Origin of the sequence: Salmonella sp. SJTUF15591 (assembly GCF_043356435.1) — a bacterium.
Taxonomy (GTDB): domain Bacteria; phylum Pseudomonadota; class Gammaproteobacteria; order Enterobacterales; family Enterobacteriaceae; genus Salmonella; species Salmonella enterica.
In genome coordinates this window covers 115,344-173,014 of the sequence record NZ_JBEUJO010000007.1, presented here as the reverse complement: position 1 = coordinate 173,014, position 57,671 = coordinate 115,344, and the positions used below count along the sequence as shown (strand labels likewise).

The window sequence follows — 57,671 nt, the reverse complement described above, 5'->3', positions numbered from 1 at the left end:
AAGGGCTGCTGGAAGAGACGTTACAATTGCTGGAAACCCAGGGATGGCTGGCCGACGACGCGCTAATTTATGTAGAAAGCGAGGTGGAAAACGGTCTGCCGCCCGTTCCGGCGAACTGGGCATTGTATCGAGAAAAGGTGGCCGGACAGGTCGCTTATCGTCTGTATCAGCGCGACGCGCAAGGAGAAAATGATGTTGATTAATCTGGGCCGCTTATTAATGCTCTTCGTGTGGGCATTTTTGATTCTTAATCTGGTGCATCCCTTCCCGCGCCCGCTCAATATCTTCGTCAACGTGGCGTTGGTGTTCATGGCGCTGATGCACGGTATGCAACTGGCGCTGCTGAAATCAACGATACCGAAAGAGGGTCCGCAGATGACGACGGGAGAGAAAATCCGCATTTTCCTGTTCGGCGTGTTTGAGCTGCTGGTCTGGCAGAAGAAGTTTAAGAACAAAAAATAACGTTTGCTGCCGGATGACGGTTTATTCGTTATCCGGGGTACGGCTAACAAACCCGACGAACCGAGTTCCCTTATAGCTCAGCGTACCTTGATCGCCCACCGTCAAAGTGTGGTACTGCTGCGCTTGTAAACGGAACGTTTTTTCGAGACCGCCATTGAGCGGCTTAAAACTTGCCTCATAGCGCATACTGGTTCCCGCCGGGCTCACTTCCTGCTGGCGAGAGCGTCGGTCGTTAACCGGCTTCTCCCGTTTACTGCTGACCACGACCAGCTTTTGCTGTAACGGCGCCGCCTCATTAGCGGCTTTTTCCCGCCGTTGCTGAACGAAGCGGAACGACGCGGCAACTACGATTAATGCGATGATTATAATGAAGAAAAGCGGTGGCTTACTCATACTGTTAACCTGTCAGAAAATGCGGAAATAAGCATACCCTGCCCGTTATAGTGTTGTCATCTGACCGTCACGGCCTCTACACTGAATAATAGAGCCGCAAGCATACCGTTTGCGAAAAAATAACGAATTCAAGGAATTAAGATGCTTTGGTCGTTTATCGCTGTCTGCCTGTCCGCATGGCTGTATGTGGACGCCTCCTATCGCGGGCCAGCCTGGCAACGCTGGGTTTTTAAGCCCGTCACGTTATTACTGTTGCTGTTACTGGCCTGGCAAGCGCCGATGTTTGACGCCATCAGTTATCTTGTGTTGGCCGGACTGTGCGCCTCGCTGGTCGGCGATGCGTTAACGCTCTTGCCGCGTCAACGCCTGCTGTACGCCGTCGGGGCATTTTTCTTATCGCATCTGCTCTACACCATTTACTTTGCCAGCCAAATGACGTTGTCGTTCTTCTGGCCGCTGCCGCTGGCGTTACTGATAGTCGGCGCGTTGCTTATCGCCGTTATCTGGACGCGACTGGAGGAGCTACGCTGGCCGGTATGTACTTTTATCGCCATGACGCTGGTCATGGTCTGGCTGGCGGGCGAACTGTGGTTCTTCCGTCCAACGGCGCCAGCCCTTTCGGCCTTTACCGGCGCGACGCTGCTGTTCATCGGCAATATCGTCTGGCTGGGTAGCCATTACCGCCGCCGTTTCCGGGCGGATAACGCGATTGCCGCCGCCTGCTACTTTGCAGGACACTTCCTGATTGTTCGCTCGCTATACCTGTAAATAATAGCGCTTGACTCTGGAGTCGACTCCAGAGTGTATCCTCCGGTTAATGAGAAAATTATCATCAACCGGAGGACGTTATGTCGACCCCTGATACCGATGGCAAAAAAGTCCCGCCCTTTACCTCCTTCAGATTAGCCCCGGCAATACAGAAGGCCGATAGCTGCTGCTGCGAAGAACATTGCGCGTCCAGCGCGCCTGTTTCTACTGCCGTGGCAGGCACGCGCTATACCTGGAAAATCTCCGGCATGGACTGCGCCGCCTGCGCCCGAAAAGTGGAGAATGCGGTACGCCAAATTCGCGGTGTCAACCAGGCGCAAGTTCTGTTCGCCACCGAAAAGTTAGTGGTCGATGCCGACACCGACCTCCGCGCGCAAATTGAACGCGCCGTACAGAAGGCGGGTTATACCTTGCGTAGTGAAGATTCGCGCGACGCCGCGCCTGAATCTCGTCTTAAAGAGAACCTGCCGCTTATTACGCTGATCATTATGATGGCGATAAGCTGGGGGCTGGAGCAATTTAACCACCCGTTCGGCCAACTGGCCTTTATCGCCACCACCCTGGTCGGTCTGTATCCTATTGCCCGCCAGGCGCTGCGGCTGATGAAAAGCGGCAGTTGGTTCGCTATTGAAACGCTGATGAGCGTCGCCGCCATTGGCGCGCTGTTTATTGGCGCGACGGCGGAGGCAGCAATGGTATTGCTGCTGTTCCTCATCGGCGAGCGCCTGGAAGGATGGGCCGCCAGCCGCGCCCGTAAAGGCGTCAGTGCGTTAATGGCGCTGAAACCGGAAACGGCGACCCGTCTGCGCGACGGCGTGCGGGAAGAGGTCGCTATTAATACCCTGCGACCGGGCGATATTATCGAAGTCGCCGCCGGGGGGCGTTTACCCGCCGACGGTAAACTGGTTTCCGGTTTCGCCAGCTTTGATGAAAGCGCGCTCACCGGCGAGTCTATCCCTGTGGAACGCGCAACGGGCGACAAAGTCCCGGCAGGCGCGACCAGCGTTGACCGTCTCGTCACCCTGGAGGTGCTATCTGAACCTGGCGCCAGCGCGATTGACCGTATCCTGACGCTGATTGAAGAGGCGGAAGAGCGCCGTGCGCCCATTGAGCGGTTTATTGATCGTTTCAGCCGCATCTATACGCCAGTCATTATGGTCATCGCGCTGCTGGTGACGCTTATTCCGCCGCTGATGTTCGATGGCGGCTGGCAGGAGTGGATTTATAAAGGGCTGACGCTGCTATTAATCGGTTGCCCGTGCGCGCTGGTGATCTCCACGCCCGCGGCCATTACCTCCGGGCTGGCGGCGGCGGCACGGCGCGGCGCATTGATTAAAGGCGGCGCAGCGCTGGAGCAACTGGGCCGTATCACGCAGGTCGCCTTTGATAAAACCGGTACGTTGACCATTGGTAAACCACGGGTGACGGCGATTCATCCGGCAAGCGGTATCAGCGAAGCTGAACTGTTGGCGCTGGCGGCAGCCGTAGAACAAGGCGCTACGCACCCGCTGGCGCAGGCTATTGTCCGCGAAGCGCAGACACGCGATCTGGCGATCCCGACGGCGGAATCGCAACGAACGCTGGCCGGCACCGGGATTGAAGCGCAGGTTAACGGCGAACGAATTCTGATTTGCGCGGCGGGAAAACAGCCTGCGGCAGCGTTTGCCGGGCAAATTAGCGAACTGGAAAACGCCGGGCAGACGGTGGTTCTGGTGCTGCGTAACGAGACCGTACTTGGCGTCCTCGCCCTCCAGGATACGTTGCGTGACGATGCGCGCGACGCCATCCGCGATCTGCATCAGTTAGGCGTTAACGGCGTGATTCTGACTGGCGATAACCCACGGGCGGCGGCAGCGATTGCCGGCGAGCTGGATCTGGCGTTTAAAGCCGGGCTACTGCCGGAAGACAAAGTGCGGGCAGTCACCGCCCTTAACCAACAAGCGCCGCTGGCAATGGTGGGCGACGGCATTAATGATGCGCCCGCGATGAAAGCCGCCAGTATCGGAATTGCGATGGGCAGCGGTACTGACGTCGCGCTGGAAACGGCTGACGCCGCCCTTACTCATAACCGTCTGCGCGGGTTAGCGCAGATGATTACGCTGGCGCGCGCTACCCACGCGAATATCCGGCAGAACATCACCATTGCGCTGGGGCTGAAAGCTATTTTCCTGGTGACGACGCTACTGGGTTTTACCGGGCTATGGCTGGCAATCCTGGCGGATACGGGGGCCACGGTATTGGTGACCGCCAACGCGCTACGTTTGCTGCGTAAAAACTAATCTTCTCCCGCCCGGCGGCGTCGTGTCGCCGGGTTATCCCGCGATATTCCTTTCTTTGTACATATTATTCACGCGAAAATCATTTATTTTCTATTACTTATCAAACCATTAATCAGAAATAGCGCGATTTGATGTAAGGTTAATTTTTATCCAACCGATATTGATCATACCGTCTACAAAATAAGGAATGTTAGGCACTATGAAAAATATCAAAGTCATCACCGGCGTTATCGCGACGCTGGGCATATTTAGCGCCTTATTGTTGGTGACAGGAATACTGTTTTATTCCGCCGTCAGCAGCGATCGGCTGAATTTCCAGAATGCGAGCGCACTGAGTTACCAACAACAGGAACTGGGCGGCAGTTTTCAGACATTGATTGAAACCCGCGTCACCATTAACCGCGTGGCGATACGCATGTTAAAAAATCAGCGCGATCCCGCCTCGCTGGACGCCATGAACACGCTGTTAACCAACGCTGGCGCGTCGCTCAACGAAGCGGAAAAGCATTTCAACAACTACGTGAACTCCGAAGCGATCGCAGGCAAAGATCCGGCGTTGGATGCCCAGGCCGAAGCCAGCTTTAAGCAGATGTATGACGTTTTGCAGCAGTCTATCCACTATCTTAAAGCCGATAATTACGCCGCCTATGGCAACCTTGACGCGCAAAAAGCGCAGGATGACATGGAGCAGGTATATGACCAGTGGCTCTCTCAAAATGCGCAATTAATAAAATTAGCCAGCGATCAGAATCAGAGCAGCTTTACCCAGATGCAATGGACGCTGGGGATAATTCTACTTATCGTGCTCATCGTGCTGGCGTTTATCTGGCTGGGGCTGCAACGCGTTCTACTCCGCCCGCTGCAACGGATTATGGCGCACATTCAAACGATCGCCGACGGCGATCTTACCCATGAGATAGAGGCCGAAGGACGCAGTGAAATGGGCCAACTGGCCGCCGGTCTTAAAACGATGCAGCAGTCGTTAATCCGTACCGTCAGCGCGGTGCGCGATAACGCAGACTCTATCTATACTGGCGCAGGCGAAATTTCCGCCGGCAGCAGCGACCTCTCTTCCCGTACCGAACAGCAGGCCTCGGCGCTGGAGGAGACCGCCGCCAGCATGGAACAGTTAACCGCCACGGTACGGCAAAACACCGATAACGCACGACAGGCGACGGGTCTGGCGAAAACCGCATCAGAAACCGCGCGTAAAGGAGGACGCGTGGTGGATAACGTAGTGAGCACCATGAACGATATCGCCGAAAGCTCGGAAAAAATCGTGGACATCACCAGCGTGATTGACGGTATCGCCTTCCAGACTAATATCCTGGCGCTGAACGCCGCGGTAGAAGCCGCCCGCGCCGGCGAACAGGGGCGAGGATTCGCGGTTGTAGCCGGAGAGGTACGCACGTTGGCCAGCCGTAGCGCACAGGCCGCCAAAGAGATCAAAGTGCTGATTGAAAACTCCGTGTCGCGCATTGATACCGGCTCTACGCAGGTACGCGAAGCGGGAGAAACCATGAAAGAGATCGTCAACGCCGTGACCCGCGTAACCGATATTATGGGCGAAATCGCCTCTGCCTCCGATGAGCAAAGCAAAGGCATTGAGCAGGTGGCGCAGGCGGTATCGGAAATGGACAGCGTGACGCAGCAAAACGCCTCGCTGGTAGAAGAATCCGCAGCAGCGGCGGCGGCGCTGGAAGATCAGGCTAACGAGCTTCGTCAGGCGGTCGCCGCGTTCCGCATCCAGAAACAACCTCGTCGGGAGGCGTCGCCGACGCCGTTAAGCAAAGGCTTAACGCCACAGCCCGCCGCAGAACAGGCGAACTGGGAAAGCTTCTAATCAGAATGCTATCTGCCGTGCGGTTAATGCGCTTTACGCAATAAATAGCGGTACGGCAGACCCTCCGTCTCTTGCGCCAGCAAATCGTGTTCCATAAAGGTACAGAACCCCGGAATATCACGCGTCGTCGCCGGATCGTCGGCGATAATCAGCAATGTTTCGCCAGTTTGCATGTTGCGCACCGTTTTGCGCACCATCATTACCGGTTCAGGGCAACGCAGCCCCAGGGCGTCAAGCGTATGGTCAGGGGAGGAAAACAGATCGCTCATCTTCGTCTCAATGGTAGAAAAACGGCGATATTTTACGCCCATCTTCGTCAGTAAGCCAGGCAGGTTAACGATTGCGTGAAAATTAGCCATTGCAATGCTAGCGCAAAACAGTATTATGCGGCGGTTCTTTATTGGGTTCCCTCACCCCATCCAACAAAAAGGTCACAATATGACTCCGTTTACACAATCACAGCGCGTAAAAGCGTTGTTCTGGCTATCGCTATTCCATTTACTGGTGATCATTTCCAGTAACTATCTGGTGCAGCTCCCCATCACTATTTTTGGTTTCCACACGACCTGGGGCGCGTTTAGTTTTCCTTTTATTTTTCTCGCCACCGATCTTACCGTGCGTATTTTTGGCGCACCGCTGGCGCGCCGCATTATCTTCGCCGTCATGATCCCTGCGCTGCTGGTGTCATATGTGGTGTCATCGCTGTTCTATATGGGCGCCTGGCAAGGTTTCGCCGCGTTGGCGAACTTTAATCTGTTCGTCGCCCGTATCGCCGCCGCCAGCTTTATGGCCTACGCGCTGGGACAGATCCTTGATGTCCATGTGTTTAACCGCCTGCGCCAAAATCGTCGCTGGTGGCTGGCGCCGACCGCTTCAACGCTGTTTGGCAATATCAGCGATACCCTTGCCTTTTTCTTCATTGCGTTCTGGCGAAGCCCCGATGCCTTTATGGCCGGGCACTGGATGGAAATTGCGCTAGTGGATTATTGCTTTAAGGTGCTCATCAGCATTATTTTCTTCCTGCCGATGTACGGCGTTCTACTGAATATGTTGCTGAAAAAGCTGGCAGATAAATCTGAAATTTCCCCATTACCGGCAAGTTAAAGGTTCGTTTTCCGAGTTGTGATAAGATGAGCGAATGAGCCGTTATGGCCGTTTATCGAAAGGAAGAAGTCAATGCGCAATTTGGTTAAATATGCCGGTATTGGCCTGCTGGTTATGGGGCTTGCGGCCTGTGATAACAACGATACAAAAGCGTCGGCAGAAAGCGCCGCCGCAGAAAGCCAGGCCTCCGGCCAGCCCATCAGCCTGATGGATGGCAAACTCAGTTTCTCACTGCCGGCGGATATGACCGATCAAAGCGGTAAGCTGGGCACCCAGGCGAATAATATGCACGTTTATTCTGACCCGACGGGCCAGAAAGCGGTGATTGTTATCGTCGGCGATAATACCGATGAAGCGTTGCCGGTGCTGGCGAACCGCCTGCTTGAGCAACAGCGTAGCCGCGACCCGCAGCTTCAGGTGGTCACCAATAAGTCTATTGAGCTCAAAGGCCATACGTTGCAACAGCTGGACAGCATTATCTCCGCGAAAGGCCAGACGGCGTACTCTTCCATCGTGCTGGGCAAAGTGGATAACCAATTGCTGACGATTCAGGTCACGCTGCCTGCGGACAATCAGCAAAAAGCGCAAACCACAGCTGAAAACATCATCAATACGTTGGTTATTAAGTAACCTTCACGACGATGATGCGGCCTCCGGCAGTGCAGACGGAGGCCGTTTTTTTAAGCGCCAGGTCAGTAATAGCGCCATCGCTACCAGCCCGGCCGCCGCCAGATAAATCACCGGCACGCCCGCCCAGGTCATCACCAGCCCCGCCAGCGGCCCGGTAACCCCCAAAGACATATCCATAAAGACGGTATAGGTCGCCAGCGCCGCGCCCTGGTTCTGCGGCGGCACGGCTTTGACGGCCACCACGCCCAGCGCCGGAAAGACCAGCGAAAACCCCATCCCCGTGAGTAAAACGCCGATTTTTGCCATCCACGGCATGGCTGCCGTCCCCACCAGTAACAGACCAATAATCTCCACGCCAAAGCAGATCATGGCGACATTCAACCCGCCTAAACGATTGATGCCGTTAGGGAACAGCAAACGCGTGCCGACAAACGCGACGCTAAATAACGTAAGCGCAAAGGCGGCGCCATCCCAACCTTTAGCATCATAAAATAAGGTAATAAACGTCGCGATGACGCCAAACCCTGCCGAGGCCAGCGCCAACGCCATACCATACAGCCAGACACGCCCCAGCACCGCGCGAAACGGCAGCGGCTTGCCTTTGTTCGCCTTCACCGACGGACGTGGAAGCGCTAACAGTATCGCCAACAGCGCCACGCCCATCACCGTTAGCGCCAGCCCCTGTAACCCGCCCCAGGCATAACACAGCACGCCCAGCGGCGCGCCCATCGCCATTGCGCCGTAGGTGACGATACCGTTCCAGGAGATGACCCGACCAATATGCAACGACCCGACGACGCCGACGCCCCACAGTGTCGAACCGGTGCCGGCAAAACTTTGCCCAATCCCTAAAATCACGCGACCCAGCCCCAGTAGCAACAAACTGATCATCGGCCAGGCGCTGGCGATATCCGCCAGCAGGTAGCCGAGTCCGCTTAAAAAACAGCCGCATAAGCCAAAGACAACGATTTTTTTCGGCCCTAATACATCCGCATACCGCCCGGCATGGGGACGGCTTAACAGAGTGGCGAAGTATTGCAGGCTGATAATAAGTCCCGCCCAGAACGCGCTGAATCCCATCGCATCATGCACATAGCCGGGCAAGACGGCGAGCGGCAGGCCGATGGTCAGGTAGCTGGCAAAGTTAAACATCACAATGGAGACAATACGCAGATTGAGGCGCAATCCGTTTAGCGCCGGTTCAGCGACGGGTTCGGGCATGAGTATCACCGCATTTTTACAACATGTTTTCTTTTCTATCATGGCGCGCGGTGAAAATCAGTAGTGAGATTCAGATTATCGGTATCAGGGCAGCCGCTACACTTAGAAAAAAACACAACAAGGAAAACTTCATGGCAACCGCTCAACCCGACAAAACGGGTATGCATATTCTGCTGAAACTGGCCTCCCTGGTTATTATTCTCGCCGGGATTCATGCCGCGGCGGATATTATTGTACAACTCTTGCTGGCGCTCTTTTTCGCCATTGTTCTTAATCCATTAGTGACCTGGTTTATTCGCCGGGGCGTGAAGCGACCGCTGGCGATTACTATCGTGGTGGTTGTCATGCTGATCGTGCTTACCGCGCTGGTGGGTGTGCTTGCCGCATCGCTTAATGAATTTATCGCTATGCTGCCTAAATACAGCAAGGAACTGACGCGTAAAGTCTTACACCTTCAGGAGTTAATGCCCTTCCTGAATTTACATATGTCGCCGGAACGTATGCTCCGCGGGATGGATTCCGATAAAATCATGCTCTTCACCACAACATTAATGACCGGCGTATCGGGCGCGATGGCAAGCATCGTGCTGCTGGTGATGACCGTGGTTTTTATGCTGTTTGAGGTGCGTCACGTGCCTTATAAATTACGTTTCGCGCTAAACAATCCACAAATCCATATTGCCGGCCTGCACCGCGCCCTGAAAGGCGTCTCGCATTATCTGGCGCTGAAAACGCTGCTCAGTCTATGGACGGGCGCGATTATCTGGCTGGGGCTGGCGTTAATGGATATTCAGTTTGCGCTAATGTGGGGCGTACTGGCCTTTTTGCTCAATTACGTTCCTAATATCGGCTCGGTGATTTCCGCCGCTCCCCCCATGATTCAGGCGCTGTTATTTAACGGTTTTTACGAGTGCGTACTGGTCGGCGCGCTCTTTTTGGTGGTCCATATGGTGATTGGCAACATTATGGAGCCACGCATGATGGGCCATCGTCTGGGAATGTCCACGCTGGTGGTATTTCTTTCGTTATTGGTCTGGGGATGGCTATTAGGCCCGGTCGGGATGCTCTTGTCCGTTCCTTTGACCAGCGTCTGCAAAATCTGGATGGAAACCACTAAAGGCGGCAGCAAACTGGCGATCTTACTGGGGCCAGGCCGACCGAAAAGCCGTTTACCGGGATGAGGTGACAGATGCTACAATCTCCTCTTCTTCATAGGCAACGTTGGTCCTGATATGTACCAGATCGTTCTGGGAAAAGTGTCAACATTAAGCGCAGGTCAATTGCCCGACGCGTTAATCGCTCAGGCGCCGCAGGGCGTTCGCCGGGCAAGCTGGCTGGCCGGGCGCGTGCTGCTTTCCCGTGCGCTCTCGCCGCTACCGGAGATGGTGTATGGCGAACAGGGTAAACCGGCTTTTTCCGCCGGAACGCCGCTGTGGTTTAACCTCAGCCATAGCGGCGACACTATTGCTCTGTTGCTTAGCGACGAAGGTGAAGTCGGCTGCGATATTGAAGTGATCCGCCCGCGCGATAACTGGCGTTCGCTGGCAAATGCGGTATTCAGCCTCGGCGAACATGCTGAAATGGAAGCGGAACGTCCGGAGCGACAACTGGCGGCATTCTGGCGTATCTGGACGCGTAAAGAAGCCATCGTAAAACAACGCGGCGGCAGCGCCTGGCAAATCGTCAGCGTGGACAGCACGTTGCCCTCTGCCTTGTCGGTCAGCCAGTGTCAGCTCGATACGCTCAGTCTGGCAGTCTGTACCCCCACACCGTTTACGCTGACGCCGCAGACGATAACGAAAGCGTTATGACACATTAATTTTTCCCTCTGGCGGCGGACGTGTGTTACAAAATGCGGAGCTTCCCATGCGCCGACGCGCCATACCAAAAGGTTTAAGTCAGATGCAACGTGTCACCATCACCCTCGATGACGATTTACTGGAAACGCTGGACAGCCTGAGCCAGCGACGCGGCTATAACAATCGCTCCGAAGCGATCCGTGATATTCTGCGCGGCGCTCTGGCGCAGGAGGCCACTCAGGAACACGGTACACAGGGTTTCGCGGTACTTTCATATGTTTATGAACATGAGAAACGGGATTTAGCCAGCCGCATCGTCTCCACCCAGCATCATCATCATGATTTATCCGTCGCCACGCTGCACGTCCATATCAACCACGATGACTGTCTGGAGATCGCCGTTCTGAAGGGCGATATGGGCGACGTACAGCATTTTGCCGATGATGTTATCGCCCAGCGCGGCGTGCGCCACGGCCACTTGCAGTGTTTGCCGAAAGAAGACTAACGCCCCAGCGCCTTGCCGGGGGCGCTTCGCTTGCCCGGCCTACGCTCGCACGTCTGTCGTTTGTAGGCCAGATAAGGCGCAGCCGCCATCCGGCAATAATGTTTACGCCATTGTGCCAATCGTTTTTCTGAAGCGTAACAGCGCTATCAGGAAGAACACGCCGCCTATCGCCAGCAGGGTCAGGAACTGCGGCCAGACGATGCTCAAACCTGCGCCGCGATAAAGAATAGCCTGGGCAAGGCTGACAAAATGCGTCGTCGGCATGGTCAGCATAATATCCTGCACCGCCTGCGGCATACTTTCACGCGGCGTGGAACCGCCGGAGAGCATTTGTAGCGGCAACAGCACCAGAATCATTAATAACCCCAGTTGCGGCATCGAACGGGCGATGGTGCCCATAAAAATCCCAATTGAAGTGGTGGCGAACAGGCTCAGCGCTACGCCCAACATAAACAATGGGATCGATCCTTCAATCGGTACGCCAAGTACGCCTTTCACCATCAACATCAAAGACAAACCGGAAACCACCAGCACGACCAGCCCCATCGACCACACTTTCGCCATCATGATCTCAAAGGGCGTGACCGGCATCACCAACAGATGCTCTACCGTGCCGTGTTCTCGCTCGCGGATCAGCGCCGATCCGGTCAGCACTATCGCCAGCATGGTAATGTTGTTGATAATCGCCATCACGCCGCCAAACCACGCCGGGTCCAGATTCGGGTTAAAGCGCATCCGAATCTCCAGCGACACCGGCTGAACGTTATCTCCCCGCGCGCGCGCCACAAAGCTGTTGACCTCGCCGCTAATAATATTCTGGATATAACTGTTGCCGGTAAACGCCTGGCTCATGCGCGTCGCATCGACGTTAACCTGAATATCAGGCTGACGTCCGGCCAGCACATCACGCTGGAAATTCGGCGGAATATTGACCGCAAAGGTATAGCGTCCGGCATCCAGTCCGGCATCCATTTCCGTTGCCGTAATCATCTCCGGCGGCAGAAACCACGGGCGGTAAAAACTATTCACAATACGGTTCGACAACTGTGACTGATCCATATCGGCGATGGCGATAGGGGCAAGATGCAACGAACCGGGCAGGACGGTAGCAGAGGAGTAAACCGAAATCGTAAAGGCGAAGACGATCAGCGCCAGCATCGCTTTGTCGCCCAGCAGACTGCGCAGTTCTTTAACGCCGAGATTATAAATATTACGTAATCCGCGCATTACCCCTCCTGTTTTTTCAGCAGCAGAATGCTCAGACCCATCACCACCGGGACGGCAATCAGTAACGGCATAAATAACGGCCAGAGATCGGACAGATCCAACGCTTTGGAAAACGTCCCGCGCGCGATCGTCAGAAAATGGCTGGTCGGGTAGATCTCGCCGATCCATCTTCCCGGCCCTTCCAGCGAAGCCACCGGATCGATCATGCCGGAAAATTGTGTTGCCGGAATGAGGGTAATAATCGACGTCCCAAAAATAGCGGCGATTTGGCTCTTCATAAACGTGGAGATCAGCAGCCCCAGACCGGTGGCGATGATGACGTAAAGTAGCGCCGCGAGGGTAAGCGTGAGAAAGCTGCCTTTCAGCGGCACGCCGAACACAAAGACCGACAGCGCGCACAGTAGCAAGAAGTTCAGCATACCCAGCGCGATATACGGCAGTTGTTTACCCAGCAAAAATTCGCTGCGCGTCGTCGGCGTTACGTACAGATTAATCATCGACCCCAGCTCTTTCTCCCGCACCACGCTCAGGGCGCTAAGCATTGACGGGATCATCATGAGCAGCAGCGGAATGACCGCCGGAACGATAGCGGGCAGACTTTTCACATCCGGGTTATAACGATAGCGCGTTTCAATGTTGAGCAGCCCGGTCTGTTTAACCGGGTTCGGCTGACGACTTGCCGCCTCCTGCAGCCAGCTTTGGTGCATTGCCTGAACGTACCCCTTCACCGTCTCGGCGCGGCTGGGCATGGCGCCATCCACCCAGACGCCAATCTGCGCTGGCGTACCGCGAGCAATATCGCGGCCAAAATTAGGCGGGATCTCAATGGCAACCGCCAACTCTCCCGAACGCATCCGCCGGTCAAGCTCGTCATAGCTGGCGAGCGGCGGCTGTTCGATAAAATAGCGCGATCCCGCCAGATTGAGCGACCATGCCTGACTGCTAACGGTTTGATCGCGGTCGAGTACGGCAAAACGCAGGTTCTCCACGTCCATACTGATGCCATAGCCCATAATCAGCATCAGAATTACCGTTCCCAGCAGCGCCAGCGTCGAGCGTACCGGATCGCGGCGTAGCTCCAGCGCTTCGCGGCGACTGTAGCTGAACAAACGCCGGAAGCTCAATCCCTGCCGCGACGGTTTACCTGACGCGGCGGGCGTCTGGGATGGCGGTATTGGGGTTTCAGGCGCCGCTCCCGCAGCTTCCTGTAGCCAGGAAATAAACGCCGCTTCCAGATTGGCCGCGCCCCGCTGTTGCACCAATTCCTGCGGCGTACCGCTGGCGAGCACTTTACCGGCGTGCATCAATGACATTCGGTCGCAACGTTCCGCTTCGTTCATAAAATGGGTCGAGATAAAAATCGTCACCTTATCCTGACGCGAAAGATCGACCATAAGCTGCCAGAACATATCCCTGGCGACCGGATCAACGCCGGACGTTGGCTCATCAAGAATCAGCATTTCCGGGCGATGGATCACCGCTACCGCCAGCGATAAACGCTGGCGGATACCGAGCGGCAACGAAGCGGGGAGCGTATCTTCCACCTCCGTTAGCATAAAGCGTTCGATCATCTGCGCGACGCGCGCCGGGATCTCCGCTGGCGGAATATGAAACAGGCGGGCATGAAGTTCCAGATTCTGCCGCACGGTGAGTTCGTTATAGAGCGAAAAAGCCTGCGACATATACCCGACCCGGCGACGGGTATCGATGTCGTTCGGGTCTACCGGCTGGCCAAATAGCCAGGCCTGGCCTTCGCTGGCGGGAAGCAGACCGGTCAGCATTTTCATGGTGGTCGATTTGCCGCAACCGTTTGAACCGAGGAAGCCAAAAATCTCGCCGCGCGGAATGCGGAAATTAACATGGTCAACCGCGACGAACTTACCGAAGCGCATGGTCAGATCTTTCGCCTCAATGGCAATCTCTTCCTGCTCAGCGTGATACGGCGGGATCACCACTGGCTTATGCGCCTGGCGCTGCGCTTCTGGCAACAGGGCGATAAACGCCTGTTCCAGCGTCGCGCTATGGGTTTTTGCCCGCAGTTGCTGCGCGCTGCCGGTTGCCAGTATCTCGCCCGCATTCATCGCCACCAGCCAGTCAAAACGCTCCGCCTCTTCCATATAGGCCGTTGCGACCAACACGCTCATATTGGTCTGCCGTTGGCGGATACTGTCGATTAAGTCCCAGAACTGAGCGCGGGAGAGCGGGTCCACGCCGGTGGTAGGCTCATCAAGAATCAGCAATTCCGGGTCATGAATCAGCGCACAGCACAGCCCCAGCTTTTGTTTCATCCCACCGGACAGCTTCCCGGCAGGACGGTCACGAAACGGCGCCAGGCCGGTGCTGTTCAGCAGCTCGGTAATACGCGCTTCGCGTTCAGCTTTGTCATGACCAAAGAGACGAGCGAAAAAATCGACGTTCTCATAAACCGATAGCGTGTGATAAAGGTTTTTCCCCAACCCCTGCGGCATCCAGGCGATGCGCGGACAGACGTCGCGGCGATGTTTCGCATCGCGCATATCGCCGCCCAGGACGATAACGTTCCCTTGCTCAATCACCCGAGCGCCAGAAATCAGCGACAGCAGGCTCGACTTACCCACCCCGTCCGGACCAATCAGCCCGACCATACTACGGGCGGGAATGTCCAGCGTGATATTGTTCAGCGCGGCTGTTTTTCCGTAATGCTGGCTCACCCCCTCAAGCTGCGCCACGGGAGGAACAGGCACCAGCGTCAGCGACGTCATTGCGACAACCTCACGTTCAGATCGTCAGGCCAGGGCACGCGCTCATCCAGACGAACCCAGGCCATTCCCGGCAAACCGGTTTTGACATATTCCAGATGCTGTCGCAGCAGCTCTGGCGGAATACGCGCTTTGACGCGGAACATCAGCTTCAGCCGTTCATCGTGGGTTTCCACGGTTTTGGGCGTGAACTGCGCCACGCTGGCGACAAAACTGATTGTCGCCGGAATACGCAGATCCGGCGCGGCGTCCAGCACCAGTCGCGCTTCGCCGCCGATCTTCAACAACCCCGCCTGTTCGGTCGGCAGGAAAAATGTCATATAAACGTCGCTGAGATCGACCATGTTCAACACCCGGCCGCCAGCCGATAACACTTCGCCCGGCTCCGCAACGCGGTACTGCACGCGTCCATCGCGCGGCGCTTTTAATTCGCTGTCGTCGATGTCGGCGACAATACGCCGCTCGGTCGCCTGCGCCGCTTCCACGCGTGTTTGCGCCTGGATAATACTGGTACGCGCCGCCTCAATCGCCGCTTTTGCCGCAGATACCTGCGCTTTGGCGGTCTCCAGGGCGGCGCGCGCGCTTTCCGCCGCCGCGCGATCGTCATCTAACTGTTGTACAGATACCGCGCCACGCTGCGACAGCGAACGAGAACGCACGTGACGTTTAGAGACGGAGTCCAGCTCAGCTTCCCGCTGTTTGACGACCGACTGCGCGGCGCGCATTTCACTCTGGCGTTGCTCCAGCAAGGCGCGGGCGGCGGCAACCGCGCTTTCGGCCTCTTTAATCTGCGCAATCGCCTCCAGCCGCTGCTCCTGCAATACGCGGGTATCCATTTTCGCCAGCACCTCGCCCTGACGAACGAACTGCCCTTCCGAAACGAGGATGGTATCAATACGCCCGGCAATCTTAGTGGCAATATCCACTTCGGTGGCTTCAATTCTGCCGTTGCTGGCGGCAAACCCCTCCGGTATTCCCGCAGGGCGCAGCATCCACCAGGCTATCGCGGCCACCGCCACAAGAATCCCCGCTCCCCACCACACCAGATGACGCTTCATTTTGTCCATAATCGACCCGCCGTAATCCCTGTTGTCTAACCATGCGTGTCACAAAGTCCGCCGGGCGTGCGCTCAGCGGGGGTTTCCATTCGGGATAAGAATGAAAAAAGAAAAGGGGCCAGCCGACGAACAGACGCCGATGAAGCGCTCGCCGTCAAAGGGAGTGAATGATGTAGGTACCCGGAAAAGAGGGAGTAATGTTGTCATCATCAGCGTTCCTGGCCGTAAATGAAACACGCATACTCATAACTGCTATAAATCGATACTAACACCTCTGTCCGGGATGTCTATTCGCTTATTGTTTGTAATGGTACTTAGCGTTTTGCCGCCAAATCCTGCGCGCAAGCCCAGGCACTCGACCACGCCCACTGGAAGTTATAGCCGCCCAACCAGCCGGTGACGTCCATCACTTCGCCGATAAAATAGAGACCCGGCACGCGGCGCGCTTCCATAGTCCGCGATGATAGTTCGTTTGTATCCACGCCGCCCAGCGTCACTTCCGCTGTCCGATAGCCTTCGGTGCCGTTAGGCTGCACTTGCCAGGCCGTAAGCGTGTCAACTAACGCCTGCTGGTCACGAACGTTCAACTGCCTGAGCGATACATCCGGGATGTGCCCCAACTGTTGTAAACACTCCACCAACCGTTTCGGCAAATGCATCGCCAGCGTGTTCTTCAGACTCTGGTTCGGGTGCGCGTTACGCTGTTCATTGAGAACGTCTTCCAGCGAGAGGTCCGGCAATAAGTTAATGCTCACTAACTCGCCCGGTTGCCAGTAGCTGGAAATCTGTAAAACAGCGGGGCCGGACAGCCCACGATGGGTAAAAAGTAGGTTTTCCCGAAATACCGTGCCATTGCGGGCGGTAATTACGCAGGGCACAGAGACGCCAGACAGCGTCTGGAGCTGTTCTAACAGCGGCTTATGTAGCGTAAAGGGCACCAGCCCGGCGCGCGTCGGCAACACCTTGAGACCAAACTGTTCGGCGATTTTATAGCCAAACGGCGATGCGCCAAGCCCCGGCATCGACAGGCCGCCGCTGGCAATCACCAGCTTTTGCGTAGTCACCGTCTCGCCGTTCAACGCCAGTACGAAACCCGACTCATCACGCTCGACGCTCAATACCTCGCTACGCAGGCGCATCGTTACGCCACCTTTGTCGCACTCGGCAACCAGCATATCGACAATGCGTTGGGCGGAATCATCGCAAAAAAGCTGTCCCAGCGTTTTCTCATGCCAGGCTATCCCATACCTGCCGACCAGATCGATAAAGTCCCACTGGGTATAGCGGGCTAATGCTGATTTGCAAAAATGGGGGTTCTGGCTCAAATACGCAGCAGGCTCAACATAAAGATTAGTAAAGTTGCAGCGCCCACCGCCGGACATGAGGATTTTACGTCCTGGCTTCTTGCCATTATCGATGAGCAGCACGCGGCTACCCGCCTGTCCTGCCTGCGCGGCGCAAAACATGCCCGCTGCGCCAGCGCCTATAATAACGGCATCAAACCTTTCCACGTCGCCTTCCTCTCTCAAATTCGGGCGGGAATTGTAAAGTTTCCTCAGTGGTCGCACCAGCGCGAAAAGCGCCTGAAAATGGTATTTATCTGAAATATATAAGATAATTCTTTAGTGATATCAAACAAAGCACGAAGTACATCAAAAAAAGTCTATATTTCACTTTGCCCGCGCCGCCAAAGTCACTGATAATGCGCCGCGTTCATGTCCTCAAAATGGCGTAACGTCCTATGCTACATTTGTTTGCTGGCCTGGATTTACATACCGGGCTTTTATTATTGCTTGCTCTGGCTTTTGTGCTGTTCTACGAAGCGATTAACGGCTTCCATGACACAGCCAATGCAGTCGCAACCGTGATTTACACCCGTGCGATGCGTTCGCAGCTGGCGGTTGTCATGGCGGCGGTGTTTAACTTTTTTGGCGTTTTGCTGGGGGGTCTCAGCGTGGCGTATGCCATTGTGCATATGCTACCGACGGATCTCCTGCTCAACATGGGTTCCGCGCACGGCCTCGCTATGGTCTTTTCCATGTTGCTGGCGGCGATTATCTGGAACCTCGGCACCTGGTATTTCGGGTTGCCGGCGTCCAGTTCCCACACGCTGATTGGCGCCATTATCGGCATCGGTTTAACCAATGCGATGATGACCGGCACGTCAGTGGTGGATGCGCTTAACATCCCGAAAGTTATCAATATTTTCGGTTCACTCATTATCTCCCCTATTGTCGGTCTGGTATTCGCCGGCGGTCTGATTTTCTTGCTGCGCCGCTACTGGAGCGGTACTAAGAAACGCGCCCGTATCCACCTGACGCCAGCCGAACGTGAAAAGAAAGACGGCAAGAAAAAGCCGCCGTTCTGGACGCGTATCGCGCTGATCCTCTCAGCTATCGGCGTGGCGTTTTCGCATGGCGCGAACGATGGTCAGAAAGGCATTGGCCTGGTCATGCTGGTGCTGATTGGCGTCGCGCCTGCGGGTTTCGTGGTCAATATGAATGCCTCCAGCTACGAAATCACCCGTACGCGCGATGCTATCAACAATGTCGAAACGTACTTTGAGCAGCGTCCTGACCTGCTGAAAGCCGTCACCGGCGTTGACCAACTGATTCCGTCTCCTGAACCAGGCGCGACTGAACCGACTGAATTCCACTGCCATCCGGCTAACACCATTAACGCGCTTAACCGTGCGAAAGGGATGCTGGCAAACGTGGAAAGCTACGACAAGTTAAGCGTTGAACAGCGTAGTCAGTTGCGTCGCATTATGCTGTGCATTTCCGACACGACCGATAAAGTCGTGAAATTGCCTGGCGTAAGCAGCGATGACCAGCGCCTGCTGAAAAAGCTGAAGACCGATATGTTAAGCACCATTGAGTATGCGCCGGTGTGGATCATTATGGCAGTGGCGTTGGCGCTGGGTATTGGTACGATGATCGGCTGGCGTCGCGTGGCGACCACTATCGGCGAGAAAATTGGTAAAAAAGGCATGACGTATGCGCAGGGAATGTCGGCGCAGATGACGGCGGCAGTCTCTATCGGTCTTGCCAGCTACACCGGTATGCCAGTTTCTACCACTCACGTACTCTCCTCTTCAGTGGCGGGAACCATGGTCGTTGATGGCGGCGGGTTGCAGCGTAAAACCGTGACCAGCATTCTGATGGCCTGGGTATTTACGTTACCGGCGGCGATTATTCTTTCCGGCGTGCTGTACTGGCTTTCCCTGAAGATTATTTAAGCCAAATGGGCCGGATAGCGCTGTCGCTAATCCGGCCTGTCAGAATGAAGCAACACAGGCCTGACAGGCCGCTACAAGCGGCGTCATCCGGGAGGCTTATCTAACACGAGCGGGTCAGGAAACTGGCCCGCTTTTTTCATTCAGTGCCAAATCATGAGCGCAATCAAGCTCACCACCACCAAACCGCATAACGCGCTGGTCAGCAGAAACTGGCGGCGCACGCGTTCACAACGGCGAATAAATTCTTCATCATGATGATCGCGATAGCGCTGAGCGTAGATATACCATACCAGGCGCACCTGTTTGTTGGGCTGACCATGCGTGGTAAAGAAGCCGCCGCCATCGACATATTGATAGAGCAAAGGATCGCAACCACGAAGTACCACTAACAGTGCGCGTAGCGATGAGAAATAGCGCGCCATATTAACAATGCAAACGACACATAAAGCCCAGAATAGTGAGACGGTGCTTATCATATCTCCTCCCCGGCGACCCGCCCACGGAGTTCCTCTCCGGGACTACCGCTCCCCGATACCCTGCCAGACAATCAGTGAAAGAGTACTACGAAAGCCGTCCATATTAGCGCTCCGCATTCGAACGGCTCTTATACACATTGTAGGAGATCAGTTAATTTTTTTACCAGAAGGTTAATCACTATCAATGCAATTCCCTGAAAATTTTGTTTAACTAACTGGCAAGCAAGGCAGATTGACGGATTATCCTGGTCGCTATAATGTAAGGATAGTTATGGTAAACGGCTGAGCTAGCCCCGCGCATAGAGTTCGCAGGACGCGGGTGACGCGGCGGCATAAGAAACGCCAGTAGCTCAATGGTCATCGACAACTTATGGAAGGAGTAACACTATGGCTTATAAACACATTCTTATCGCAGTTGATCTCTCCCCGGAAAGTAAAGTTCTGGTTGAAAAAGCGGTCTCTATGGCGCGCCCCTACAACGCGAAAATCTCCCTCATCCACGTTGATGTAAACTATTCTGACCTGTACACCGGTCTGATTGACGTCAATCTGGGCGATATGCAGAAACGTATCTCCGAAGAAACCCACCACGCGCTGACCGAGCTGTCTACCAACGCTGGCTACCCTATCACTGAAACCCTGAGCGGTAGCGGCGATTTGGGCCAGGTGCTGGTTGACGCCATCAAGAAATACGATATGGATCTGGTCGTTTGCGGTCATCACCAGGACTTCTGGAGCAAACTGATGTCTTCTGCGCGCCAGCTGATCAACACCGTTCACGTTGACATGCTGATTGTGCCGCTGCGCGACGAAGAAGAGTAATACTTGCCGTGCCGGCTGGCGGCTAAGACCGCATCTGGTCTATAGTCAATCAGGTTAGCCTGAACCATCAGGCAAATTCCGGCTATCAACAACAACGCCCGCTTATGTGGGCGTTTTGTTTATCCCCCCTTCTTCGCAGTACTCAGTACATCATTCCAGCACACCAAACATAATTAGTGTGATCCACTAATTAGTTTGCGTATCATTTGTATAATAACCTATTGATCAGGCTAATAACCGCAGTCTATATCAGGGTAAGTCTTTTCGGCGCGTTTTGATATACGCGCTCATACGTTTCGGGATGGCATTAAAAGGCGAAGGAATATGAATACAACTGCACCTACGGGCTTGCTGCAGCAACCTCGTCCATTTTTCATGATCTTTTTTGTAGAATTATGGGAACGATTTGGCTATTACGGCGTCCAGGGCATCCTGGCGGTCTTTTTCGTTAAACAATTGGGGTTTTCTCAGGAACAGGCCTTTATTACTTTTGGCGCTTTTGCGGCGCTGGTTTATGGCCTGATCTCTATCGGCGGCTATGTTGGCGACCATCTGTTAGGGACTAAACGCACCCTGGTCCTGGGCGCGATTGTGCTGGCGATTGGCTATTTTATGACCGGCATGTCGTTATTAAATCCCGATCTGATTTTTATCGCACTGGGTACGATTGCCGTGGGCAACGGGTTATTTAAAGCCAATCCCGCCAGCCTGCTCTCTAAATGCTATCAGCCTAAAGATCCCCGGCTGGATGGCGCTTTCACCCTGTTTTATATGTCGATTAACATCGGTTCTTTGTTATCGCTATCGCTGGCGCCGGTGATTGCCGATAAATTTGGCTATGCGGTGACCTATAATCTGTGCGGCGCTGGTTTAATTGTTGCGCTTCTGGTGTACTTCGCCTGCCGTGGCATGGTGAAAAATATCGGTTCTGAACCGGATCATAAACCGCTACGTTTTCGCAATTTGCTGCTGGTACTACTCGGCACCGTCGTCATGATTTTCCTCTGCGCCTGGCTGATGCACAACGTTAAGATTGCCAATCTGGTGCTCATCGTCCTTTCTATCGTCGTCACTATTTTCTTCTTTCGCGAAGCGTTTCGTCTGGATAAAACCGGCCGCAATAAAATGTTCGTGGCGTTTATTCTGATGATTGAAGCCGTGCTGTTTTACATTCTGTATGCGCAGATGCCTACCTCGCTGAACTTCTTTGCGATTAATAACGTGCATCATGAAATTCTTGGATTCGCCATTAACCCGGTGAGTTTTCAGGCGCTGAACCCATTCTGGGTGGTCGTCGCCAGTCCGGTACTGGCAGCGATTTACACCCGACTGGGTAGCAAAGGCAAAGATCTGACTATGCCGATGAAGTTTACACTCGGTATGTTCCTCTGCGCGCTGGGTTTTCTGACCGCCGCCGCCGCCGGGATGTGGTTTGCCGATGCACAAGGATTGACGTCGCCGTGGTTTATCGTGCTGGTGTATCTGTTCCAGAGTCTGGGCGAGTTGCTGATTAGCGCGCTGGGACTGGCAATGGTCGCCGCTCTGGTGCCGCAGCATCTGATGGGCTTTATTCTGGGAATGTGGTTCCTGACCCAGGCCGCCGCCTTCCTGCTCGGCGGTTATGTGGCGACCTTCACTGCCGTACCGGAAAACATCACCGATCCGTTGCAGACGCTGCCCATTTATACCGGCGTCTTTAGCAAAATTGGTCTGGTAACGCTGGCGATCACCGTGGTGATGGCCATTATGGTGCCGTGGTTAAACCGAATGATTAATACGCCAGGTACCGAACAGTAATACTCAGTGCCGGATGCGGCTTACGCCTTATCCGGCCTACAAATAATTGAGAATCGTAGGCCCGATAAGCGCAACGCCATCGGGCAATCCGTTACTCCGTCAGAGGGGTTCCGGCATAAATATCAAACCGATGCCCTTTGGTGACGATGGCGTTGGGCGTCGCGACATCCGCCAGCGGCGGCGCATAATCGGGACGTTTGACCACCACGCGTTTGGTCGCCAACTGACGCGCCGGTTCCAGCAGTCCGTCGGCGTCGAGATCCGGCCCCACCAACGACTGAAACACCCGCATCTCTTTCTTCACCAGCGCGCTTTTCTGCCGGTGAGGAAACATCGGATCGAGGTAGACCACCTGCGGGCGCGGCGTGATATCGGTCAACGCCGTCAGGCTGGAAGCATGAATCAACTGCAAACGCTCCTGAAGCCAGCCGCCAATGTCCGCATCGGCATAGCCGCGCGTCAGACCGTCGTCGAGCAGCGCGGCAACCACCGGATTACGCTCCAGCATCCGCACGCGGCAGCCGACTGACGCCAGCACAAACGCATCGCGCCCCAGTCCGGCAGTGGCATCAACCACATCCGGCAGGTAATCGCCTTTGATACCGACGGCTTTCGCCACCGCTTCGCCGCGCCCGCCGCCGAACTTGCGCCGGTGCGCCATCGCCCCGCCGACAAAATCGACGAAAATACCGCCGAGCTTCGGTTCGTCGCGCTTGCGCAGCTCCAGATGTTGCGGCGTCATCACCAGCGCCATCGGGTTGTCTTCGTCATGCTCCAGTCCCCAGCGGGCAGCCAGAACAGATAAGGCGCCGTCTGTGGCGCCCGTTTCATCCATTAAGCAGATTTGCACGTAAAATCAGCCTTTAATCCCGTAATGCTCCAGCATCGCGTCCAGTTGTGGTTCACGGCCACGGAAGCGTTTAAAGAGTTCCATCGGCTCTTCAGAACCACCGCGAGTCAGGATGTTATCAAGGAACGACTGACCGGTCTCACGGTTGAAAATGCCTTCCTCCTCAAAGCGGGAATAAGCGTCCGCCGCCAGTACGTCGGCCCACAGATAGCTGTAGTAGCCTGCCGCATAGCCGCCAGCAAAGATATGGCTGAACGCGTGTGGGAAGCGCCCCCATGTCGGTGACGGCACCACGGCGACCTGTTTTTTAATTTCAAAGAGCGTCTCAAGAATTTTCGCTCCTTGCTGCGGGTTAAATTCCGCATGCAGACGGAAATCAAACAGACCGAACTCCAGTTGACGCAGAATAAACAGCGCCGCCTGATAGTTTTTCGCCGCCAGCATTTTATCCAGCAGTTCCTTCGGCAGCGGTTCGCCGGTCTCATAGTGGCCGGAGATAAACGCCAGCGCTTCCGGCTCCCAGCACCAGTTTTCCATAAACTGGCTTGGCAGTTCGACCGCGTCCCACGGCACGCCGCTGATACCGGAGACCCCGGCGGTCTCAATGCGGGTCAGCATATGATGCAAGCCATGACCAAACTCGTGGAACAGGGTGATCACTTCGTCATGGGTAAACAGAGCGGGTTTACCGTTCACCGGACGGTTGAAATTACAGGTCAGATAAGCGACTGGCTTTTGCAATGTGCCGTCCGCCTTACGCATCTGGCCGACACAGTCGTCCATCCACGCCCCGCCGCGTTTGTGTTCGCGCGCGTACAGGTCAAGGTAGAAGCTGCCGCGCAGCTCGTTATTTTCGTCATACAGTTCAAAGAAACGCACTTCCGGGTGCCAGACATCAACGTCAGTACGCTCTTTGGCAGTGATGCCGTAAATACGTTTCACCACTTCAAACAGGCCATTCACGGCTTTGTTTTCCGGGAAGTACGGACGTAGCTGCTCATCGCTGATGCTGTACAGGTGCTGTTTTTGCTTTTCACTGTAGTACGCGATATCCCACGGTTGCAGCTCCTCAACGCCAAATTCGGCTTTGGCGAAGGCGCGCAGCTGGGCCAGCTCTTTCTCCCCCTGCGGACGGGCGCGTTTCGCCAGATCGGTTAAGAAATCGAGCACCTGCTGCGGATTTTCCGCCATTTTGGTGGCCAGCGATTCATGGGCATAATTTTCGAAGCCCAGCAGTTGCGCCAGTTCATGGCGCAGCGCAAGAATTTCTTCCATCACCGGGCTGTTATCCCACTTACCGGCGTTCGGCCCCTGGTCGGAGGCGCGAGTGGAATAGGCGCGATACATCTCTTCACGCAACGCCTGGTTGTCGCAGTAGGTCATGACCGGCAGATAGCTCGGGATATCCAGAGTCAGCAGGTAACCTTCCTGCTCTTTGGCTTCCGCCTGGGCCTTCGCTGCCGCCAGAGCGCTTTCCGGCATTCCCGCCAGCTCGGCTTCGTCGGTGATGAGCTTCGTCCAGCCCATAGTGGCATCGAGCACATTATTGCTGTACTGGTTGCCCAGCTCAGACAGGCGAGTGGCGATTTCGCCGTAACGCTGCTGTTTCTCTTTCGGCAGGCCGATGCCGGACAGTTCAAAATCACGTAGCGCGTTATCAACCGCTTTCTTCTGCGCGGTATTCAGAGTGGCGTAATGATCGCCGTCGCGCAGGTCGCGGTACGCATTGTACAACCCTTCATGTTGCCCAACCCAGGTGCTGTATTCAGACAGCAGCGGCAGCGTCTGTTCGTAGGCTTCACGCAGCTCCGGACTATTTTTCACCGAGTTTAAGTGGCTAATTGGCGAGAAAATACGCCCCAGAACATCGTCGGCTTCCGCCAACGGCTGGCAGAGGTTCTCCCAGCTATACGGCGCGCCATGCGCCACAACGCCTTCTACCGCCGCCCGGCAATCGGCCAACGCTTTGGTGACCGCAGGCACCACATGCTCCGGTTTAATTGCAGAAAAAGGCGGCAGTGAAAAAGACGTTAGTAATGGATTGGTCATATGCGCAGTCCTGGTCTAAAAAAGAAATGAAGCGCTCTATCGCGCTTTCGCTATGGATCTAGAATGGGGGATAGTTGGGGGAATTTCAATGATGGTGGGCGCTCATTTCACCCGTGCAGCAACGCCAGCATCCGAACGTAGGCATTGCTGCTGAATCCAATTTTAACGACTGAAGATCAGTAGCTGTAGCGGCATAGTGACAATATCCAGCGCCAAAGTTACCGGCAGCAACACTCTGCCAAATTTTGCCCCGGACATACTGCGCTGATACTGATAGAACTCAACGGTGAAAGGATGATAGAACGATAGCTGCTGCGTAACGCTCTGCTCTTTATTTTTCTGATGGATAGTCCCTTTCAGGTCCATGACGGATAGCGTGCAATTTACCGCGCCGTCTGCACAAATAAACCCATAGCCTACCGCTGCCAGTTTATCTTTCTCGTCCACCCAGGCGTAAGTCACATTGACTTCACCCGTAAACTCCTTCTTATCTGTATCAATCAGGAATTTAACACCATCCTTTACTCGCATTTTATCCCGGCGAATAGTCGCATCTTTTAACAGCGCCACCACATTATCGCCGCCCTGAGTCAACAGGTAGTCAAAATGTTCGCCAACAAACACCCAGCCCGTTTTCCCGTTGCTATCTTTACCTAAGGAAAGCGCGGTAACGGTATCCGATTTCCAGGTAGACTGATGACGATTGCCATCTTTATCGGTGGCAAGTATCAGCCCAAATGAAAGACAGCCCGACAGCGAACAGCAAACCAGTAATAAAAACAGCGTGCGAACGACACATTTTCCATAATGGAACATCAATGAATCCTTTCTTTTCTATTATTAGCGCTATCGTTTTAATCAAATAAACAAGGTAAAACCAGCACTATCATCATAATAAAAACGATTTCAGAATAAGACCCGACAGGGGTAAGTCGGTGGACGCGTCGCGGCATGATTAGTGTTAAATTCAGATAGGTTTTTCATGGGCGTTTTTCTGAAAACAGGGCCGTGGCATCAATCGCTGTCATTTTTGCGCAAACTGCCCATGTATAATATTCTCAACTTTTTCGTTTCTGGAATACAAGGATTGTATATGACCATGTTATTACAGGTTATTGTACTGATATTTATTGTTTTCTTTATTTTCCCTGGGCGAAAAATTTTCCGTCGGAGTAAGCATCTGCAAGATGACCGTAAATTAATTTCATCTTCTTCGCTGATGCTGCGAAAATTTGGCAGTTCTCGCGGCTATAACGCGGATTACTACTTTGACATGCAGTACCTCTATGAAGTCGCGGACGGTATCACCACCGCGATACCACTCACCAGCATCATTGAGGCGAAACCGGGAACAACGAGAGTCAGTGGTCGTTCAGTCTGGTCAGTCGACTGGATAACAGCGGAAGGGCAAAGAAAACAGACGCGCTTCCTTCATAACTACACCCTATTCAATCGAAATTTTGCCACCTTCCTTAAGACCGTAAAACAGGCCAATCCAGACGCCTGCATCACTTCGTTGACGTTATTTACGCTCTGACGCCACAGCCTACTTGTTTTTCCTCCTGGCCAACGGCGATAAAAGCGCAAGAGCGGTAATCTCTACGGATCTGCGGTAAACTATCGGCTAACTTGTTTACTTCCCGGAATATCTGCATCCATGCTCAGTTATCGTCACAGCTTTCACGCTGGCAACCACGCCGACGTCCTTAAACATACCGTTCAGAGCCTGATCATCGAGTCGCTAAAAGAGAAAGAAAAACCGTTTCTCTATCTGGACACGCACGCGGGCGCGGGGCGTTATCAGTTGGGCAGCGAACATGCTGAACGTACCGGAGAGTATCTGGAAGGCATCGCCCGTATCTGGCAGCAGGACGATCTGCCCGCCGAACTGGAACCGTATATTAGCGTCGTAAAACATTTCAACCGCAGCGGGCAGTTACGCTACTACCCGGGCTCCCCGTTAATCGCCCGCCAGTTGCTGCGTGAGCAGGACAGTCTGCAACTCACGGAATTGCATCCCAGCGACTTCCCACTGTTGCGCGCGGAGTTTCAAAAAGACAACCGTGCCCGTGTGGAACGCGCTGACGGCTATCAGCAACTGAAAGCCAAATTGCCGCCGGTTTCCCGCCGCGGTCTGATCCTCATTGACCCGCCTTATGAAATGAAAACCGACTACCAGGCGGTAGTCAGCGGCATCAGCGAGGGTTATAAACGTTTCGCCACCGGGACATACGCGCTATGGTATCCGGTGGTGCTCCGCCAGCAAATTAAGCGCATGATTCATGAGCTGGAGGCCACCGGCATCCGTAAAATCCTGCAAATTGAGCTGGCGATCCGCCCGGACAGCGATCAGCGCGGGATGACGGCGTCCGGTATGATCGTGGTTAACCCGCCGTGGAAACTGGAGCAGCAGATGAACAACGTGCTACCGTGGCTGCACAGCAGGTTGGCGCCAAACGGTCACGGACACACTTCGGTAAGCTGGATCGTGCCGGAGTAATCACAGCCATCGGTGGAACCTTTCACCTTCAGGTATACAATCGCGAATATTTTGGCGGGTAGCGCAGAATCTATCCGTCCGACAACGAACATAAAGGAGCGGTCATGACCAAACACTATGATTACATCGCTATCGGCGGCGGCAGCGGCGGTATCGCCTCGATTAACCGCGCCGCTATGTACGGCCAGAAATGCGCGCTCATCGAAGCCAAAGAGCTGGGCGGCACCTGTGTTAACGTGGGCTGCGTGCCGAAGAAAGTGATGTGGCATGCCGCGCAGATTCGTGAAGCGATTCATCTGTATGGCCCGGACTACGGTTTTGACACCACGATTAATCAGTTCGACTGGAGCAAGCTGATTGCCAGCCGTACCGCGTATATTGACCGCATCCATACTTCATACGACAACGTGCTGGGCAAAAATAACGTGGATGTGATTAAAGGCTTTGCCCGCTTTGTCGATGCCAAAACCATTGAAGTGAACGGCGAAACCATCACCGCCGACCATATTTTGATCGCTACCGGCGGCCGTCCGAGCCATCCGAGCATTCCAGGCGTGGAATACGGCATTGATTCCGACGGTTTCTTTGCGCTGTCTGCCTTGCCGGAGCGCGTCGCGGTGGTAGGCGCAGGTTATATCGCCGTTGAACTGGCTGGCGTTATCAACGCGCTGGGGGCGAAAACGCATCTGTTTGTCCGTAAACATGCGCCGCTGCGCAGTTTTGACCCGATGATTAGCGAAACGCTGGTTGAGGTGATGAACGCCGAAGGCCCGCAACTGCATACTCACGCCGTGCCGAAAGCGGTGGTGAAAAACGCCGACGGCAGTCTGACTTTGGAACTGGAAGATGGCCGCAGTGAAACCGTTGATTGCCTGATCTGGGCCATTGGTCGCGAACCGTCGACCGACAATATTAATCTGGCGGCAGCGGGCGTGAAAACCAATGAAAAAGGTTACATCATCGTTGATAAATGGCAGAACACGAACGTAGAAGGCATTTACGCCGTTGGCGATAACACCGGCGCAGTGGAGTTAACGCCAGTCGCCGTCGCCGCCGGTCGCCGTCTCTCCGAACGCCTGTTTAACAACAAGCCGGACGAGCATCTGGACTACAGCAACATCCCGACCGTGGTCTTTAGCCATCCGCCTATCGGCACCGTCGGGTTAAGCGAGCCGCAGGCGCGCGAGCAGTACGGCGACGAGCAGGTGAAAGTCTATAAATCATCGTTTACCGCTATGTATACCGCGGTAACGACACACCGCCAGCCGTGCCGTATGAAGCTGGTCTGCGTCGGGCCGGAAGAAAAAATTGTGGGTATCCACGGTATCGGCTTCGGCATGGATGAAATGTTGCAGGGCTTCGCGGTAGCGCTGAAGATGGGCGCTACCAAGAAAGACTTCGATAATACCGTCGCTATTCACCCGACCGCATCGGAAGAGTTTGTGACCATGCGTTAAGATCTTGTGCGCCCATCTTCGAGGGTGGGCGCACAAGCCTGCATGATTAATACGTACTGAAATAACTCTGGATGAGTTCCGGATTACGCGTCTGAGTTAGTGCCGTCATCAGCAACACCCGCGCCTTCGCGGGGTTGAGCGAGTCAGACACCAGCCCTGGCTGCCCTTTATCCAACGGTACTACGCCGTTTCCGGTGCGGGAAGCGCGCACCACGATAATCCCGGCTTTCTCCGCTTTTTTAATCCCCGCGTCGCTGCGTACCGAGACCGAACCTGCGCCGGTTCCGGCATAAATAATACCGTCCGCGTGATGGGCAATCGCCGCATCATACATATATTCCGGGTCGTCCTGATAGCCGTAAATAATCACCACATTGGGTAATTTCTTGATATTACGTACGTCAAAAACAGATCGCAGGGTATGAATTTTTTCCACCCGCGTTTCGAACTGTGGCTGACCATTAACGATGATCCCCAGATAGCCCTCTTCCAGCGCTTTAAAGGTATCCAGAGTCGTGGCATTGGTTTTCGTCACAAAGCGCGCCGAACCAATACGATCGTTTAAAACTACCATCACGCCGCGTCCCTTCGCATTCGGGTCAGCAGCCACCGTGACCGCTTCCAGCAGGTTCATTGCGCCATCGGCGCTGATTGCCGACGCGGGCCGCATTGCAGCGGTAAACACCACCGGTTTGTCGCTTTTCACGGTCAAATTAAGAAAGTAGGCGGTTTCATCGAGCGTGTCAGTGCCATGAGTAATAACCACACCGTCAACATCGTCCCGCGCCAATAACGCATTCACCTTCTGTGAAAGTTTCAGGATGATATCGCTGGTCATATTTTCGCTACCAATATTCGCCACCTGCTCGCCGTCAACGCGAGCGATATTATTCATTTCCGGCACGGCATTTATTAATGTTTGCACGCCAAGTTCACCGGATTTATATCCGGCGGTTTGCGTATTATTGGCTGCCGTCCCGGCGATAGTACCGCCTGTCGCGAGAATAACAATATGCGGTAGTGACGTTGTGCTAAATACACAGTGGCTGATGAGCAGCAACACGGTGGCCATGAAAACTCTAATTTTCATTTCCTTCCTCTGAATTAAAAATAATAAGTGGCGTGTGCTATAAAAACATGAATAACAATCAGGCCAGAACCATTTTTCCTATTAACAGCCCGACAATGACCGAGACAATCACGTTAACTAATCCCGGACGCATAAAACTATGGTTAAGCACATATTTGCCGATACGCGTCGTACCGGTATCGTCAAACGCCAGCGCCGCCAGACACTGTCCCGCCACCGGAATAAAGAAATAGCCGTTAACGGCAGGCCAGGAACCGATTAATGCATAAGCGGGCAACCCTAACGCCAGCCCCAGCGGCAACAGAATTAACGTCGTTGCCGCCTGGCTGCTGACCATAGCGGACACGAAAAACATCATAATGGCGATAAGCCAGGTATGCTGTTGCAATAGAGTTTGCACTTCTGCCTTAATCAACGCGATATGACCATTCACGAACGTCTCACTCATCCAGGCCAGGCCGAAGGCGCAGACAATCGCCAGCGCGCCCGCCCGAAATACCGTACCGCTGATAATCTGATCGACCTGCGGCCGACATAACAACACAATCAGGCAGGCAAAAGAGAGCATCGTAATCTGGATAGCGGCGGACATCGAAAGCGGTTGTAGCCCTTTCGCTGTTTCCACCATGGGCCGCAGCGCCGGAATCAGTCCTAACAGAACGATAACGATCGCGCTGGTCAGAAATAACGCCACCGACAATTTGGCGCGCGAAGTGACTACCGTATTTTTACTTTCTTTCTGCGCAGGTTTAATTAACCCTTCAGCAAGCCGACGTTGATATTCCGGATCGTCTTTTAACTCTTTTCCTTTATTAAAGGTCGCTATTGCCCCCATCGCTACGCCGATTAACGTGGCAGGCACGCAAATCATCATAATGGTTGAAATAGAGACGCCCAACGGCGCCATTAAACCAATCATCGCCGCCATGGCGGCAGATATAGGGCTGGCGGTGATCGCCTGTTGCGATGCGATAACGGAAATAGATAAAGGACGTTCCGGTCGAATACCTGAATCCCGTGCGACTTCAGAAATAACCGGTAACAAGCTATAAACGACATGCCCCGTTCCTGACATAAAAGTGAAGATATAACAGATAAACGGCGCTAATAACGTAATGTAACGAGGGTGGCGACGCAGAATTTTTTCCGCCAGTTTGACCAGTAAATCCAGCCCGCCGGAGGCCTGTAAAGAAGCGGCCGCCAGGACAACAGAAAGAATAATCAGAATAACATCAATCGGTGGCGTAGAAGGCGTCAGGCCAAAAATAAAAACCATCACGCCGACGCCTAACCCGCCGACCATCCCTAAAAATACGCCGCCGATCCTGGCGCCTATCATCAGGGCCACAAGGATAAAACATAATTCCGTCCAAAACATACTTCCTCCTGGGTTATCTGGAGTGAGTGTCGCTTTACATTGAGGGACGTAACCTATTGTGCAAACGGTTTACCAAAACCAAATGCGCCGTAATGAGATAACACCTGCGCCGCCGATTTCCCGCCCTGCCGCATGGCGCGTAACACGCTTTCTTTATCGGGTTCCGCCATACCCGATTGCAAAATGGAAAGCAAAAAACCGGTTAAGAAGGCGTCGCCTGCGCCCAGCGTATCGACAGGTTCGATATAAGCAGGTTGCCACTCCAGATAATCCGCGCCGGAAAAATAATAAACTTTTTCATGCCCGCAGGTGGCAATAATATGCCGACAGCCATAACGATAAAGTTTATTGAGTTTTATTTTGATTTCATCTGGCGATAACCCGCTACAGGAGACAAATCCATAATCTACCCACGGGCATACCTTTTCAAAATAGTCGTCTGTACCGCGCCCGGAAAAATCAAAAGAGAGTAAGACGGTTTGTTGTTTAATTTTCTCCAGTTCCGATTCCAGGTGGCCGTTAATACTGGAATGGACTAAGGTAAATTGTGATATATAGCGAAGATCGTCGTCAGACAGACTAAAAGGATGTTCCCGCAATACGCCGTTTTTGTTGCTGGCGACAAATTGCCGATCGCCATGCGTGAGACGGATACAGGCATACCCATTTTCGCCGGTATAATGGCGGCTGTGAGAGATGTCTATCTGCAGCTGGTGTAATACATCCTGTACGTGCTGCGCGGCGTCGTCATTGCCAAACGCCCCCATAAACGCGCTGGGGATGTCTGCTAATTTCGCATAGACAGCAAAATTTAATGCGTTACCGCCGGGGTACATGATGCCGGAATGCAGGTATTTATCGACAACGTTGTCGCCAATACCCAATACGCTGATGCTCATCATTATTCCTTGTTTGTCTTTACAATAAAAAGCGTCCCTGCTTTTTTATCCATCCTGATGTAATTAATATTCCACTTTCCACATATAGCGGCGCGTCGTTAACGGATGCTGGCGCGCCTCAGCTAACGCCCGATTGTAAACGGGATAAACGTTATTAAAGAGAGAGTGGTTAAAGTAATCAATAACCGTGGTTTTAATGGTCGATAGCCCCAGTTCTTTCGCATCGACAACTTCAATCCGGCGGCCATATTTTTTCAGGAAGTTTAACGCGCGTTCATCCACCGCCCGCGTATTGCCCTCGGAAAACTGGAAGAAGAAAGGTGTATTCGCATCGGTAATTTCAAACGGCCCGTGGAAAAACTCACCGCTATGAATACAGGCGGAATGTATCCATTGCATTTCCATAAAGATACAGATGCTCTGCAGGTAGGCTGCGCCATAGCCCGCGCCGCTGGCGACGGTGTAAATGACTTTATCGTCTTTATATTCCTGCGCGAACGCCTGCGCGCGTTCCGCAACCTGCTCGCAAGCGCGCCAGACGATACGGTTGATTTTGCTGACTCCATCCTGAAAATCGTCGTAGTGCGCATACCCTTCCGTCTGCTGGAGCAGTTCGACCGCACTCAGCAGGCCTTTCATCGTTTTCTCTCCGGCAATATCTTTACCGTCGCCAAACGTGTACGTTTCCACATAGTCGCAATGCGCCACCAACGGTGAATCCATTATCCAGGTTAAACCAATGACCGGCGCGCCGTGCTGACGGGCGATTTCAGCCGCTTTAATTGTCTCTGGCGTATTACCTTTGTGGGAGGCGACAACCACAACGGCATTTTCTCCCAGCGCTACCGGCGGGTTGTTAATAAATTCTCCGCTGTTATACAGACCGACAGTCAACGCTTTCGCTTCTTTTTCTAAAAATGCTTTCGCCGGATAGAACGCCGCATAAGAACCGCCGCACGCCACGTAATAGACGTGTTTAACGCCCCCTTTCTCTGCCTGGCTGGTCACAATATTGCTAACTGTCTCTTTCATACCCATCATGCTTTCCTCTGGTTCCATCAATGATACAGGCGAGGATTCGCCATAAATGACTCATAATGTATTGTTATTTTTATATGACATTTAAAGACATTTGATCAAGATGGAAACCAAAAAAAATCGGGATCCGCGATCTGGATCCCGATTCAGCCTGCTCTTCGTTAGCGTAATGCTGACATCATACGGTAAACCGTATTTTATCGCCGACAATCAACTGTTGCGAAACGCAGGAGAGTTCTCCTTTGTTATCAATCATTTCACTTTTTATCAGGATCAGCGGATAACCCTCGTTGACGCCAAGATAATGGGCGACTTCAAAGCTGGCATAAACCAGTTCGATCATCTTACGGGAGTGGGTAAACCATAAGTGGTGTTTCTCGCGTAAGCATTCATACAAAGAGTGATTATTAAGATCTTCGTCCAGCAAAAACGCAAAACGTGGGGGAAGATGTACGGTTTCCAGCGATACCGCCACATCGTCGGCATAGCGGATACGTTCAATGACGACCGCTTTTTCGCCATCGTTCATATTCAGTAACGCTTTTGTCTCATCGTCTACCGATTCAAAAACGGATTTGATAGTGCGTGACCCCGGGCGACGTCCCTGGGACTGGCATAACTCGCTGAAACTCATGATGCCGGTCATGCTACGCTGAAATTTCTCACCAGAGACAAAGGTGCCTTTGCCGGAGACACGGGTCAGCAAATTTTCACGCGTCAGCGCATCCAACGCCTTACGGACCGTGACCCTGCTCACCTGCCAGCGCGCGCTCAGTTCATTTTCCGTCGGGATCTGCTGGCCTGGTTTATACTCTCCACGCGCAATGGCCTCTTTTAAGGCGGCTTCAAGCTGCTTATAAAGCGGTTTGGCGCTTTTACTGTCGGGTTGCTCGATCATTTGTATCCATTTGTATTATCATGGTGCCATAGCTTGTATTATAACTATTTACGTTACCTTTGCTTGTGAATCCACGCCATGCGGTGACGTAGTGATACCGCTATGAAACGAATGTTCTGATTTTAGGTCTGGGGCGGGCGTCATGAAAATAGGATTTTCGCAATACTATTCAGTAAGTTATGAAGTGTTTTTCTTGAGAGACAAATTGCAAAATGTGATCTATCGCACACTTTGCCACTCAGGTATCGAAGCGAATGTCTACGCTTAATAGACAGCCGGGCAACACCCGTATCTTTTACGACGCAAGCCGGAGGTCCTTGTCATTATGCTCAACCAGAAATTAAACCCCACGCCTTCTGAAGATCTGACTATTGATGTCGATCTGCTTTATGAAACAGACCCGTGCGAGTTAAAGCTGGATGAAATGATCGAGGCGGAACCGGAGCCGGAGATGATCGAGGGGCTTCCCGCCTCTGACGCCCTGACCCCTGCCGATCGGTATCTCGAACTGTTCGAGCATGTACAGTCAACAAAACTGTTTCCAGACAGTAAAACGTTCCCGGACTGCGCGCCGAAGATGGACCCGCTTGATATCCTGATCCGCTACCGTAAGGTCAGACGCCACCGTGATTTTGACTTACGCCGCTTCGTCGAGAACCATTTCTGGCTACCGGAAACCTTATCCAGCGAGTATGTCTCTAACCCCGAAAACTCGCTCAAAGAACATATTGACCAGCTTTGGCCGATACTGACGCGCGAACCGCAGGATCATATTCCGTGGTCTTCGCTGCTGGCGCTGCCGCAATCCTATATCGTGCCGGGAGGCCGCTTTAGCGAAACCTATTATTGGGACTCTTATTTTACCATGCTGGGTCTGGCGGAAAGCGGGCGCGAAGATTTACTTAAATGTATGGCGGATAATTTCGCCTGGATGATTGAAAACTATGGCCATATTCCCAACGGCAACCGGACCTATTATCTGAGCCGCTCGCAGCCGCCGGTTTTCGCCCTGATGGTTGAACTGTTCGAAGAAGATGGCGTACGCGGCGCGCGGCGTTATCTCGACCATCTCAAAATGGAATACGCCTTCTGGATGGATGGCGCCGAATCGCTGGCGCTCAACCAGGCTTATCGCCACGTTGTGCGGATGCCGGACGGTTCCCTGCTGAACCGCTACTGGGACGATCGCGACACGCCGCGCGACGAGTCCTGGCTGGAAGATGTCGAAACTGCAAAACACTCCGGTCGTCCGCCCAATGAAGTCTACCGGGATTTGCGCGCCGGGGCGGCGTCCGGTTGGGACTATTCTTCACGCTGGCTACGCGATGCGGGCCGGCTTGCCAGCATACGTACGACCCAGTTTATCCCTATCGATTTGAACGCTTTTCTGTATAAACTGGAGAGCGCTATCGCCAATATTTCAGCACTGAAAGGCGAACGTGACACCGAGGCGCTATTTCGCCAGAAAGCCAGCGATCGACGCGCCGCCGTAAACCATTATCTGTGGGATGATGAAAACGGCTGTTATCGGGACTATGACTGGCGACGCGAAGAAATGGCGCTCTTTTCCGCCGCCAGTATCGTGCCGCTGTATGTCGGTATGGCGAACCACGAGCAGGCCGACCGTCTGGCAAATGTGGTACGCAGCCGTCTGTTAACGCCCGGCGGGATTATGGCGACCGAATACGAAACCGGCGAACAGTGGGATAAACCGAACGGCTGGGCACCGCTGCAATGGATGGCGATTCAGGGCTTCAAACGGTATGGCGACGATATGCTGGGCGATGAAATCGCCCATAACTGGTTAAAAACAGTGAACCATTTTTATCAGGAGCACCATAAACTGATCGAGAAATACCATATTTCCGGCGGTACGCCCCGCGAAGGCGGCGGGGGCGAGTATCCGCTACAGGATGGGTTCGGCTGGACCAATGGCGTGGTGCGCCGCCTGATTGGCCTTTACGGAGAGCCTTAACCTGCTCCGGCCTCAGTGAATCGCATCATAAATGGCTGACTGAATTTTCAGCCATTTTTTATTGTCTGCGCTGGGCCGGGCCTGAGCGCGCAATCGGGCCTGCTCCGTATCGTGCTGCTGGCGCGTCACAACAGCCGGAACGGTGCAAAACGTTTGCAAATAGGTTTTATGCATCGCGGTCAGCGGCGCGCCGCTCGACATGTCATGACTTAACGTTGTGATAAATCGTCGGCAGGGTTTGACCTCATCCATCAGCGCGGGATAACGCAACAACAGTTGCAGCACCTCGGTATGTCCTGCCGCAAACGCCTGCTCCGTCCACGCGAGCTGCCAGTTCATTCCGCCCTGGAGGAACAGCGCCGTCACCCGCGTATCATTGCGCTCTATCGCCGCCCGCATGGTAAACGCATCCCAGGTAATCCCCATATGATTGAGCGTTTCCCGCGCGGAAGGCGCCTCGCGCGGCGGTTCATCCTGCGCCATTGCGGGAGCTTGCCCGTTATCGGAGCCTGGCGACGACGAACTAAATAGCCAGAACGCGCCCGCCAGTATCGCCAGCGTCATGACGCCAACCGCGCCCCACAAAGCGCCGGAAATAAGTTGCTCACGCTCTTCAGGCGTACGCGGAGGCCGCTTACGCGGTGGTTCTATGCTCTCGCTAATCTCATGCTTATCTCCCCCGGCCTGCCGATCTTTAAGCCGCGCGGTTTCCCAGAACTGGCGCAATTCACGTTCATCCGCCAGCAGAAACGAAGCGGGATTCACGCGAGTACGTTTTTCGGCATAGGCGCGCTGGATGGGCCGAACGATTTGCTGATACTGAACGTTTAGCAGCATAAGCTGCGCTGAGGTGAGCGGCTGCCTGGCGATAACCTCGTTTCGCGCGAGGCGACAATCATCCAGAAACATACGCAGAGTGGTGCGCGACTCGGCGAACAGCGTTAACGCTGAGGCGTCATTAAAAATTCTGACGTAATGACGGGCAAACAATTTTTTATCGACCACCATAAGCGCCAGTTCGCTGAACAACATGCCCTCCAGCGCATGTTGATCTTCTCCCTGTTTTAACCACTGGCGCAAACGGTCCGGGCCAAAATGTTGCTTGAGGTAGTGATTCAGCGACGCCCGATCCGGCCATGCGCGCGCAATAAGCGCTTTTAACGTCAGTTCTATCGCTCGCAGCTGACGCTGCGCCTCAAGATGCGCCTCCTGGTCGGGGTCTTCCAGCTCAGTTTGATACGTCAGTAGCGGCTGCTGCTGACGTAGATGTTCCAGCGAGGTGACAAAACGCAACGCGGCAAGGAGTTGATTTTCGCTCACCTCTTGCCCGCTGTCATACTGGGGAACATGCTGCTGAAGGTGACGCAGTTGCAGCATAAACTGGCTCAACTGCGCGTCATTTATCCGCAATTTTTTCGCCACCGCGCCCCAACCGCCCAGGTTAAGACGCGCCTGCTCAAGTTGTTCCATGAACCACCGGGGCTCTTTTCCCTCTGTGGTATGAATACCCAGCAACAGCAGGATTTCTATTGATGCCTGGCGGATAATCCCCAGGCTATGTTCAAAAGGCGCGCGTGTCGCCTGCGAAGCGCTATTCGTCATTATCTTCCCTAAAAAGACGATCCCGCGACGAGATCTTCGTTTTCTTTTAATTATGTTTTTTCATAGATATAACAGATTCAGCCACATTTCAGTGACTTAATCTTAATGATTGCAAATTTATAAGAAGATCGGTTACTAACCAAAAACATCAGTTTTTCATTCTGTCAACGCGGCGTGACGCTGAACGGCATAGACCTTTTCCCTGCCTGCGTTTGGCCGTCTGACCGCTAGCCACGCGTGCAGCACACTTTATAATCGCGCTTTTTATGAGAAAGATGCCATGCCGCACATTTCATCTCGCTTTAGCTCCGCCTGCATCGCGTTTATTAAACAGTGGCAGGGTCTGTCGCTGGAAAAGTATCGCGATCGGCAGGGTAACTGGGTGATTGGTTACGGGCATATGTTGACGCCGGATGAGACGCTGACGTTCATTACGCCCGAACAGGCGGAGGCATTCTTGCTGGATGACCTCAATAGCTGCGATATGCTGCTACAGAATTGTTTGCCGGAACTTAACGATCGGTTTCAACGCGAAACGCTTATTGCGCTGATGTTCAGCATCGGACATCAGCGTTTTTTATCATTAATCAATACGGGTGATATTTCACAGCCAGAAATAAGCGGGCTGCGAATTTAACGTCGCTAATTCGATTCATTTAACATCATGGCGGCCTGGGTACGATTTTTTACATCCAACCGCCGGTAAAGCGACTCCAGATGCGCTTTAACCGTCCCGGTACTAATATTTAACGCCCGCCCAATTTGTTTATTTGATTCTCCTGCGGCAAGCATCTGTAAAATTTCCCGCTGGCGGGCGCTTAACGCTTTTATATCACGGGACTCCAGCTCCGTTGAATTTAACCAATCCCCCGGTAAAAACATCATCCCGCGAGCGACAGCATTGAGCGCAAGGACAAAGGTTTCGGCATCAGAATCGCGTGGCACCACGGCCTGAACGTTAAATTGCATGACTTCATGCAGCCACTTTTGACTGCCATCCATCGCCGTGATAATAATCTTCACCTCCGGAAATTGCTGCGCGATTCTTTGTAACACCTCGCGGCAAAATTCAGCATCCAGGCCGCTATCCAGCATGACCAGCGCATCCGGCGCGCTTTCTATTTTTTGCCAGAGTTCTTCTGCCTGACCGACACTCTGGATACTTATTCCTGGAATGTGCTGCTGCAAACTGATTTTCATTCCATGAATAAATATTGACTGCCTGTCAAACATGATTACCTGCATTACTTTTCTCCACCTGGGTAAGATAATAGTCTCAAGATGAGGAAGGGTATTACCCGTAGGGTAAAATAAGAAGTCGCCATTTGGTATAGGCCATTTTACCGATAGTCATTGGTTGAGGAAGGGAAAGGTTATGAATATTTACAGCTTCAACATCGGGATTACAGAATTCGCTAAAATTAGCCTTTTAAAGTAAGGAATATCTTATTAGCGCGAACAGCCAAGGCTAATTTGAATATTAATTTAATGAAGAGTACGCCTGGCGCGTCACAAAGGAAATATCTGCTTTTCGCCTGATGTGTTACAAAAAATAAAGTAGCACATTTTGTTAAAAAATAGCCAATCCGCCTGAAAACCGCGACGATGGGTCAATGACAATACCGTATATGTACATGCATTTCTCTCTCTCACTACACCCGCGGCTATCAGCGTGTTTTACCGCTCTCGTCCCGTTTATCGGCTTTTTGGCGCTAAAATGCCTGGCCGGAAAGCGATAAATCCGCCGCGCAACGCGATCAGACGTATTCGTCACGCGAGCAATGATTGCGAAAGGGCTTATTAGGTGCTAGAAAATCAATAAAACCAGCCGCTTCAGCGTCACTGTTTCAATAAGAACAATAATAGAGCCTGATGATGGATAAAATATATGCAATGAAATTGTTTGTACGCGTGGCGGAACGGGAAAGTTTTTCCCGCGCAGCAGAGGATATCGGCCTTCCCAAAGGCAGCGTCTCACGGCAAATACAAGCGTTAGAACATCAACTGGGCATCCGCCTGCTCCACCGCACCACCCGGCGGGTACAACTTACTCAGGACGGAATGGTTTACTACGAACGGGCAAAAGATCTGTTGAGTAACCTGGATGAACTGGAGGGTCTTTTCCAACCTGATCCCGCCAGTATCAGCGGCAAAATACGGGTAGATATACCGCCATGTCTCGCAAACAGCCTCATCATGCCGCGCCTGCCCACTTTTTTGCATCAGTATCCCGGCATTGCGCTGGAACTTTGTAGTAGCGATCGACAGGTCGATTTACTACGGGAAGATTTCGACTGCGTGGTGCGCACAGAGCCGCTACATGCGCCAGGGATACTGACGCGCCCGCTTGGCAAACTGAGGAGGGTGAACTGCGCCAGCCCACAATACCTGGCGCGCTTTGGGTATCCAGAAAACCTTGACGATCTCGCCTCACATGCGATGGTGCATTATTCATTGACCCCGGGAGTCTCTTCACCGGGTTTTGCCTTTGAAACTCCCCACGGTATGCAGTGGGTAAAAACCGGCGGAATGCTAACGGTAAACAGTACAGAGACCTGGCATACGGCCTGTCTGGCAGGATTAGGAATCATTCAGACGCCGCGCATTGCTGTACGGGAGGCGTTACGCGCCGGAACGCTCATTGAAATTTTACCGCAATATCGCGCCGCTCCACTGCCGGTGACGCTGCATTATCCCCATCGCCGTAATCTTTCCCGCCGGGTACACCTGTTTATGGTATGGCTGACTGAAACCATTAAAGAGGCCGCAGAGTAGCCGCATTTTCAGCATCCATCGGGGAGAAGCTATACTGACATATTCTATTAATGATGAAGGACTACCGACCTGATGACGCAGGAAAATGACGTAAAACGCCCTATTCAGGAACTGGAGCACGACCCGATACAAAAAATAGAAACGCAGCCGCATGACGCCCCAGAAAAAAACGAAAAGGCAAATCAGGCGTTGCATTCCGTCACCACCCTGATGCAAAAAATTCAGCGTCAACCAATGGTGGCCCACCTCATTCGCGCGACCGAACGTTTTAACGATCGACTGGGTAATCAGTTTGGCGCGGCTATCACCTACTTTTCGTTTCTGTCGATGATCCCGATAATGATGGTGTCCTTTGCCGCAGCAGGTTTTATCCTCGCCTCGCACCCTAATCTACTGGAAGATATTTTCAGCAAGATATTGATGAATGTGAGCGATCCTACGCTGGCGTCCACGCTTAAAAATACGATTAATACGGCGGTTCAACAGCGTACCACGGTAGGGCTGGTCGGACTGGGTATCGCGCTCTATTCCGGCGTTAACTGGATGGGCAACCTGCGGGAAGCGATTCGCGCCCAGTCACGGGACGTCTGGGAGCGCAAGCCGCAGGATCAGGAGAAAATCTGGCTCAAATATCTGCGCGATTTTATCTCGCTGATTGGATTATTAATCGCTTTAATCATTACGCTGTCCATTACTTCCATCGCCGGTTCCGCCCAGCAGATGATCATCTCCGCCTTGTATCTCGACAGCATCGAATGGTTAAAACCGGCCTGGCATTTGATCGGTCTGGCCATCTCTATTTTTGCCAACTATCTACTTTTTTTCTGGATTTTCTGGCGACTGCCTCGCCATCGTCCCCGTAAAAAAGCGTTGATTCGCGGGACATTTATCGCCGCTATCGGTTTTGAGGTGATTAAAATCATTATGACCTATACGCTGCCGTCACTGGTGAAATCGCCTTCCGGCGCGGCGTTTGGCTCCGTACTCGGTCTGATGGCCTTCTTCTACTTTTTTGCCCGCCTGACGTTATTCTGCGCGGCCTGGATAGCCACCGCCGAATACAAGGACGACCCGCGAATGCCGGGTAAAACGCAACGCTAGTCTGCGGCTTGCTGCCGAATGGCACGCACGGCGTCGTCATTCGGCCTACTGGCGTGTGGTCCCGGGCCGGGCAAGCAAAGCGTACCCGGCGGTACAATCAGGCACGTCCTTCCGCCTCATCTCATTGTTTCAGCATATAAATCCAGTAATTAACTTTTATTTAACCAGAAACCAGTTTTATCCACTAATTCTAAAATTATGTGAAGCATTTCATAGACGCAAAATGGCTGGCTTAAACATTATCCCCTTTTTGCGCTTTTTTTGACCATTTTTGGCTTTTGTTACACATTGAAATATAACTTTTGCTGTGCGTAATATGGCTATTCGTTCGCTAAAAATAAGAAAATAGTATGCAAGCAACCGCCACAACACTCGACCATGAACAGGAACATGTTCCGGTAAACTCACGCAATAAAGTCGTTATTGCCTCGCTTATCGGCACCGCGATTGAGTTCTTCGACTTCTATATTTACGCCACCGCTGCGGTGATCGTGTTCCCCCTTATCTTCTTCCCCCAGGGCGATCCCACTGCGGCAACGCTACAATCGCTCGCCACCTTCGCTATCGCGTTTGTGGCGCGTCCAATTGGCTCTGCGCTATTCGGCCACTTCGGCGACCGGGTAGGCCGCAAAGTCACGCTGGTGGCTTCGCTGCTGACGATGGGGATCTCCACGGTCATTATCGGTCTGTTACCGGGCTACGCGACGATAGGTATTTTCGCGCCGCTGCTGCTGGCGCTGGCGCGTTTCGGTCAGGGACTGGGGCTGGGTGGCGAATGGGGCGGCGCAGCGTTATTAGCGACGGAGAATGCGCCGCCGCGCAAACGCGCGCTGTATGGCTCCTTCCCGCAGTTGGGCGCGCCGATCGGCTTCTTCTTTGCCAATGGCACCTTCCTGTTGCTCTCCTGGCTGCTGACCGACGAGCAGTTTATGAGCTGGGGCTGGCGCGTGCCGTTTATCTTCTCGGCGGTGCTGGTAATTATCGGCCTGTATGTGCGCGTGTCGCTGCATGAAACGCCGGTGTTTGCGAAAGTCGCCGCAGCGAAAAAACAGGTAAAAATACCGCTGGGCACGTTGCTGACGAAGCATGTCCGCGTAACCATTCTCGGCACGTTTATCATGCTGGCGACCTACACGCTGTTCTATATCATGACCGTCTATTCCATGACTTACAGCACTGCCGCCGCGCCGGTGGGGCTTGGCTTGCCGCGCAATGAAATACTGTGGATGCTGATGATGGCGGTGATTGGTTTTGGCGTGATGGTGCCCGTCGCCGGCCTGCTGGCGGACGCATTTGGCCGTCGGAAAAGCATGGTCATCATTACCACGCTCATCATTCTCTTCGCGTTGTTCGCCTTTACCCCGCTGCTGGGTTCAGGCAATCCAGCGCTGGTATTCGTGTTCCTGTTGTTAGGCCTGAGCCTGATGGGGCTGACCTTCGGCCCAATGGGAGCGCTGCTGCCGGAGCTATTTCCGACGGAAGTGCGCTATACCGGCGCATCGTTTTCCTACAATGTGTCATCGATTCTGGGCGCTTCCGTCGCGCCGTATATTGCCGCATGGCTGCAAAGCCACTACGGGCTGGCGGCGGTAGGGGTTTACCTGGCGTCAATGGCGGCGCTGACGCTGATTGCACTGCTGTTAACCCATGAGACGCGTCATCAGGCGTTGTAATAGGGCGCCGGATGGCGTCATCCGGCGCTACGTTTCACGTTACTGCTTCATCTGCGTTAAAATCGTCCGGCACTGATTGGCTTCGCCTTCAGAGGGCGAAATGAGCGCCAATAGCGCGGCGGCGGGCGTTACCAACGTCGCCAGCGCTGCCGCAACCGCGCCGCGCGCAATCAGCGGGCCGGGCTTGACGCCCGCCTGCGGATTTTTAAATGTCCCACGCACGTACAGCGGCGATCGCAGCGTAATAATACGAATCCCCTTACTTTCCGGATCAATGGTTAAATCGAGCTGTTCAGAGGCGAAGCTCGCCGTACCGGTCACGTTAATCAACGCATTTTCTGTATCAAAAGCAAAAATTTGCGGTCGCGCCACGCCGTTCGCAATATTGAGATTCGCCGCCGCGCAGTTAACCCGCACTTCGTCATCGCCAAAAATCTGCCCGACAATATAGTTGCCGACGTTCAGCCCCACGATTTCCATCAGGTTGCGGCTAATCAATCCATCATTCATCAATAATTTCAGATTGCCGTTACTGTTGCCAAGCAGCGCGGCGACCGAGTTGCCCGTCCCGCGAATATCCGCATCGCCGTTCAGCTCGCCCAGCGTTTTCTGCATCAGCTCCACATCCGGCATCAGTTCTTTAAGCTTCAGCCGACGCGCCTGTATATCCGCCCGCCCCTGCATTGGCTTTTTATCCCCTTCCAGATGGATGTTGGAGACAATACTGCCGCCTGCCAGACCAAACTTCAGCGGCTGTAGACGTAAGTCGGCGTTTTTCAGGATGATATGGGTCGAAAGATCGCTAATCGGTAGACTGCCGCCATGCTCAATACGCCGGCCTTTAAACCGGACATCGGCGTCCATAACGTCCCATTTGTCGGTTTCAAAGCGATCGTAAGGCAACACTTTATCCGCCGGCTGAACATTCTTCTCGCCTTTGCGCTGTTCAGACCGTTTCGACTGCTCAGCGTCTTTCCCGGAATCCACGCCAATCAGCGGCCCAAGATCGGCCAGTCGTAACTGGCGCGATTCGACATCGCCTTCCAGTTTAGGGCGCGGTTTACCGGTGGTATAAGTGAGGGAGCCGTGGATATCACTGTCGCCAATGCGCCCATTAAAACCGCGATAATCAAATACCGATGACTTTTCGGCGTCAATTTTCGCCACCAATCGCCCATCGGTCTCAAACGGCGGCGTATCCGGCAGCAGCACGCCGGTTAAATCATATAAATCGCCCAGTGAATCGCCAGAGAATTTAAGCCGCAGATCGACGCCGCCCATTTTCATCGGCTCGTTCACCACGCCGCTAAAAGCCACCCGCGTGTTGCCAGAGCGGAAATCGGCCTGCACAGGAAAAGGCGTACTTTCGCTGCGTAGCGCCAGCATACCGCCTATTTTGCCCGTACCAGTCAACGGTTCCCCGTTATAACGCCCCTGCGCCTTCAGGCCGAAGACATAGTCGCCCACGCTGGATTTGTCTGCTTTGCCTTTCGTTCCCGTCACTTCGCTGAACGGCAACGGTTTGCCTAACGGATCGATCAGAATAGTGATATCCGCCTTGCTGACCTTATCATCGATCGCGATTCGCCCCTGGTCGAAGAGAATATTATCCAGCCGGAAGGACCAGGCGGAAGGTTTAGCATTGGGGTCCGTATTCTTGTCTTGCGCGAGGTTAAAGGTCCAGTTATTGGTTTTCTCGGACAGACGAATAAGACGCGCGTCGGGTTTCACCAGTTTGATCCACGGCAGCCAGACGGTTTTGGTCAGGAGCGCCAGCGGGGCAAGCGTCGCCTCAACGCGTGGCAGATGCACCATCGTGACTTCCGGAATATCCGGCGGATTGCCGAGAATGACGTCTTCCGCGTGAACATGCGGCCACGGTACCCAGCTTCGCCAGCCGGTTTCCTGTTTTTGGCGTTCCCACACCACGCCTAAATCGCCGCGAATAGCGAAAGGCCGGTTCAATTCGGTAGAGACTTTCTGGTTGATGGTCGGTTTGAGGCGGTTCCAGTCAAATGTTGCGATCAACAAAATCACTATGACGATCAACAACAAGAAAGTCCCTGTGATGGCGGCGGTTATTTTGCCTGCTTTAGTCATGTGTTATTTCCTCACTTCTTCCCTTGCCTGTCCTAAAGATAGTTCAGCCAGACGAAAAAGGAGGATGACCGCGCCTCGTAATACCACGTATTACGGGAACAGTCTGGCGTTACAGGGTCAGAATCACCTCTTCGAGCGATATCAGCGGCACGGGTCGAGAAAGAAAATAGCCCTGGGCGGCAAAGGCGGGCGAACGCTGCACATCACGCCACTCTTCCAGCGTCTCCACGCCCTCGACAATAACGCCGCGGCAGTAGCGGTTCATCAGTTGCAGCAGCAGAGTGAACAGGTTGCGTCCCTCCGCGGACTGACGCAGCATGACGAACAGCTCGCGCGCCACTTTAATGTAGTCATAACGCACTTCGCTCAGCGCTGAAAAATTGGCCATGCCTGTACCAAAATCATCCAGCCACAGCGGGCCGAACTCACACATCGAGGCGAAAGAGGAGTCTTTCGGCAAACGAATATGTTCCACCAGTTCGAAACGCAGCCAGGGTAAGCGCTCCATCGCTGCCAGAATGTCCGGCTGTCGTCGCATGGCAATCAGCGTAGGGCCGTCGACATTGACCGATGCCAATAAGTGATGGCGAGTGAAAAAATCCGCTTTTTGTTCAAGCTGATGAAGTTGTTCTTTCACTACGTCAATGCGGTGTCGAACCGCTAACTCCGCGAAATAACGATCCGGGGCAATACGTCTGGAAGGGTTATCAGGATGGGTGACGACAGTGAGAAGTTCAACCGCCATCAGACGGCCATCCGTCTGGTATATCGGCTGGTAAGTATAGGCACGCTCGCATTGCAGCCAATAGCGCCGTTCCTGCAAATTCTCTATACCTGCATCAGGAACGCGTAGCTGCTGGATAACCTGCTTTATCATCTCAGTTGTCCTGTTAATGGGAGTGTGACTGTCCGGACTCGTCAAAGGTTATCGGCGTTCAGGCAGAGAACTTTACCCTCGGTCCCTGGCAAAATAAAAACAGACCCCGAAACTTGTCAAAAATACGCACTTGCTCAAAAAAATAATGGACCGATGTTTTAATATTATTGACCACTAAACATCCACAGCGCACACTAACGCTAATTTTTACAGATCAGGTTCACGACTATGTCTAAAAAGATTGCCGTGATTGGCGAATGCATGATTGAGCTGTCGCAGAAAGGCGCTGATGTTCAGCGCGGCTTCGGCGGCGACACGCTGAATACCTCCGTTTATATTGCCCGTCAGGTCGATTCTGCCGCTCTGGCCGTTCACTATGTGACGGCGCTGGGTACCGACAGTTTCAGCCAACAGATGCTGGAGGCGTGGCAGCATGAAAATGTGGATACCTCGCTAACGCAGCGGATGGAAAATCGCCTGCCAGGCCTCTATTACATCGAAACCGATGACACTGGCGAGCGTACCTTCTACTACTGGCGTAACGAAGCGGCAGCGAAATTCTGGCTGGAGAGCGAACAGTCAGCGGCTATCTGCGAGACGCTGGCGACCTTCGATTATCTCTACCTGAGCGGCATTAGCCTCGCGATTTTAAGCCCGACCAGCCGTGATAAGCTGCTGTCTTTATTGCGTGAATGTCGGGCCAACGGCGGGAAAGTCATTTTTGATAATAACTATCGCCCGCGTTTATGGACAAGTCGCGAAGAAACGCAGCAGGTCTATCAAAAGATGCTGGAATGCACTGATATCGCCTTCCTGACACTGGACGATGAAGACGCGCTATGGGGTCAGCAACCGGTGGAAGAGGTCATTGCCCGCACCCATGCGGCAGGCGTGCAGGAAGTGGTGGTAAAACGCGGGGCGGACTCTTGCCTGGTCTCGATTCAGGGCGAGGCGCTCATTGACGTTCCGGCAGTGAAACTGCCGAAAGAGAAAGTGATAGACACCACTGCCGCAGGCGACTCCTTCAGCGCCGGTTATCTGGCCGTTCGTTTGACGGGCGGCAACGCGACGGATGCCGCGAAGCGCGGACACCTGACGGCCAGCACGGTGATTCAGTACCGTGGGGCCATTATTCCGCACGACGCGATGCCGCAGTAAGTCATTTGCTCTTGCCCGGTGGCGCTGCGCTTACCGGGCCGGCAGGCGGCAGCTTACTGTGCCGCCGGTGTCTCCGTCACTTCCGGATGCGCCTCATCGGCTTCAACAGCGGCGGCAGTTGCCGGAACCATGATTTCATCCCACGTCGCCTTTAACGCCTTCATATTAAATTCCGGCTCGCCTTGCGGTTGCAGCAAAATTAATGCCATCTCCTGCGATAGCTGCTGACGTAGATTCTGATTGAGCATATCGACGGTCAGGCTGTTGAGGAAATTCTGACGCAGCTTCTGATACTGCTCCGGCGCGATATCCACCACCTGATTCTGCAGCGAGCGCATACGCTGTCCAGTCAAAATGTCAGTATCGGTACGCGCGTAGGTCGCGAACAGCTTTTGCAATTCGAGATTTTTCTGCGCCACCAGCGCAGTAAACTCCTCTTCCGACAAACCTTTATCGCGTACTTTCGCCAGTTCATTCGCCACCAGGCTCAAATTGGTATTGAGCTTATCATTAGGTGATTCAATGTTGATGGCGCACTGCGCGCGCAGGAACAGAACCCGGCAGTCAAACCCCAGACCAATATCTTTCGCGTTATTTTTAGTCAGCTCTTGCTGGATATGCCAGAACAGCGCTTCGCGCGCCAGATCCGCCTGCCAGTAGCGTAACAGCGCCGCCGACTCGCGAATCGGTTGCCACGGCGTATCCCACATAATGGAGAGACGATCCTGGCGCACCGCATCGGTCATAATGCTCACTGATTCCGCCCGCAGCGGCGAAAGCGTCGGCACCGGGGCGGGCGTTTCGCGTTTACCTTTCAGCGTACCGAACGTTTTATTGATCTGCTCGGCGACGGAGCGCGCATCAATGTTGCCGACAACAATCAGCGTCATGGCATCCGGGGTGTACCATTTTTCATAGAAAGCCTGAATTTTGGCTGCGTCTACCGGTTGCTTTAACGGTTCCGCGGGATCGTGCCCCAATAACGCCGACCCTTTCAGCCGATAACGCCACCAGCCCTCTTTAGTATCTGCTGGCCACGTCGCAACCATATCTTCGCTGCTTAACGCATGATTCACCGTCTCTGGCGTAATGGTTAATTTACCGGAGACGTTAGCCAGATAGGTCAGCGCTTCTTTCAGCAGATCGTTACGGTTATTGGGTAAACTGAGGTTATAGAGCGTGGAATCATAAGAAACAATAACAGGCGGCATGGGACGTTTCGGATCAAACCCTTGCTGCCATAAAGAACGTGCCTGTGCGGCATCCAGACCACCGCTTTGCGTCAGCGCGATACGGGGAATCGCATGGCTGAACCCGCTCTGTTGCGTACTTTCGGTGAGCGAACCGGTATTAACCTGTAGACGAACTTCAATACGATCGCTGGGGCGCTGAGGCGTAGCCAACACTTGCCACTGTAACCCATTAGCCAGCGTCCCCTGTTGCCATGCCGGATCGGGCTGGAGCGCATCTGCCTGCACATAGCCGGCAGAGGCCAACATCAACAGACTGCCCGCTAAGAGTCGAATTTTTGTGCCCTGCATGTGAACCCCTGATCAACAATCCTGGTAATAAAAAGACAGTCCCGGCAGGGATGCCTGAATATGACGTAAAAACACTTCGTGTTAGACCGCGAGAACCTAAAAATGTCACGGAAGAAGTGAAATAATCCCTAAGCATCATGCTGTATGCTTTGGGCGCAGGGGTCAATTATGCGCAAACACCCGCAGTCCTGGAAGGGACTACGGGCATAAGTGGCGAGATTAGGAGGAAATTTCGTGCGTTTTGCCATCCGGCGCACGATTATTAAGCACATCGTCCAGCTTTTGGTGATCTAACTCTTTCACCCATTTGGCAACCACCACCGTCGCCACGCCGTTACCCACCAGGTTAGTCAGCGCGCGCGCTTCGGACATAAAGCGGTCGATACCGAGGATTAACGCCAGTCCCGCAACCGGTAAATGGCCCACGGCGGAGATAGTGGCCGCCAACACGATAAAGCCGCTTCCGGTCACGCCCGCGGCGCCTTTTGACGAGAGCAGCAGCACGACCAGCAGCGTGATCTGGTGGAAGATATCCATATGGCTGTTGGTCGCCTGGGCGATAAACACCGCCGCCATCGTCAGGTAAATAGAGGTGCCATCAAGGTTGAACGAATACCCCGTCGGGATCACCAGCCCCACCACCGATTTACGGCACCCCAGTTTTTCCATCTTATCGAGCATACGCGGCAACGCTGACTCGGAAGAGGAGGTGCCGAGCACAATGAGTAATTCTTCCCGGATATAGCGAATAAATTTAAAAATGCTAAAGCCCGTTACCCGTGCAATCGTCCCCAGCACCACCACCACGAAGAGAATACAGGTGATATAGAAGCAGATAATGAGCTGCCCCAGTTGCACCAGAGAACCGACGCCGTATTTACCGATGGTGAAGGCCATCGCGCCGAATGCGCCAATCGGCGCCAGGCGCATGATCATATTGATGATGCCGAAAATGACCTGCGAAAAACTCTCAATCACATTGAAAATGAGCTGGCCTTTGCTGCCCAAACGGTGCAGCGCAAAACCAAACAACACCGCAAACAGTAAGACCTGCAGAATGTTGCCGCTGGCAAACGCGCCGATCACGCTGCCCGGTATGACATCCATCAGGAAGGCAATAATGCCCTGCTCCTTGGCTTGTGCGGCATAAACGGCCACCGCCTGCGCATCCAGCGTTGCCGGATCGACGTTCATCCCGGCGCCAGGTTGCACAACGTTGACGATGATAAGACCGATAATCAGCGCAATCGTACTGACAATTTCAAAGTAAAGCAGCGCGACCGCGCCGGTACGGCCCACCGCCTTCATGCTTTCCATGCCTGCGATGCCCGTCACGACAGTACAGAAAATGACAGGAGCGATGATCATCTTAATGAGCTTAACGAACGCGTCGCCAAGCGGTTTCATTTGTGCGCCCAGTTCAGGATAGTAATGGCCAAGGAGAATACCAATGGCGATTGCTGTCAGGACCTGAAAATAAAGACTTTTGAACAGAGAGGTTTTCATAGGGTGTCCTTGAAGTAAAAACCACAGGTCTTGTAAGGTTATGAGTAACCTGCGGCCTTAAAATAACACCCACACAACATGACAGAAATGCGCCAGGATCATAATTGAAACAAAAATGTTAAAAAGTTTGAGCTGGCTCGCACAAGCGCGACCTTTTTTAACTTTTGTAATCAGGATTTTCGTGCGACAGATACCGTTCTTCAAAGATATCCGCGGGAACGGGCCGAGCAAACAGGAAGCCTTGCGCGACGTTGACTCCAGCCTGTTCCAGCCACGCGCGTTGCGCCTCGTTCTCCACGCCCTCGGCAATCAATTGTAAATTAAGACTGCGGGCCATCAGAATAATCGCCGTCACCATACTGTGATCATCCGGTAACCCATCGACAAACATTTTATCAATTTTAAGGATATCGACCGGTAGCGACTTCATATGCTGTAACTGGCGCAGCCCCGCGTAACCCATGCCAAAATCATCCAGTGCGATACGCACGCCAGCATTACGTAACGGACGTAAGATAGCGACGGCAGCGTGCGGATCGTCGATACGGCGGCTTTCAGTGACCTCAAGAATCAGCGTACCTGGTTGAATACGATAGCGGTTTAACAATTCCAGCAGCTCCGACACCATGCCAGGGTGCATGAGCTGTAACGCGGAAAGATTGACGGAGAGCGGCAATGTCACGCCGCGCTCCTGCCAGGCGGCAAGCTGGCGGCAGGACTCTTCCAGCACCCAATGGCCCACCGTGACCATCAGGCCGCAGGATTCAATGCGCTCAATCAGCCCCTCCGGCAATTCCCAGCTACCGTCCGGCTGCTGCATACGTAATAAGGCTTCGGCGCTTAATACGTTGCCGCTGCGCATCTCGACCTGCGGCTGCAGCCAAATGGCAAACTGATGGTTATCCAGCGCGGTAAGGATATCGCTCTCTTCGGTAAGGCGCTGTTGAGCGGCCTCCATCTGCGCCGGGTCAAAGAACTGGATTTGATTTTTACCTTTTCGGCGCGCGGTAAACGCGGCGGAGACGGCGCGACCATAGAGCTCTTCGGCGGTCAGATCGCCATAATACATCGCAATGCCAATACTGCAGCTTGGGCGCAGTTGAATACCCTGGATGGGCAGTCGTTCATTAATGATAGTGAGTATTTGCTGACCTAATGTGATGGCGTGCCACGGCTCTTTAACGCCGTGGGCGATAATGGCAAAGTCATACCCGCTGACCTGCGTAAGCACCATGCGCGGCGCCAGCACCGACTTCAGCTTCTCAACCAGCGTCAGTAATAGAATCTCCCGCTGCGTTTCTTGCAGCACGCCTGCCGTGTCACGCAACGTTTCGCACGTCACGATGATAAGCGCGGTGGTCTGTTGGCGGGTGATAACCTGTTCCAGCAGCGCCATTAAAAAGGCTTTATTGGGCAGCTCGGAAACCGGAAAACGCATCGCGTTGTCCGTTTGCTCCTCGCGTTGACGCTGCATAAGCTGCTGGTTGAGGTTATAGCTGCGTACCAGCATCCCAATTTCATCATCCTGATGCAGACGCGGCAACGCCAGCTGATGTCCGATCAGCTCCTGCTGCGGAATGTCGTTCAGCTCGCGGGCGATTTTGCGCAGCGGATGCACAATCAGGCGGTTTACGCACCAGGCGATGGCCACCGTCAGGATCAGCGATAAAAGTAAGTAAATGGTCACTAACGTAGAGAGCGCGCTCATGACGAACTTGTACATACGGTACGAATCCGCCTGCAATACAAGGTAGGCCAGCGGTTGCGGATTGGCGGGACGCTCCAACGAATAAACCGGCAAAGAAATTTGTACCGGCAGTTCGAAGAGACGCGTCACCATAACCGGGACGGGGCGTTCAGGAATGAAGCGCTTACGCAACGCCTGGAACTGATTCGGCAATACCACATCGGCGCGACTCACCACGCCCGCAGGTTTAATACTTTCCAGAATGGTTTCCGCGCCGGGGAGATCCGCTTTTAAAATCGCGGAAGAAAGAGGTTCCCGAACAGATCGCGCGATGCTTTCCAGTTGCGTAGCCGTGTTGTAGCGGTTCTGCTGTACCAGATGGAACAACAAAACGGTGCAAAAGACAAAAACAAACACCATGACAACGGCCGCAACCATTGCCATCTGTTTAATTGTTAACGAGCGGCTGACGCGCAAATTGACTCTCCCTGGATATCCCGGACTGCCGCCTGAGTATACCCGATTGCAGCGGCATTAAGAGAGGCTGTATCTGAAAAGGACTTTTCTGAATAACGGTTAATGATAGCGTCTGATGGCGCTGCACTTCTCAGGCCTACGACGCCTGTCAATTCGTAGGCCTGACGCAATGATTACCAGTCAGCGTAAGGCACCAGAGGCTGCGGCGGTAAATCCATATCCCCCTGCCAGCCCGCTGCGGAATAACGGACATACAGCAGCAGATGACTGGGGGTATAGTCTTTCGCCTGCTGAATATCGACAGCCGTACCCACAAACCAGTTGGCAGTGACCCGGCGTTCAATGAGCGCCCGCGCGGTATAGCCAAATCCCTGACTGCCGCCGCCGCCGTTGGTCTGGTCACGCGCATCCTCCTGATAATCCGCCGGGATCAAATTCATCAGCGGATAACGCGGCATGGTACGGGTGCGGGAGTGCGACCAGGATACCGAGCCGCCTAGCTCCCACGACCAGTTTTCCGTACGCTGCCGCCACATCACCGGCACCGCAAACGACAGGTATTCCTGCGGGCTATAATAACCGCCCTGACCCAGTGAATAACCGCTCAGATCTTTGTCGTAATGCCAGATCATGTTATTCAGCCCGACGGTAACGCGGCGGTTATTCTCGTTAATCACCTTATAGTAATAACCGGTCATCCAGCGCACGCGCCAGTTATCTTCCACATTTTTACCGCTCAACTGGTCGCCGCTGAGCGACGCCCAGACACCGTTTGCTTCGCCTTTATCATAGCTGAGACTGATGCCGCCGCCGTTGGCCCGCACGCCGCCCCATTTGGTGCCGGTATTGCTGCTGGCGTCCTTTTGCCCGCCAAACGCCAGCAGCGAACTGGAGATCGGGCGACGATGCGCGTTCAGGGTATAACCCAACGGCCCGATATCGTCGCTGTAGCTGACGCCGCCGACCACATCAACGACATTAAAGCCCATCGGCGTCGTGCCGATATCCCAGCGCCAGGTCTCATTCTGCCAGCCGACCGCCACGCTCGCGCCCGTATCGGCCTGGCTACGATGTCCGCTGCATTTCTCCAGCGTACAGGTACCCCAGTTATTATCGTATTTTCCATCCGCATCCGTAGAGAAGCGGCCAACATCCATATTCACCATATCAGTACGAAAGAACGCCCGCCCGTCCGACCAGGGCGCATCCACCTGAAGCATCGTGGTATGCGCCTTCAGATCGGAGTAGCCGCCAGTCCCGCTCGACCCCCAATAATCGTGCGCCAACGTGACATTGAGATCCTGCTGACGGTACAACTCCGCCGCATCGCTACGCACGCCGCGTTTTAGCCAGTCATCTTTTTCATCATTGCGCGTCAGGCGGGTAAAGGTATCGTTATCCTGGGGACGAACCGGCGTAATCGCCGCGGCGACCATTGCGTCTTTGTAGGTCTCCAGCGCCCGCTGCGGCTCGCCCGTTTGCGCCTGAAAAGCGGCGGCGTCACGCAATACCATTGCGCTTTCCATTGATGGCGGCTGTGCTTTTGCCTGCGGCGTAATGCGGTTAAAGGTCCGCGCCGCCGCCGTGATATCGCCAAGCTGGAGCTGCGCCAGCGCGACGCGACGCTGCATGTTAATAGAGGTGATTTGCGACGCAGGCAGCGCCGCCAGTTGAGCGCGCGCCGCGGCGTTATCGCCCTGTGCGATGTCGATTTCTACCCGCCCCAGCATGGCATCGACATTACCCGGTTCCCGCGCCAGAACGGCGTCATAAGCGGCGCGGGCCGCCGCATTATCGCCACGCTGCTGCGCCCAGTCCGCCAACGTTAACTCAATGCGCGTAGAGGGAGGCTGCTGACGTAACAACGCTTCCGCTTCGCGTTCTTTGCCGCTATCGCGCAAGCGGTTAGCGCTTTCCAGCACCTGGTTACTTTGCAATCGGCCCGCCAGTTCCTGAATATTGCTGTTCCACTGGCTGGTCGGCAAGGTATTGAGATGCGCCAGCGCCGCCCGGTCCCGATCGCTGCCGGAAAGATAAAGCCCATAAGCATAGACCTGTTCCGGATCGTTTGGCTTCTGCTGCGCCAGAGAGCGCATTTGCGCATCGGCCTGGGCGTGCTGCCCGGCCTGCCACAGATCGCGTGACAGTCGGTACGTCACCCACACGCTCCCCGGATCTAATGCCAGCCGACGACGGTGCAGTTCTGCGGCCTGCGCCCATTTGCCCTCGCTTTCCAGCGTTTCCGCCTGCTGCGCCAGACGGTCATTTTCCAGACTGCGTTCGATATCGTCGATACTGCGCCGCTGGCTGGCGGAAAGAGAAGCGATAAACGCGGCGGCTTTTTGCGGCGACTGCTGGCGATAAAGATTCGCCAGCCCGCGTACAGCATTGGTATTACCGCTATCCATACGCAGCGTCTGCTGATAATAACGTTCGGCGGCGGCATTATCTTTGCGCGCCATCGCCACATCCCCCAGCCCCAGCACCGCGTAGCTGTCGGTGTTATCCACTGCTCGCGCCTGCTGATAGAAACGCTCCGCCTGGGCCAGATTATTCGCTTTTAAGGCCGCGTCGCCCTGCTGAATTAACAGCCAGTAGCGATTGACCTTCAGCAGACTCTCCCACTTATCGCGGCTGCTGCTGTGCGGCGCCATCGCCAGCGCTTTTTCAAACTGCGCGACGGCGCGGGCGCGATCGCCACGCTGTGAGTATGCCTGCCCAAGCGCGCCGACCGCCTCGCTGTCGTCCTGCCGGGCGCTTACCGCCTGCTGCAATTGCGCAATGGCCTTACCGCCTTCTCCGGCATTAACCGCCGCGATGCCCTGCGAGCGCGCACGGAACGCCGGATCGGCTAACTGTTTTTGCTGCTCGCTAAGCTGGGCGCGGGCGGCAGACACGCTATCGCCTTCGCTAAACTGCGTCAGATAGTCTTGCAACGCTTTTACGCTGGCGTCGCTCACCGGGAGATCTTTTATCTGCTGGTACCAGATGGCGGAGGCCGCGCTGCGTCCCGTACTGGATTTCGCCATCTGTTTTAGCACCGCAAATCCCTCATCGCGCCGCCCGCTGGCGAACAACAGTTGCGCCAGCGCATTTTGCAGAGCGTTATTACCCGGACTGACGGCATTGATTTTCTGTAGCTGGTTAATCGCTTCGTGACGGCGGGCGGGCAATTTCGCTACGGTCGTCCAGTATTCGACCGCCAGTTCACCCTCCGGCGGATAACCTTTAAACAGCTTGTCGTAGCTGGCGATCGCTTGTTCAGTATGGCCGGTCGTCGCCAGTAAACGCGCCTCCTGCAAAGACTGGCGTCCTTGCGGCGTGGAGAGCAGCATCGCGGTGCGGGAAGATTGATACGCCGTCGACTCCGGCGCCAGTTGCGCCAGCCGGTCAAGTAGCTTCTGCGCCCCGTCGCTATCCCCCTGGCGCAACAGATAGCGGAAACGGGCAGCGATAACCTGTGGATCATTGGGGTCGATCAGCTCCAGGCGATAGAGCGACTGACGGACTAAGTCCTCACGGTGCGTGGCCTCGCCCAGCCGAACCTGCTCCAGCAACTGTTGCTGCGCGGAGGTCGCTGCGCCAGCAAGCGGTGTTAGCGCCATACCAAGCGATAACCCCAACAATGCCCGAGAAACGCCCCTTTTGCCAGGTAAGGCGTTTCGACCGCCAGCCGGCAAAAAAGCGTGCATGAGACTTAACGTGAACTTACGCATTCCTGGCCCCAGTCAGGTAATAATTCACCTTTGACGGTGAAGCGAAAACGGTGCTGATCCCAGCCTTGGCCAAAGAGAGTCAGCACATAGTTGTAATAGGCATCGCTGCCAGGAAAATGGTCTGCGACCCGCTGTCGCTGCACGGCCTGGGCGTCGCGATTTTGCAGGAAAGGCAGTAAGGCGGCGGAAAACCCGACCGGCCCCGTCCCTTGCGCATTCCCGCTGACGACATCCACTTTCTCCGGTGGAACGCCGTTTTTCATCGTTAACGTCGCCATCGGTTTAAATCGCGCCAGTAAACGCGCTTTTTGCGGATCGCCATCATGCATCATTCCCGCCCATAAATAGACGCGAATCGCATCGTAGCTACTGATCAGCGTCTTTTCCGCTTTCAACTGCCAGCCTTGCTTGCTTTCATAACGCACCCAGTCCGGCGAGAAACCTTTCGGCGCGGTTTCCAGCAAAAGCCGCAAATTGGTTTCCCGTAACGTCGACCACGGCGCGCCAAAACGGCTAAAGTATTGCGCCAACTGCGGCGGCAGATAGCTTGGGTTAAAACGCCAGCTATTCGCCTCGGCAAAGCCGATTTTGCCAGGTAGCAGCATTGAGCCCAGCCCCGGCACATTCACGACCTCTTCGCGGGCGATGCGTTTTAGCAACGCCGTGCCCACCTCGGTATAACGCGTCTCTTTCCACAGACGACCGGCCTCCAGAAGCGACCATGCCATCCAGATATCGCCGTCGGACGCGGAGTTGCTGTCCAGCACCGACCAGGTGTCGGGATCTTTTTGCCCCCACAGCCAGGCGGGCAGATGTTCACGCAGCGATCCCTGCGCCAGATTGTTTTGCGTCCAGTTAAACAGTTGCGCGAACGCCGGTCGATCGTTCGCCGCCAGGGCAAAGAACATGGCGTAGCTTTGCCCTTCGGAGGTGGTAATTTTTCGCGCATCGCCCGGATCGATAA

The 57,671-nt window shown here is 54.1% G+C and carries 47 protein-coding genes (2 of these 47 cut by a window edge); 22 read left to right on the top strand and 25 right to left on the bottom strand.

Going from position 1 to position 57,671, the window contains the following annotated elements:
- Together rsmD and ABVM99_RS17150 are read left to right on the top strand one after the other, a co-directional pair.
- Positions 1–203: the end of a 16S rRNA (guanine(966)-N(2))-methyltransferase gene (rsmD, locus tag ABVM99_RS17155; RefSeq protein WP_000743275.1), read on the top strand. It extends 394 nt beyond the left edge of the window; 203 of the gene's 597 nt are visible here — the last part of the coding sequence; its start codon lies beyond the left edge, outside the window; the stop codon is at positions 201–203.
- Positions 193–462: a DUF1145 family protein gene (locus tag ABVM99_RS17150; RefSeq protein ID WP_000906759.1), complete on the top strand. Its 270-nt coding sequence runs from the start codon at positions 193–195 to the stop codon at positions 460–462. Before rsmD ends, ABVM99_RS17150 begins: the two co-directional genes overlap by 11 nt.
- Positions 463–483: 21 nt before the next feature.
- On the opposite strand, the gene ABVM99_RS17145 is transcribed toward ABVM99_RS17150, so the two are convergent.
- Positions 484–855: a DUF2500 domain-containing protein gene (locus ABVM99_RS17145; RefSeq protein ID WP_023194478.1), complete on the bottom strand. Its 372-nt coding sequence runs from the start codon at positions 853–855 to the stop codon at positions 484–486.
- 141 nt (positions 856–996) lie between these two features.
- On the opposite strand from ABVM99_RS17145, the gene ABVM99_RS17140 reads away from it, so the two are divergent.
- The 3 genes from ABVM99_RS17140 (at position 997) to ABVM99_RS17130 (ending at position 5,745) form a co-directional block, all read left to right on the top strand.
- On the top strand, positions 997–1,623 hold the full coding sequence (locus tag ABVM99_RS17140) for a lysoplasmalogenase (RefSeq protein ID WP_000964735.1): 627 nt from the start codon (positions 997–999) through the stop codon (positions 1,621–1,623).
- A gap of 80 nt (positions 1,624–1,703) precedes the next feature.
- Complete coding sequence (zntA, locus tag ABVM99_RS17135) at positions 1,704–3,902, top strand: Zn(II)/Cd(II)/Pb(II) translocating P-type ATPase ZntA (protein WP_017441614.1); 2,199 nt, start codon at positions 1,704–1,706, stop codon at positions 3,900–3,902.
- 199 nt (positions 3,903–4,101) lie between these two features.
- Complete coding sequence (locus tag ABVM99_RS17130; RefSeq protein WP_000789682.1) at positions 4,102–5,745, top strand: methyl-accepting chemotaxis citrate transducer; 1,644 nt, start codon at positions 4,102–4,104, stop codon at positions 5,743–5,745.
- Between the two features lie 23 nt (positions 5,746–5,768).
- Here ABVM99_RS17130 and tusA read toward each other — a convergent pair whose 3' ends face one another.
- Positions 5,769–6,014 (bottom strand): sulfurtransferase TusA, encoded by a 246-nt coding sequence (tusA, locus tag ABVM99_RS17125; RefSeq protein WP_001541054.1) that lies wholly within the window; start codon positions 6,012–6,014, stop codon positions 5,769–5,771.
- A gap of 169 nt (positions 6,015–6,183) precedes the next feature.
- On the opposite strand from tusA, the gene ABVM99_RS17120 reads away from it, so the two are divergent.
- Together ABVM99_RS17120 and ABVM99_RS17115 are read left to right on the top strand one after the other, a co-directional pair.
- Entirely contained in the window at positions 6,184–6,849 is a 666-nt protein-coding gene (locus tag ABVM99_RS17120; RefSeq protein WP_001518097.1) for a 7-cyano-7-deazaguanine/7-aminomethyl-7-deazaguanine transporter, read from the top strand.
- Between the two features lie 72 nt (positions 6,850–6,921).
- Positions 6,922–7,479, top strand: a complete 558-nt coding sequence (locus ABVM99_RS17115; RefSeq protein WP_001245277.1) for a DcrB family lipoprotein — start codon at positions 6,922–6,924, stop codon at positions 7,477–7,479.
- A 3-nt stretch (positions 7,480–7,482) separates the two neighbouring features.
- On the opposite strand, the gene ABVM99_RS17110 is transcribed toward ABVM99_RS17115, so the two are convergent.
- Positions 7,483–8,742, bottom strand: coding sequence for an MFS transporter (locus tag ABVM99_RS17110; protein WP_077684039.1), 1,260 nt, complete (start codon positions 8,740–8,742; stop codon positions 7,483–7,485).
- An 89-nt stretch (positions 8,743–8,831) separates the two neighbouring features.
- On the opposite strand from ABVM99_RS17110, the gene ABVM99_RS17105 reads away from it, so the two are divergent.
- The 3 genes from ABVM99_RS17105 (at position 8,832) to nikR (ending at position 11,004) form a co-directional block, all read left to right on the top strand.
- Positions 8,832–9,881 carry an AI-2E family transporter gene (locus tag ABVM99_RS17105; RefSeq protein WP_023194477.1) on the top strand — a complete coding sequence of 350 codons (1,050 nt, stop codon included), beginning with the start codon at positions 8,832–8,834 and terminating at the stop codon, positions 9,879–9,881.
- Positions 9,882–9,932: 51 nt separating this feature from the next.
- Positions 9,933–10,511: a 4'-phosphopantetheinyl transferase AcpT gene (gene acpT / locus ABVM99_RS17100; RefSeq protein WP_000284366.1), complete on the top strand. Its 579-nt coding sequence runs from the start codon at positions 9,933–9,935 to the stop codon at positions 10,509–10,511.
- Positions 10,512–10,602: 91 nt separating this feature from the next.
- Positions 10,603–11,004, top strand: coding sequence for a nickel-responsive transcriptional regulator NikR (nikR, locus tag ABVM99_RS17095; protein ID WP_001190057.1), 402 nt, complete (start codon positions 10,603–10,605; stop codon positions 11,002–11,004).
- 102 nt (positions 11,005–11,106) lie between these two features.
- Here the strand turns inward: nikR and ABVM99_RS17090 are convergent, their stop codons facing one another.
- The 4 genes from ABVM99_RS17090 to ABVM99_RS17075 form a co-directional block, all read right to left on the bottom strand.
- A complete protein-coding gene (locus ABVM99_RS17090; RefSeq protein ID WP_001214750.1) occupies positions 11,107–12,231 on the bottom strand; it encodes an ABC transporter permease in 1,125 nt (374 codons plus the stop codon).
- Complete coding sequence (gene rbbA / locus ABVM99_RS17085; protein ID WP_023194476.1) at positions 12,231–14,972, bottom strand: ribosome-associated ATPase/putative transporter RbbA; 2,742 nt, start codon at positions 14,970–14,972, stop codon at positions 12,231–12,233. The genes ABVM99_RS17090 and rbbA overlap by 1 nt, the downstream gene beginning before the upstream one ends.
- The gene (locus ABVM99_RS17080; protein WP_000359837.1) at positions 14,969–16,036 is read right to left on the bottom strand and encodes an HlyD family secretion protein; all 1,068 of its coding nucleotides are present in this window, start codon (positions 16,034–16,036) and stop codon (positions 14,969–14,971) included. Before ABVM99_RS17080 ends, rbbA begins: the two co-directional genes overlap by 4 nt.
- A 305-nt stretch (positions 16,037–16,341) precedes the next feature.
- Entirely contained in the window at positions 16,342–17,538 is a 1,197-nt protein-coding gene (locus tag ABVM99_RS17075; RefSeq protein WP_000439230.1) for an NAD(P)/FAD-dependent oxidoreductase, read from the bottom strand.
- A gap of 230 nt (positions 17,539–17,768) precedes the next feature.
- Between ABVM99_RS17075 and pitA the strand changes: the two genes are divergently transcribed.
- Positions 17,769–19,265 carry an inorganic phosphate transporter PitA gene (pitA, locus tag ABVM99_RS17070; RefSeq protein WP_000902764.1) on the top strand — a complete coding sequence of 499 codons (1,497 nt, stop codon included), beginning with the start codon at positions 17,769–17,771 and terminating at the stop codon, positions 19,263–19,265.
- 140 nt (positions 19,266–19,405) lie between these two features.
- On the opposite strand, the gene uspB is transcribed toward pitA, so the two are convergent.
- The gene (gene uspB, locus ABVM99_RS17065; RefSeq protein WP_000626193.1) at positions 19,406–19,741 is read right to left on the bottom strand and encodes a universal stress protein UspB; all 336 of its coding nucleotides are present in this window, start codon (positions 19,739–19,741) and stop codon (positions 19,406–19,408) included.
- Between the two features lie 387 nt (positions 19,742–20,128).
- Here uspB and uspA point away from each other — a divergent pair, with 387 nt between their 5' ends.
- Positions 20,129–20,563, top strand: coding sequence for a universal stress protein UspA (uspA, locus tag ABVM99_RS17060; RefSeq protein WP_000323565.1), 435 nt, complete (start codon positions 20,129–20,131; stop codon positions 20,561–20,563).
- Between the two features lie 324 nt (positions 20,564–20,887).
- A complete protein-coding gene (gene dtpB / locus ABVM99_RS17055; protein ID WP_023194475.1) occupies positions 20,888–22,360 on the top strand; it encodes a dipeptide/tripeptide permease DtpB in 1,473 nt (490 codons plus the stop codon).
- A 91-nt stretch (positions 22,361–22,451) separates the two neighbouring features.
- Here dtpB and rsmJ read toward each other — a convergent pair whose 3' ends face one another.
- The 3 genes from rsmJ to ABVM99_RS17040 all read right to left on the bottom strand — a co-directional run bounded on the left by rsmJ (position 22,452) and on the right by ABVM99_RS17040 (position 26,075).
- Entirely contained in the window at positions 22,452–23,210 is a 759-nt protein-coding gene (gene rsmJ, locus ABVM99_RS17050; protein WP_001165134.1) for a 16S rRNA (guanine(1516)-N(2))-methyltransferase RsmJ, read from the bottom strand.
- Between the two features lie 6 nt (positions 23,211–23,216).
- Positions 23,217–25,259, bottom strand: coding sequence for an oligopeptidase A (prlC, locus tag ABVM99_RS17045; RefSeq protein ID WP_000184178.1), 2,043 nt, complete (start codon positions 25,257–25,259; stop codon positions 23,217–23,219).
- Positions 25,260–25,421: 162 nt separating this feature from the next.
- Complete coding sequence (locus ABVM99_RS17040) at positions 25,422–26,075, bottom strand: lipoprotein (protein ID WP_000469191.1); 654 nt, start codon at positions 26,073–26,075, stop codon at positions 25,422–25,424.
- A 277-nt stretch (positions 26,076–26,352) separates the two neighbouring features.
- Here ABVM99_RS17040 and ABVM99_RS17035 point away from each other — a divergent pair, with 277 nt between their 5' ends.
- The 3 genes from ABVM99_RS17035 to gorA all read left to right on the top strand — a co-directional run bounded on the left by ABVM99_RS17035 (position 26,353) and on the right by gorA (position 29,216).
- Positions 26,353–26,796 (top strand): hypothetical protein, encoded by a 444-nt coding sequence (locus ABVM99_RS17035; protein ID WP_031607517.1) that lies wholly within the window; start codon positions 26,353–26,355, stop codon positions 26,794–26,796.
- A gap of 120 nt (positions 26,797–26,916) precedes the next feature.
- Positions 26,917–27,759, top strand: coding sequence for a 23S rRNA (adenine(2030)-N(6))-methyltransferase RlmJ (locus ABVM99_RS17030; RefSeq protein WP_000954235.1), 843 nt, complete (start codon positions 26,917–26,919; stop codon positions 27,757–27,759).
- A 104-nt stretch (positions 27,760–27,863) separates the two neighbouring features.
- The gene (gene gorA, locus ABVM99_RS17025; protein WP_000160780.1) at positions 27,864–29,216 is read left to right on the top strand and encodes a glutathione-disulfide reductase; all 1,353 of its coding nucleotides are present in this window, start codon (positions 27,864–27,866) and stop codon (positions 29,214–29,216) included.
- A 46-nt stretch (positions 29,217–29,262) separates the two neighbouring features.
- On the opposite strand, the gene fraE is transcribed toward gorA, so the two are convergent.
- The 5 genes from fraE to ABVM99_RS17000 all read right to left on the bottom strand — a co-directional run bounded on the left by fraE (position 29,263) and on the right by ABVM99_RS17000 (position 34,519).
- On the bottom strand, positions 29,263–30,306 hold the full coding sequence (gene fraE / locus ABVM99_RS17020) for a fructose-asparagine asparaginase (protein WP_023194473.1): 1,044 nt from the start codon (positions 30,304–30,306) through the stop codon (positions 29,263–29,265).
- A gap of 58 nt (positions 30,307–30,364) precedes the next feature.
- A complete protein-coding gene (locus ABVM99_RS17015; RefSeq protein WP_000498935.1) occupies positions 30,365–31,684 on the bottom strand; it encodes an anaerobic C4-dicarboxylate transporter family protein in 1,320 nt (439 codons plus the stop codon).
- A gap of 53 nt (positions 31,685–31,737) precedes the next feature.
- A complete protein-coding gene (fraD, locus tag ABVM99_RS17010) occupies positions 31,738–32,583 on the bottom strand; it encodes a fructose-aspartate kinase (protein WP_000028435.1) in 846 nt (281 codons plus the stop codon).
- A gap of 63 nt (positions 32,584–32,646) precedes the next feature.
- Positions 32,647–33,624 carry a 6-phosphofructose-aspartate deglycase gene (fraB, locus tag ABVM99_RS17005; RefSeq protein WP_010989080.1) on the bottom strand — a complete coding sequence of 326 codons (978 nt, stop codon included), beginning with the start codon at positions 33,622–33,624 and terminating at the stop codon, positions 32,647–32,649.
- Positions 33,625–33,799: 175 nt separating this feature from the next.
- Positions 33,800–34,519 carry a GntR family transcriptional regulator gene (locus tag ABVM99_RS17000; protein ID WP_000572565.1) on the bottom strand — a complete coding sequence of 240 codons (720 nt, stop codon included), beginning with the start codon at positions 34,517–34,519 and terminating at the stop codon, positions 33,800–33,802.
- Between the two features lie 325 nt (positions 34,520–34,844).
- Between ABVM99_RS17000 and ABVM99_RS16995 the strand changes: the two genes are divergently transcribed.
- Complete coding sequence (locus ABVM99_RS16995; protein ID WP_000934257.1) at positions 34,845–36,494, top strand: alpha,alpha-trehalase; 1,650 nt, start codon at positions 34,845–34,847, stop codon at positions 36,492–36,494.
- 12 nt (positions 36,495–36,506) lie between these two features.
- Here ABVM99_RS16995 and ABVM99_RS16990 read toward each other — a convergent pair whose 3' ends face one another.
- A complete protein-coding gene (locus ABVM99_RS16990) occupies positions 36,507–38,096 on the bottom strand; it encodes an STY4199 family HEPN domain-containing protein (RefSeq protein WP_000185004.1) in 1,590 nt (529 codons plus the stop codon).
- A gap of 280 nt (positions 38,097–38,376) precedes the next feature.
- Here ABVM99_RS16990 and ABVM99_RS16985 point away from each other — a divergent pair, with 280 nt between their 5' ends.
- Entirely contained in the window at positions 38,377–38,733 is a 357-nt protein-coding gene (locus tag ABVM99_RS16985; protein ID WP_001120252.1) for a glycoside hydrolase family protein, read from the top strand.
- Positions 38,734–38,738: 5 nt separating this feature from the next.
- Here ABVM99_RS16985 and ABVM99_RS16980 read toward each other — a convergent pair whose 3' ends face one another.
- Positions 38,739–39,341 (bottom strand): response regulator transcription factor, encoded by a 603-nt coding sequence (locus ABVM99_RS16980; protein ID WP_001196081.1) that lies wholly within the window; start codon positions 39,339–39,341, stop codon positions 38,739–38,741.
- A 630-nt stretch (positions 39,342–39,971) separates the two neighbouring features.
- On the opposite strand from ABVM99_RS16980, the gene ABVM99_RS16975 reads away from it, so the two are divergent.
- The 3 genes from ABVM99_RS16975 (at position 39,972) to ABVM99_RS16965 (ending at position 43,645) form a co-directional block, all read left to right on the top strand.
- Positions 39,972–40,871: a LysR family transcriptional regulator gene (locus ABVM99_RS16975; protein ID WP_000358042.1), complete on the top strand. Its 900-nt coding sequence runs from the start codon at positions 39,972–39,974 to the stop codon at positions 40,869–40,871.
- Positions 40,872–40,943: 72 nt separating this feature from the next.
- Complete coding sequence (gene yhjD / locus ABVM99_RS16970; RefSeq protein ID WP_000191231.1) at positions 40,944–41,972, top strand: inner membrane protein YhjD; 1,029 nt, start codon at positions 40,944–40,946, stop codon at positions 41,970–41,972.
- Positions 41,973–42,322: 350 nt separating this feature from the next.
- Positions 42,323–43,645: an MFS transporter gene (locus ABVM99_RS16965; protein WP_001148981.1), complete on the top strand. Its 1,323-nt coding sequence runs from the start codon at positions 42,323–42,325 to the stop codon at positions 43,643–43,645.
- A 39-nt stretch (positions 43,646–43,684) separates the two neighbouring features.
- On the opposite strand, the gene ABVM99_RS16960 is transcribed toward ABVM99_RS16965, so the two are convergent.
- Together ABVM99_RS16960 and pdeH are read right to left on the bottom strand one after the other, a co-directional pair.
- Positions 43,685–45,745, bottom strand: a complete 2,061-nt coding sequence (locus tag ABVM99_RS16960) for an AsmA family protein (protein ID WP_023195887.1) — start codon at positions 45,743–45,745, stop codon at positions 43,685–43,687.
- 109 nt (positions 45,746–45,854) lie between these two features.
- Positions 45,855–46,622, bottom strand: coding sequence for a cyclic-guanylate-specific phosphodiesterase (pdeH, locus tag ABVM99_RS16955; RefSeq protein WP_000595624.1), 768 nt, complete (start codon positions 46,620–46,622; stop codon positions 45,855–45,857).
- Between the two features lie 228 nt (positions 46,623–46,850).
- On the opposite strand from pdeH, the gene ABVM99_RS16950 reads away from it, so the two are divergent.
- Positions 46,851–47,780 (top strand): sugar kinase, encoded by a 930-nt coding sequence (locus ABVM99_RS16950; protein WP_023195888.1) that lies wholly within the window; start codon positions 46,851–46,853, stop codon positions 47,778–47,780.
- Positions 47,781–47,833: 53 nt separating this feature from the next.
- Here ABVM99_RS16950 and ABVM99_RS16945 read toward each other — a convergent pair whose 3' ends face one another.
- The 5 genes from ABVM99_RS16945 to bcsZ all read right to left on the bottom strand — a co-directional run.
- Positions 47,834–49,321 carry a pitrilysin family protein gene (locus ABVM99_RS16945; protein WP_001163181.1) on the bottom strand — a complete coding sequence of 496 codons (1,488 nt, stop codon included), beginning with the start codon at positions 49,319–49,321 and terminating at the stop codon, positions 47,834–47,836.
- Positions 49,322–49,540: 219 nt separating this feature from the next.
- Positions 49,541–50,827 carry a C4-dicarboxylate transporter DctC gene (gene dctA / locus ABVM99_RS16940; protein ID WP_000858228.1) on the bottom strand — a complete coding sequence of 429 codons (1,287 nt, stop codon included), beginning with the start codon at positions 50,825–50,827 and terminating at the stop codon, positions 49,541–49,543.
- A 157-nt stretch (positions 50,828–50,984) separates the two neighbouring features.
- Positions 50,985–52,991, bottom strand: a complete 2,007-nt coding sequence (hmsP, locus tag ABVM99_RS16935; protein WP_001266362.1) for a biofilm formation regulator HmsP — start codon at positions 52,989–52,991, stop codon at positions 50,985–50,987.
- A 173-nt stretch (positions 52,992–53,164) separates the two neighbouring features.
- Positions 53,165–56,707, bottom strand: coding sequence for a cellulose synthase complex outer membrane protein BcsC (gene bcsC, locus ABVM99_RS16930; protein WP_023195889.1), 3,543 nt, complete (start codon positions 56,705–56,707; stop codon positions 53,165–53,167).
- Positions 56,689–57,671, bottom strand: partial view of a cellulose synthase complex periplasmic endoglucanase BcsZ gene (gene bcsZ / locus ABVM99_RS16925; RefSeq protein ID WP_000988802.1) — the 3' portion only. The gene runs 127 nt beyond the window's last position; 983 of the gene's 1,110 nt are visible here — the last part of the coding sequence; its start codon lies beyond the right edge, outside the window; its stop codon occupies positions 56,689–56,691. Before bcsZ ends, bcsC begins: the two co-directional genes overlap by 19 nt.

Bases quoted from the DNA above. Each gene is read 5' to 3' on its own strand.
- ABVM99_RS17015 (WP_000498935.1), bottom strand. From the start codon at position 31,684: ATGTTTTGGACGGAATTATGTTTTATCCTTGTGGCCCTGATGATAGGC.
- dtpB (WP_023194475.1), top strand. From the start codon at position 20,888: ATGAATACAACTGCACCTACGGGCTTGCTGCAGCAACCTCGTCCATTT.
- tusA (WP_001541054.1), bottom strand. From the start codon at position 6,014: ATGAGCGATCTGTTTTCCTCCCCTGACCATACGCTTGACGCCCTGGGG.
- uspB (WP_000626193.1), bottom strand. From the start codon at position 19,741: ATGATAAGCACCGTCTCACTATTCTGGGCTTTATGTGTCGTTTGCATT.
- prlC (WP_000184178.1), bottom strand. From the start codon at position 25,259: ATGACCAATCCATTACTAACGTCTTTTTCACTGCCGCCTTTTTCTGCA.
- yhjD (WP_000191231.1), top strand. From the start codon at position 40,944: ATGACGCAGGAAAATGACGTAAAACGCCCTATTCAGGAACTGGAGCAC.
- ABVM99_RS17000 (WP_000572565.1), bottom strand. From the start codon at position 34,519: ATGATCGAGCAACCCGACAGTAAAAGCGCCAAACCGCTTTATAAGCAG.
- ABVM99_RS17080 (WP_000359837.1), bottom strand. From the start codon at position 16,036: ATGGACAAAATGAAGCGTCATCTGGTGTGGTGGGGAGCGGGGATTCTT.
- ABVM99_RS16945 (WP_001163181.1), bottom strand. From the start codon at position 49,321: ATGCAGGGCACAAAAATTCGACTCTTAGCGGGCAGTCTGTTGATGTTG.
- ABVM99_RS16980 (WP_001196081.1), bottom strand. From the start codon at position 39,341: ATGCAGGTAATCATGTTTGACAGGCAGTCAATATTTATTCATGGAATG.
- ABVM99_RS17110 (WP_077684039.1), bottom strand. From the start codon at position 8,742: ATGATAGAAAAGAAAACATGTTGTAAAAATGCGGTGATACTCATGCCC.
- zntA (WP_017441614.1), top strand. From the start codon at position 1,704: ATGTCGACCCCTGATACCGATGGCAAAAAAGTCCCGCCCTTTACCTCC.
- ABVM99_RS17030 (WP_000954235.1), top strand. From the start codon at position 26,917: ATGCTCAGTTATCGTCACAGCTTTCACGCTGGCAACCACGCCGACGTC.
- fraE (WP_023194473.1), bottom strand. From the start codon at position 30,306: ATGAAAATTAGAGTTTTCATGGCCACCGTGTTGCTGCTCATCAGCCAC.
- ABVM99_RS17130 (WP_000789682.1), top strand. From the start codon at position 4,102: ATGAAAAATATCAAAGTCATCACCGGCGTTATCGCGACGCTGGGCATA.
- gorA (WP_000160780.1), top strand. From the start codon at position 27,864: ATGACCAAACACTATGATTACATCGCTATCGGCGGCGGCAGCGGCGGT.
- uspA (WP_000323565.1), top strand. From the start codon at position 20,129: ATGGCTTATAAACACATTCTTATCGCAGTTGATCTCTCCCCGGAAAGT.
- fraD (WP_000028435.1), bottom strand. From the start codon at position 32,583: ATGAGCATCAGCGTATTGGGTATTGGCGACAACGTTGTCGATAAATAC.
- ABVM99_RS17035 (WP_031607517.1), top strand. From the start codon at position 26,353: ATGACCATGTTATTACAGGTTATTGTACTGATATTTATTGTTTTCTTT.
- ABVM99_RS16995 (WP_000934257.1), top strand. From the start codon at position 34,845: ATGCTCAACCAGAAATTAAACCCCACGCCTTCTGAAGATCTGACTATT.
- acpT (WP_000284366.1), top strand. From the start codon at position 9,933: ATGTACCAGATCGTTCTGGGAAAAGTGTCAACATTAAGCGCAGGTCAA.
- ABVM99_RS16990 (WP_000185004.1), bottom strand. From the start codon at position 38,096: ATGACGAATAGCGCTTCGCAGGCGACACGCGCGCCTTTTGAACATAGC.
- ABVM99_RS17040 (WP_000469191.1), bottom strand. From the start codon at position 26,075: ATGTTCCATTATGGAAAATGTGTCGTTCGCACGCTGTTTTTATTACTG.
- ABVM99_RS16950 (WP_023195888.1), top strand. From the start codon at position 46,851: ATGTCTAAAAAGATTGCCGTGATTGGCGAATGCATGATTGAGCTGTCG.
- ABVM99_RS17140 (WP_000964735.1), top strand. From the start codon at position 997: ATGCTTTGGTCGTTTATCGCTGTCTGCCTGTCCGCATGGCTGTATGTG.
- ABVM99_RS17115 (WP_001245277.1), top strand. From the start codon at position 6,922: ATGCGCAATTTGGTTAAATATGCCGGTATTGGCCTGCTGGTTATGGGG.
- bcsC (WP_023195889.1), bottom strand. From the start codon at position 56,707: ATGCGTAAGTTCACGTTAAGTCTCATGCACGCTTTTTTGCCGGCTGGC.
- pitA (WP_000902764.1), top strand. From the start codon at position 17,769: ATGCTACATTTGTTTGCTGGCCTGGATTTACATACCGGGCTTTTATTA.
- ABVM99_RS17105 (WP_023194477.1), top strand. From the start codon at position 8,832: ATGGCAACCGCTCAACCCGACAAAACGGGTATGCATATTCTGCTGAAA.
- nikR (WP_001190057.1), top strand. From the start codon at position 10,603: ATGCAACGTGTCACCATCACCCTCGATGACGATTTACTGGAAACGCTG.
- rbbA (WP_023194476.1), bottom strand. From the start codon at position 14,972: ATGACGTCGCTGACGCTGGTGCCTGTTCCTCCCGTGGCGCAGCTTGAG.
- ABVM99_RS17150 (WP_000906759.1), top strand. From the start codon at position 193: ATGTTGATTAATCTGGGCCGCTTATTAATGCTCTTCGTGTGGGCATTT.
- fraB (WP_010989080.1), bottom strand. From the start codon at position 33,624: ATGATGGGTATGAAAGAGACAGTTAGCAATATTGTGACCAGCCAGGCA.
- dctA (WP_000858228.1), bottom strand. From the start codon at position 50,827: ATGAAAACCTCTCTGTTCAAAAGTCTTTATTTTCAGGTCCTGACAGCA.
- pdeH (WP_000595624.1), bottom strand. From the start codon at position 46,622: ATGATAAAGCAGGTTATCCAGCAGCTACGCGTTCCTGATGCAGGTATA.
- ABVM99_RS16965 (WP_001148981.1), top strand. From the start codon at position 42,323: ATGCAAGCAACCGCCACAACACTCGACCATGAACAGGAACATGTTCCG.
- ABVM99_RS17120 (WP_001518097.1), top strand. From the start codon at position 6,184: ATGACTCCGTTTACACAATCACAGCGCGTAAAAGCGTTGTTCTGGCTA.
- ABVM99_RS16975 (WP_000358042.1), top strand. From the start codon at position 39,972: ATGGATAAAATATATGCAATGAAATTGTTTGTACGCGTGGCGGAACGG.
- ABVM99_RS16960 (WP_023195887.1), bottom strand. From the start codon at position 45,745: ATGACTAAAGCAGGCAAAATAACCGCCGCCATCACAGGGACTTTCTTG.
- ABVM99_RS17145 (WP_023194478.1), bottom strand. From the start codon at position 855: ATGAGTAAGCCACCGCTTTTCTTCATTATAATCATCGCATTAATCGTA.
- ABVM99_RS17090 (WP_001214750.1), bottom strand. From the start codon at position 12,231: ATGCGCGGATTACGTAATATTTATAATCTCGGCGTTAAAGAACTGCGC.
- ABVM99_RS16985 (WP_001120252.1), top strand. From the start codon at position 38,377: ATGCCGCACATTTCATCTCGCTTTAGCTCCGCCTGCATCGCGTTTATT.